This window comes from Halotalea alkalilenta DSM 17697 (assembly GCF_000621205.1).
In the GTDB taxonomy this organism is placed as follows: domain Bacteria; phylum Pseudomonadota; class Gammaproteobacteria; order Pseudomonadales; family Halomonadaceae; genus Halotalea; species Halotalea alkalilenta.
Genome location: NZ_KK211228.1, coordinates 195,589 through 250,389, shown reverse-complemented (window position 1 = coordinate 250,389; position 54,801 = coordinate 195,589). Strand labels below are relative to the sequence as shown.

Genomic DNA, 54,801 nt, shown 5'->3' with positions numbered 1-54,801 from the left:
TCTGGGCGAGGGTACGCAAGGTGCCCGAGGTGCCCACCGCCTCGTCCCAGCCGTGGGCGAGGTAGGCGCTGCGTATCGGGCTCAGCTCGGCGAGCGCCGCCCGCCTGATGCGCTCGAGCCTGTCCAGGTCGATCTTGCCGTCGGCGAGGTAGCGTTCGGTATAGGTCACGCAGCCCATCTCCAGGCTCTCCAGCAGCCTGGGCTCGCGAGCCTCGCCGATGACCAGCTCGGTCGAGCCGCCGCCGATATCGATCACCAGCCGCCGTCCGTGCGTATCGGCGAGAGCGAAGGCGGCGCCGGCGTAGATCAGGCGGGCCTCCTCCCGGCCCGAGATGATCTCCAGCGGTACGCTGAGCAGCTGCTGGGTGCGATCGATCAGCACCCCGGCGTTGGTCGCGTTGCGCAGCGCGCTGGTTCCCACGGCGCGGCGCCTTCGAGGGTCGATGCCCTGCAGCTGCAGGGCGAATCTCTCAAGACATGCGCTCGCGCGCTCGATCGCCTGCGGTGAAAGCTCGCCGTCGCGCATGCCCGCGGCGAGCTGGACCCGCTCGCTACGCTTGTCGACCTGCTTGAGCCGCCCTTGGGTGCGCTCGACGATCATCAGGTGGAAGCTGTTGGAGCCCAGGTCGATCGCGGCGAAGCGCTCTGGACGGGAAAGGTGAGGCATGGCTCCGGCATCCTTGGCTCAATGGAGGTGTGAATCGAATTCATCCGGCGCATGCAGCAGCGCCTGCTGCACTGCGGGCGTCTCTCCACCGGTCGGCGGGTGGTAGCTGCCATGCTGGTCCAAGTGCCAGCTCTGGTGGGTATCATCGAGATAGCGCATGAGGTCCTGGAAGATGCGCTCGGCGAGTCCCTGGTCGAGGATGGGAAAGCAGCTCTCCACCCGGTGCAGCAGGTTCCGCTCCATCAGGTCCGCGCTGGCGCACCAGGTCTGAGCCTTGCCGCCATTCTCGAAGCGATAGACCCGAGTATGTTCGAGGAAGCGGCCGATCACCGAGCGCACCTCGATGTTCTCCGAGACCCCCGGCACGCCGGGGCGCAGGACGCAGATGCCGCGTACGATCAGCCTGCAGCGCACGCCGGCCTGGGAGGCGCGGTAGAGCGCGGCGACCAGCTGGGGCTCGGTCAGCGCGTTGCACTTGATGATGATCCCCGAGGGCCTTCCGGCGAGGGCGTGCTCGGCCTCCCCGCGTATCTTGTCGAGCAGGCTCGAGTGCAGGGTGAAAGGCGCATGCAGCAGCACCTGGGTATCGATCCTGCGCTCCATCCCCGAAAGCTGACGAAACAGCATCAATACGTCCTGGCACAGCGGCTGGCGTGCGGTGAGCAGGCTGTAGTCGGTATAGCGCATCGCTGTCTTGTTGTGATAGTTGCCGGTGCCGAGATGGGCATAGTGACGCAGCCCCTCGGGTTCGCGGCGAACGATGTGCAAAAGCTTGGCGTGGGTCTTGTAGGCCATCACCCCGTAGATCACGTTGACCCCGGCGCGCTGCAGGCGCTCGGCCAGATGAAGGTTGTTGGCTTCATCGAAGCGAGCGCGCAGCTCGATCACCACGGTGACCTCCTTGCCGTTGTGGGCGGCCTCGACCAGTGCGCCGACCAGCATCGAGTCGGCACGGGTGCGATAGAGGGTCTGCTTGATCGCGAGCACGCCCGGATCGTTGGCGGCCTGGTGGAGCCACAGCTCGATCGGCTCGAAGGCATCGAACGGGTGGTGGAGCAGTACGTCCCGCTGCTGGATGACCTCGAACAGCCGGCTCCTCGAGCGCCACAGCCGCTCGGGCCAGACGGGCACGAAGCTCGGATAGCGCAGCTCGGGACGCTGGGTCATCTCGAGTACGCCGAACAGCCGGGCGAGGTTGACCGGGCCCGCCACCCGGTACAAATCCTGCGGCTCCAGCGAGAACTGCTTCAGCAGCAGATCACACAGCGGCTGCGGGCAGCTGTCGCTGACCTCGAGCCGCACGCCATCGCCGTAAGGCTGCGCCAGTAGCTCCCCCTCCAGCGCCGAGGCCAGATCGGAGATGCCCTGCAGGCCGACCGCCAGATCAGCATTGCGGGTCAGGCGGAACTGGTGGCAGCCGGTAACGTGCATGCCGGGGAACAGCGATTCGACGTTGGCGTGGATGATCGAGGAGAGAAAGACGTAGTCCTCCCGCTCGGCGATGCCTTCCGGCAGTTTCACCAATCGTGGCAGCGAGCGCGGCGCGGGCAGGATCGCAAGCCCGCCTTCGCGGCCGAAAGCATCGATACCTTCGAGCGAGACGATGAAAGTGAGGCTCTTGTTCGCCAGCCGGGGAAAGGGGTGGGCGGGGTCGAGTCCGATCGGACTGACCACCGGCATGATCTCGCGCTCGAAGTACTCCCCGATCCAGTCGATCTGGGCCGGGCTCCATTGGCGCCTGCGCAGGAAGCGGATGCCCTCGGCTTCGAGCGCCGGCAGCAGCCGCTGGTTGAGGATCCGGTACTGTCGCTCGATCTGCGCATGGGCCAGCTCGCCGACCCGAGCCAGCACCTCGATGGGGTCGAGGCCATCCACCCCGGCCTGGAGCTTGCCCCGGGCCAGCCTGCGTTTGAGCCCGGCGACGCGGATCTCGAAGAACTCATCGACGTTGGCGGAGAAGATCAGCAGGAAGGTCAGGCGCTCGAGCAGCGGCAGCCGCTCGTCCAGCGCCTGGTCGAGCACGCGGACGTTGAACAGCAGCTGGGATATCTCGCGGTTGAGATAGAGCGCAGGGTCGAAGACATCCAGTTTCGAGAAGATCGGTGGTTCGATCGCATCGGGCGATTCGATGCGCGCCGCCTGGGACGATGCACTCACGGAGGCTTCACTTGGTAGCGTCGGAGAGGGCAGTCTAGGGTTCGTCGGTGACGCTCAAGTGGCGGCTGGATGACGCTGGTATTGCAGCGCACCATTGGCAGGCGCCGCGCTCATGGTTCCTTGATTTCCGCCTTAGCGACGGGTTTTCGCGATGAGCGCATTGAGAACGCTGGCGAACTGCGATTCGTACTGCTCTGGAGTCATCATCGAGTGGGGCCTATAACAGGTGGTGGGTGAGCAGTTCGATGCAATCCTCAGGCCATCTTGCTCTGGCCCGCCGCGGGATTTCTCCTCCACCGTCGCTTAGAGACCGACCGAACCCAAGGACGGACAGTGAAGCGAACGGGATTCACGCAAGGGCAGATCATTCGGAAGGCACCGTCGACAGCTGGGCTGCAGCTGGAAAGCCAAGCTACCTATAGTGGAACACATGGATAGCGGGAGCGGCGATGATGATCGAGGAAAGTGCGATGGTCGGCTAGATCGTGACGCTAATCTGGGGAATATGGGCGAAGAGGATGGTGCCCGAAGCCGGGATCGAACCGGCACGCCCATAGGGCGAGAGATTTTAAGTCTCTTGCGTCTACCTATTCCGCCATTCGGGCGAGAAGGGATTCAAATGGAGGCTGGAGTCGGAATCGAACCGGCGTACACGGAGTTGCAGTCCGCTGCATGACCACTCTGCCATCCAGCCTCATCTTGAATCGTGTCTGGAGCGGGAAACGAGGCTCGAACTCGCGACCTCCACCTTGGCAAGGTGGCGCTCTACCAACTGAGCTATTCCCGCCTGAACACGCGGTCGCATTATACGTAGCGAGCCTTCATTGTCAATTGATGCCTCGCCGTGGAGTTGAAAAAATCGCGGCAAAGCCGTGGGTTACGGTGTCAGATATCTCTCACCAACTCGGGCCAGGCGGCGCGGAGATACTGGATCATCGACCACAGGGTGAGGAGGGCGGCGGCGTAGAGCATCAGCTGGCCGAGCATTCCGATCATCGAACCCGGCGATACGCCGAGCAGCAGGAAGATCGAGATCATCTGTAGCGCGGTCTTCAGCTTGCCGATCTGGGATACCGCGACGTTCGCCCGCTTGCCCAGCTCCGCCATCCATTCGCGCAGCGCCGAGATGACGATCTCTCTGCCGATGATCACCAGCGCGGGAAGCGTCATCCATATGCTGTCGTAGCGCTCGATCAAGAGGGCCAGGGCAACGGCGACGATCAGCTTGTCGGCCACCGGGTCGAGGAAGGCGCCGAAGGGGGTGCTTTGGTTCCAGCGTCGCGCCAGGTAGCCATCGAACCAGTCGGTTACCGCCGCGGCGCCGAACAGCAGTGCGGCACTCGGGTAGCTCCAGCTGGGAGGAAGGTAGAAAGCGATGACCAGGAGCGGAATGAAGATGATCCGGATGAGGGTCAGGATGTTGGGGATGTTCATTGCTGAAGAGGTTCCTTACGGGATTCGGCGACCGAGGCCGCGCCGATACGAGGAAAGGCGTCCGCCTCGCCGTCCCTCGCTTATCTCGGTCATTCTAAGGAAATTTTCGTCGGGGCGTCGAGGTGATGCGCTGCGTATCTCTCAGCCCTGGCCGTGCAGTGCTGCATGAATCTGTCCGGCGAGCTGGGCGCTGATTCCGGGTACCCTGGCGAGATCCTCGCGGCTGGCCCGCTTGACGCCCTGGAGGCCGCCGAAATAGCGCAGCAGTTCGCGCCGCCGCTTGGGCCCGACGCCTGGGATCTCCTGCAGCGTCGAGGTGCGCCTGGCCTTGTCACGACGCTGGCGGTGGCCGGTGATCGCGAACCGGTGGGCTTCGTCGCGAATGTGCTGGATCAGGTGCAGTGCCGAAGAGGTGGAATCGACCTCGAGGCTATGTTCCGGTGTTTCGAGGAACAAAGTTTCGAGGCCCGGGCGCCGGGTGGTGCCCTTGGCGACGCCGAGCACCTGCAGCGCACCGATGCCTTCGATCTGGGAGAGCACTTCGCGGGCCATGTTGAGCTGGCCCTTGCCGCCGTCGACGATCAGCAGGTCCGGGCGCTTGGCGTCTTCGCTGGCGATTCTCCGATAGCGCCGCTCCAGCGCCTGGCGCATCGCCGCATAGTCGTCCCCCGGGGTGACGCCCTCGATGTTGAAGCGCCGGTAGTCGGACTTGAGCGGTCCATTCTGGTCGAACACCACGCAGGAGGCGACGGTGGCCTCGCCGTGGCTGTGGCTGATGTCGAAGCACTCGAGCCGGGTCGGCACCTCGTCGAGGCCGAGCAGGTCGCGCAGCTCGATGAATCGGCGCATCAACTGCTGCTGGCTGGCCAGTTCGGTGGCGAGGTGCTGCTCGGCGTTGGTCCGCGCGAGCTGCAGCCACTGGGCGCGGTGGGCGCGCACCTGGTGGGTCAGTCGCACCGCGCGGCCGGCGCGGGCGGCCAAGCCCGACTGCAGGAGCTGCGCATCTTCGACCGGATGGGAGGTGATCACTTCGCTTGGAATCTCGCGCTCGCCGCCGATGTAGTACTGGCCGATCAGTTCGCCGAGCAGTGCGCCGTCGCTGAGGTCGAGGCCATTGCTCGGGGTGAAGTGGCGGCTGCCGAGCACCCGCCCCTGGCGGATCGGCAGCAGGGTCACGCAGAAGCCGCCCGGGCGCTGGGCGAAGGCGAAGACATCGGCGTCGCCGCCCTCGATATCGACTGCCTGCTGGGTCTGCAGCCTGCGCAGCTGCTGGATCTGGTCGCGCAGCCACGCCGCCTGCTCGAACTCCAGCGACTCGGCGGCGCGCTCCATCTCGACGCCGAGCTGTCGAGTCACTTCGTCGCTCTTGCCCTCGAGGCACATCACCGCGTGCTTGAGGTCGCGCTGGTAGTCCTGCTGCTCGATATAGCCGACGCACGGCGCCGTGCAGCGGCCGATCTGATACTGCAGGCATGGGCGAGTGCGGTGGGCGAAGACGCTGTTTTCGCAGTTGCGGATGCGAAATATCTTCTGCAACAGCGCGAGGCTCTCGCGCACCGCCGCCGAACTGGTGAACGGGCCGAAGTAGTGGCCGTCGCTGCGCTTTTGCCGCACCCGGCGAAATTCCAGCGCGGGGAAGGGGTGGCGGTCGCTGACGAACACGTAGGGATAGGATTTGTCGTCGCGCAGCAGAATGTTGTACGGCGGGCGCTGCTGCTTGATCAGGGTCTGCTCGAGCAGCAGCGCCTCGGTTTCGCTATGGGTGACGGTGACCTGGATGTCGCAGATGCGTGCGACCAGCGCCCGGGTCTTGGTGTTCAGTCCGGAATTACGGAAATAGCTCGCCAGGCGGGCCTTGAGCCGCTTGGCCTTGCCGACGTAGAGCGGTTCGCCGTCGGCGTCGAGCATACGGTAGACCCCCGGCGCCTCGGAGACGTGCTTGAGAAAGGCGCGGGAGTCGAAGCTGCGGGTTTCGCTGGAGGTCGCCAAGAGATCCCTCGAAGGTGATGAAGCGCGGGCCGTCGGTGAAAGGTACCGCCCGCCTGTGCGTATTCTAGCAAATCCGCATGCGGGGCAGGACCAGGGGCGTTCGCTGCCGCCCCGCGGTCGGGGCAAAGCACTTGACTATTCAGCAGCTTGGTCTTAGAGTGCGCCGCAGGTCTGGGGCCTTAGCTCAGCTGGGAGAGCGCAACGCTGGCAGCGTTGAGGTCATCGGTTCGATCCCGATAGGCTCCACCAAGAACTCAGGCAGGCGCGCGGCGCCTGTCAGCAACGAAAGCCTCGGCGCATTGCGCCGGGGCTTTCGTGTTTTCGTCCCCGGCTTGAAAGCGTCCAGCGTTCCGATCATGCTGTCGTTATCAGGGTACGGAGGCACCAAGCTCTCCGTACGGTCCAGTCGCTTCGCCGGTGCGCCCGGCGTGGCTCGTTCCAAGGAATTCGTCATGAGTGCCACTCTCGATACCATCAAGCAGCAGATCAGCGAGAATCCGATCCTCCTCTACATGAAAGGTTCGCCCCAACTGCCGCAGTGCGGCTTCTCCGCCCAGGCGGTGCAGGCACTGATGGGCTGCGGCGAGCGTTTCGCCTTCGTCAACATCCTCGAGAACCCGGACATTCGCGCGGAGCTGCCGAAGTATGCCAATTGGCCGACCTTCCCGCAGCTGTGGGTCGGTGGCGAGCTGGTCGGCGGCTGCGACATCATCGTCGAGATGTACCAGAACGGTGAGCTGCAGCCGTTGATCAAGCAGGCCGCGGCGACCAATGCCACCGAGGAAGGCGACGCCTGAGCCACTGCCTCATCGGCTTGGCGTAGTAAAGAGCCCGCGTCCCGAGAGGGACGCGGGCTCTTTTTCGCCTGCTCGGCGCCTGGGCATCGCGGCGCTTCAGGCCCGCTCGTCGAGCGCCTGTTCGCGCAGCGTCAGCGCCCAGCCGCCGAGGTCGCTGTAGCGATTGACGATCGCGCAGAAGAGCTCCGCGGTTCGCTCGGCATCGTAGCCCGCCGCGTGAGCATGCTGCTGGTCGAACGGGATACCCGCGGCGGCGCATGCCCGGGCGAGCACCGTCTGGCCATAGGCCAACCCGGACAGGGTGGCGGTGTCGAAGCTCGAGAACGGGTGGAACGGGCTGCGCTTCAGCCCGCATCGCTCGATCGCCGCATTGAGGAAGCCGAGATCGAAAGCGGCATTGTGGCCGACCAGGATCGCACGGTTGCAGTCATGCGCCTTGATCGAGCGGCGTACCTGCTTGAACAGCTCCCCAAGGGCCTGTGTCTCGCTGACCGCTGCCTCTTGGCGCAGCGCGCTATCGAGGCGGATGCCGGTGAAGTCGAGCGCCGACTGTTCAATGTTGGCGCCTTCGAACGGCTCGATGTGGACCGACAGGGTTTCATCCGGCAGCAGCTGCCCGAGGTCGTCCATGGTCAGCAGGGTGGCGCCGATTTCCAGTATCGCGTCGCCGCGAGCATTGAAGCCGCCGGTCTCGAGGTCGATCACCACCGGCAGAAAGCCGCGAAAACGCTGGCTCATCAGCCGCGCCACGTTAGCATTGGTCATTCTGCGGATTCCCCTGCGCCGATATGCCGTCGAAAGGCCTTCCGTCGTATCGAACGTATCGCGAAGGCTATCAAAGGTAGCGAAGTCTAACATCAAGGCGCAGAGGCGTCCTGCCTTGGTCCAGTGCTATGGGTCAGTCTGGCGTTGAAAAAGCGCGGCAATCGTTCATGCTGTGAGCGATGTGGTGGCGGGGCCATCGTTTTTCGTCTTCAAGGCGAGGGTGTCGCCGTCTGGGCTGGGTTCGATCAGGGAATCATTCGATGCTGAAGAAGCTGTTCTCCTCGTTGCTGGGCGGTGGGCGCGAGGACGCGCGCGAGCAGGCGCCGGAAGTCGCAGAGGCGCTCGAGTACAAGGGCTATGAAATCCTCGCCGCCCCCGTACCGACGGGTGGGCAGTACAGGGTCAGCGGCGTGATTCGCCGCGCCGGAGAGGCGGCCGAGCCGCAGGAGCATCGCTTCGAGCGCTCCGATACCGTACCCGACCGCGAAGGGTGCGTGGTGCTGACCCGCCAGAAGGCCCAGCGCTTCATCGATGACGTGGGTGAACGCATGTTCGATCCGCGCTGAGCGCGGATCGCGGACGAATCGATGAAACGCACCCCGTTCCTCGAGCCTGCGGCGGAGCGCCTACCTGGGCTTTCACGCTGGCGTGGATTGGACGCCGCCGGGCGCTGCTCCGATGTGCTCGCGGGACTGATCACGGCGGCGCTGCTGGTGCCGCAGGGCATGGCCTATGCGGCGCTGGCCGGGCTGCCGGCCGAGATGGGGCTCTATAGCGCGCTGCTGCCGCTGCTGGTCTATGCGATGTTCGGCACCAGCCGGGTGATCGCGATGGGGCCGATGGCGCTCACTGCGCTGCTGGTCGGCGAAACCCTGCGTGGCCAGGGCATCGACTCGTCTCAGTTCCCGGCCTGGGCCGGTACCCTGGCGCTGCTGGTCGGCGCCTGGCTGCTGCTGCTCTATGCGCTGCGCCTCGGGCGGCTGATCGATTTCGTAAGCCCTGCGGTGATGCAGGGGTTCACCGCCGCTTCGGCGCTGATGATCGTCATCTCCCAGCTTGCCGGACTGTTCGGCCTGGTCGGGGGAGAGGGCAATTTCTTCCGCCAGGCCGGCGTGCTGCTCGCCCAATGGGCCTCGCTCTCGCTGACGCCTGTGCTGTTCGGCACCGCTGCGCTTTTGATGTTGGTGATGATCAAGCACTGGCTGGCTCCGCTCCTGCGCGCGCTCGGCCTGCCGGCTGCGGTGGCGAGCATCGCCGGGCGCTGCGGGCCGCTGCTGCTGCTGGTCGCGGCGCTGGTGCTGGTGGCCTGGATGGACTTGCCGCTGGCGCGCGTCGGCACGCTGCCCGCTGGCCTGCCGGGGCTGACGTTGCCTGCGCTCGACCTCGATGCCTTGGGGGCGCTGGCGGCGCCGGCGCTGGGTATCGCGTTGATCAACTACGTCAGCGCCATCTCGGTCGCCCAGACGCTGGCGGCGCGCCAGCGCGAGCGGCTCTACACCCAGCGTGAGCTCTGGGTGCTGGGGCTTTGCAATCTGTGCGCGGCGCTGAGCCGGGGGTTCCCCGTCACCAGCGGCCTGGGCAGGGCAGTGGTGAATCTCGAGGCGGGCTCGCGTACCCCGTTGTCGTCGCTGTTCGCCGCCATCGCCCTGGCGGCGGTACTGCTGTTCGCGGCGGGGATCTTCGCCCCGCTGCCCAAGGCGGTGCTCGCTGCGGTCGTGATCCAGGCCGCTTGGCCGCTGCTCGACCTGCGCCCGCTTCGGCACACCTGGCGCTACTCGCGCGCCGATGGCGCGGCCTGGCTGGGTGCCTTCGCCGGAGTGCTGGTGTTCGGGGTGATGGAGGGGCTGGCCATCGGGGTCGGGATCGCACTTGCGCTGCTGCTCACCCGCGCCAGCCGTCCCTACATCGACGAGGTCGGGCGCCTGCCGCAGGGTGGCTTTCGCAACCCCGCCCGCTATCCGGTCGAGATTCCATCCCATCTGCTGATGGTCCGCCCCGGGGCGGATCTCAACTTCGCCAACATGGGCGCGCTCGAGCGGTTCATCAACGCGCACCTGGCCGACCGGGACGGCGTCACCGACCTGGTGTTGGTGATGAGCGGGGTGCTCTACATCGATGGCGCCGCGCTCGAGGCGCTGGCGCAGCTCGATCAGCGCCTCGAAGGGCAAGGGGTGACGCTGTGGTTCGCCGAGCTGCGCGCGCCGGTGCGCGACCAGCTCAGCGCGACGCCTTTCCTCGCCAGCCACCGGGAGCGGGTGTTCTTCTCCACCGAGGATGCCTGGCGGCGGCTCGCCGTGCGCGAAGAAGACTTCAGTATCTGAATCGCCAGACGAGCGCCTATATACCGTTATCTTGGCTGTTGGTCTCAACCACGCTATTTCCGGAAGGATAGAATATCCGCCCGGGTAGCTCGGCCAGACTTTACGCCATTGCGCTTGAGCCTAAGAGACACCACGTTATCCCCAGCTTCGGGCTGCGCGCTCAGATAGCCAGGGCGGAGGTTGCAAAGCATTTCAATAGTTTCTGGCGGTAGCCCAATCTGGTGTACCAACTCAGCACGCTCAAAGATGGGTTTGCCCCATCTCTCCGGACAGATCCGATGGCATGATCATGCCTGGAGAGCGAAGCGATGGCACGAAACAGAAGACATTTCACGGACGAGTTCAAGCGCGAGGCGGTGCGGCTGGCCGAGCAGCCCGATATAGCAACGTATCGCGTGTAGCGCAGGACCTGGGTCTGGACCCCAGTGTTCTACGGCGTTGGGTCGGGCAGATGTGTAGCGGCACATGGGAGCCCGCGCCCGACAAGCCGCTCAAGAGCGCCCAGCAGCAGGAGATTGAGCAACTGCTCCGGGAGTTGGCCAAGGTCAAGACCGAACGGGACATATTAAAAAAAGCGTTCGGATACTTTGCCAAGGACCAGACATGAAGTATCCGTTCATCGCCCGACACCGGGCCGTCTGGTCGATCAGCGAGCTATGCCGAACCTTGAGCGTGTCGCGCAGCGGTTCTTATGAGTGGCATGCCCGCTCGCCCAGCGCTTGGGCGCTGGCCAATGAGCGATTGACCGGCCGCATCCGAGAGAGCTTCCAGGCCAGCGATCGGACATAAGGCAGCCCTCGGGTATGGCGGGACCTGCGCACCTGGGGCGAGCACTGCGGCCGTCATCGTTGTAGCGCGTCTGATGCGTCGCGCAAACCTAGTGGCACGAACCAGGCGCCGTCGTCATCCGTCGGATACGGGGCCAAGATCGGCTCATGCCATTGCTGTCAACGTGCTGGATCGAGACTTAACGGCTCGCGCGCCCAACTAGAAATGGGTGGCGGACTTCACCTACGTCTGGACTGCAGAGGGCTGGCTCTACGTGGCGGCCGTCATGGACTTGTACTCACGACGTATCGTCGGTTGGCCCATGCAGGCCAGCATGACGTCGCAATTGGTGACCGACGCCCCGATGATGGCGTTGCATCGGCGAGGCCGGCCGCGCGAAGTCCTGCATCACTCCGACCAAGGCAGCCAACACACCAGCGAGCAGTTCCAGATGCTGTTGGCCGATGCCGGGATCGTGTGCAGCATGAGCAAGCGCGGTGACTGCTGGGATAATGCCGCCATGGAGAGCTTCTTCTCCACGTTGAAAGCCGAGCGGCTGAGCCGACGGATTTACCGGTCCCGCGATGAGTGCCGGGCCGAAGTGTTCGACTACATCGAGCGGTTCTACAACGCACGGCGCCAACACTCAACGCTGGGATACGTCAGTCCCATGCAGTTCGAGGCGGCGGCTTGTTAGGTTAAACAACCTGTCCGGAGGGACGGGGCAAGCCCAGTATGATCAGTTGTTGGAGGCAGGGGCATGAATCTTCAGCACGCACGCATTGCCGAGCTATGCAGCAGCCTGGAGCTCGAGCGGATCGGCACTGACTGGTCACCTTTGGCACAGCAAGCGGCCACAGGCGACGCGAGCTTCGCCGACTTTCTCGAGAAGCTACTTGCCACGGAGGCGGATGCCCGTGCCGAGCGCTCCCGGCAGACCCTGTTGAAGATGGCCACGTTTCCAGTGGTGAAAACGTTGGAGCAGTATGATTTCGCCTTTGCATCAGGCGCGCCACGGGCACAGCTCCAGGAGTTGGCGGGCTTGAGCTTCATCGAGCGCACCGAGAACATCGTGCTGCTTGGGCCCAGTGGGGTAGGCAAGAGCCACTTGGCAACGGCTTTGGCGTACCGGGCGGTGATGGCCGGCATCAAGACACGCTTCGTGACTGCCGCCGACCTGATGCTGCAACTCAGGGCAGCACACCGCCAGGAGCGGCTGCGGGAGTACTTCAATCGTGTGGTGATGGGACCACGCCTGCTGGTGATCGACGAGATAGGTTATCTGCCGTGTGGGCGCGCCGAAGCGAACCTCTTCTTCAACGTCGTCGCCAAGCGCTACGAGCGCGGCAGCATGATCCCGACCAGCAACCTGCCGTTCACCCAATGGGCGGGCACCGTCGCCGACGACCAGACGCTCACCGCAGCGATGCTGGAACGACTGCTGCACCATGCCCACATCGTGCAGATCAGCGGTGAGAGCTATCGGCTCAAGGACAAACGCAAGGCAGGCACCTCTCGGCCAGGCGTGACTCCAGTCGGATAACCGAGGAACCCAAGGGGGTCATTTTTACTCCGGTGATTTGACGCTAAAAGGGGGCAATTTTCAGTCGGTGTTGACGCTTCAGTACGGAAACCGCAAGCGACTTCAACGTGTCGAGGTTCTGATCAAGGATGCGCGATACCAGCAGGCTCCAAAGCTCGGCTCGATTAACAACTTTCCAGATGCCGCTTCCGAGAGATAACGGGCTGTCGGTGCAGTGTAATATTTCCCCTGCTTTCTTTAACCATTCGTCATAACTGATGCCAAGCGGTTGGGTTATCGCATCAAGGTCACATTTACTTTTTTCGTTCCAGCTCCCGATCAGGACCGCTAGGGCCAAATAGGTGGCGTCCAAGTGCTGAGTCCAATCGATTTTAGGTTTCTCCTGCGCTGCCTTGAACTCCTAGGGCATCTCCGCCATAACCCTTTGTTTAAAGACATCCAAAAGATCGTCCGGGATATTGCTGGGCGTGATGGTGCCGGCATCCTGATTCCATGTTTGTACGATATCGATAACCCGTGACCAGACCAACTGCGGAGACTGCTGCTGGAATTGGGAAATATGGGAATGCAGCAGAGACAGGACACACCGAACTCGTTACCAAGATCGTAGCCGAGTAGATGAAAGTGGTTCAGGAGGTCATAAAGTTCGCCCCTTGAAACATCGTTGCCACCATCTGCTGCCTTCAAGTGGTGCTGAATGACCTCCAGTTTCTTGGCACTCTTGGGTGGGCTGTATTTACTTGCTGGACGTTTCTGAAAAACTCATCAACGTCTTTGGTGTGCCTCGTTTGGTTCAGCAACCATTGCACATTGTGTGCATCGGTCACGCTGAGCTGCCCTGTGATCAGGGCAATGATATCTTTACCCCTAAAGGACACCTTAAGATTGTTGAAATCATTCCAGGCGGCCTGCATCACCTCCCCAAACAGGGTGCTGCTCTGCAAGATAATAATGGAATGCTTGATCTGCCCGAGAAGTTTCCGCCTTTCATTGCTGTTCAAGTTTTCTACGGCAACAACGAGGTCGTCTGTATCAAAGCCGTCGATCTTGCCCTGAAGTTTGATTTCCGCAATTGGCCAGTAGAGAAGACACGGGGCGTGACCGCCAGTGAGCATCAGCGCAACAAAAGACGCCTGGACATTTGCTTCACAATGAACACCGCCACCGCCTGTAGAGAAGGGATTGCTTAGATTTTTCTTTTTCACCATCTTTGGTCGCTACTCTTCGTGGGTAACTTGGATGCCTAATGCGGAGCTCAGACGCGTGGGCTGAGTAGTAGACCACGTCGGTTGGAGCGACTAGTTATCTGTTAATCGCTAGAATACAGTTGATATATTGACTCTTTCAACGAGGGTGGCGCCTGGACAAATACCCTGTAACTGTCGGCGTAGGTGATTTGCAGCCCCATCGTTTTCAGTGACTTTTCGAGTTTTCTTCCCTTTAACTCCATGTGCTCTATCTGAGCTCGCAATATCTCTTTTATGCCCAGCTCTAATAGCAACCCTTCCTTATCGACAAGGAGTAGCTTTGACAACTCCAAATTGATGGGCTTGATAGTATCTAGTTTTCTTTCCATGAAGACCCAGTCGATGTGCCGAATAGGGATCGTAAACTCGGATTTCTTTGCAAAAACTATCTCGATCTTTTCTCTCTCACTCGATCCAAGAGCTTTTGGGTCATAGGAGTGCTCTATAAAAACTGAGCAGTAGTTTTGACTCTCTGACTCTTGGTTTTTAGGGAAAGAGCCTATTGCGCTTACGATAGCTTTCTCACGTGGAAACAATTTTTCTTTGATATTCAGAATATGAGAAAAGGTTTCAACGCCCGAAAGAATTTCCATTTATATTTCTCTCCATGACTATCTATTATATATAAAGGTTATTGGACAGCATGCTCGTTTATTGGCTTGAACGCGCACGCGCGTTCAATAATGCTATTGAGTATAACGGAAGGCCACTAACCTATTGAAATTACTCGTCATCAAGTATGCCTCGGCAACATAACGCCAATAACCGTGCTTGCTGCATAATACTCTTGAATGCATATGCGGCCTTCCTCGGACTATTCGTTATGGGTCGTTATCAGCCATAATAGACCTCTTCCGTAGCTTGCTACACAGCACGCAAGTCATTGCTCGACCTCCCCCGCCAGCAGCTTCAGTATGACCAACGCAAACTGCCTGCCAGTATCTTCATCCTCCAGCAGCGGCATTTTTAGCTTCTCGTGGTCGCTGAGGGCATCAAGCATGGCGTCGGTGACCTTCTTCGGGAAGATGCTGTGCTTTATTTGGTCTTCGCTGGGGTTGCGCATCTGGGCCATCACCATTGCGTCACGCTCGATGCGGTCGACGACGCCACTGGTGAAGTGTAGCTTGTCGTCGTAGCTGACCTCTGCGCCGTAGAGGTCGTTGAGTCGGTCGATGATCTCGGCCAGGCGCTGCTTCTCGGGGTCGTGGGGCTTGCCAGAGCGGGTATCGTTGACCGAAGTAAGGCCGTAGTCTTCTCCAGCCACTTCCAAGAGAAGGCGTTCCTCCTCAAGCTTGATGAGGCGATAGTGGGGCAATTCCAACCAGCTGATGTACTCCCCGCCCCCGGCAGACATGACCTTGGTGACATTCCACTGGGACTGAGCTTCCCTTCTGTTCGCCATGTCATCCCCTACGCGTGGCGTAATTATACGTAACAGCCTAGCGTTTAAAGGATGTAAGGAGAAGTTTACTTAGCCCAGTATATCGTTGGAGATATTAGGCGTCATCTCAGAAGGTTATCCAGTGCCTGCTTCAATAGCTCAAGTGACTGACGGTGCTTGTTTGGGTGCATCTTCCGAATGTTGGCGAGCTTCCAACGCACGGCAGGTAGCCGTTCAACGCCCGGTAGCGGAAGCAGCGCCCAGTCAGGCGCTCCCTGCTTGAAGGCCAGAAGGAAGCGAACATCCTCATCGGTCATCAGCTGGCCCAGTCGCGACAGAAGTTCGTGCCGGACGTCCTCTAACTGCTGCAATGGGATATCGGCCCTGGCCATCCCGATAAACTCCTGTCGGTAGACGTCGTCCAACGCTTTCAGCCGCGGGTTGATCACTTCGTTCAAGGGCCTGGGATGCCCCAGCAGATAGACCAGGAAGCCTTCGAAGACGCTTCGATTCAGGACGCCCTGGTTCAGCAGCAGCTTCACATCGAAGAGATCTCTGGGGTGCTGGCGATCCAGCGCGGCGCAGATCTTGCCACCATACAGGTCCGGCAGTGACACTACCCGCACCGCAGTGAAGCCGTAATCGTCTTCCACGGCTTCAACGACATCGCGCTCCTGGGGCGGGTGCAGGGTGCCACGCAGTACTGGCGATACCTCAACCTTCACCTGGCTACGCCCTCGGCGTACCAGAATCCTCAGCTCATCTCGGCGATTATCCTGAAGCTCGGCGCGCACACCTGGCAGCCGAGCACTGAAGGTCTCTGCCATTCGCTGCAGCGCCTCGCGACAGCGTCGCAGTGCCTCGTCACGGGGCTCCAGCGGCAGGTAGGCCAGGTCGATATCGACCGATAGGCGAGGTAATGGCTGCACGAAGAGGTTGATGGCCGTACCGCCTTTGAGGGCGAAGCACGGCTCGTCATTGAGAAATGGCAGCAGTGAGACCAGCAGACTGACCTGTTCGTGGTAGCGAGCTTCAATCGGCATGCAGGAACGCTTCCGGCACCGTAACGTGATATTCCCTGTCCAACTTGCCGCTCTGGCAGAGCTGCCGTTTGCCTTTGCCAAGGTCCAATTGGCGTGGTTCCAGGCGACCATACCAGGCATGTCCGGCGTGTCGAGCCAGTACCAGGAAGGCACGCTTGGTTCTCACCGAACGGCACCCCTCCAGCAATGCCTGAAGCCGGCGCGGGCGCAGCGTGTTAAGCCCGTCGAAGGTGTCCACCAGCTCACTGCTGAACAGCAGCTCGTTTGACGTGACGGCGATCCATTCCAGTATCGCTCGCTCGGGCGTCGAGATTTGCAGAGTGAAAGCCTTGCCGGCCGGCGCGTATGCCGTGAAACTGCCAGGAAGCTGCCCCGGCAATCCTTTCTCGGTATGCAGCACGGTCGGTCCTGCCCATTCTGCGGTACGCCACCAGCGGGGCAACCGGGCGCCCTCACCGCCAAACAGTTGCGTGGTGTCGTGTCCCATGGGGAGATAGTGGGCGAAGCCCTGCAGCGCCAGTGCAGTCTGGCCTCCCGGCCAGATAGGTGGCTTGTCCTGCTCACCGAGCGTCTGCAGAGCAAAAACTCCGCTCTCCCAGGCGAGAGGGTCCCCCGCACGACAGTAGGCACCGTGGCCCACGCGCTTCAGCCAACCGCTGTTGGCCAGCTTGCGAGCCTGGTCAGGGGTGACGTCATGTGCAGCGAGCCAGGCCGTTGTCACGACGGCACCATGCGGGATCTGCTGCCAAAGAAGGTTTAATTTCACGCTAGAATACAGCCTTTAATGGCGTTTTCATGAGAAATTATAAACCACTGGTGGTTTAGCAACACCCCTAAAAGCGGAATCCTAGGCCGTTTTAGTCAGGGATTAAAAACCAGGCAGCGAATCCTACCGAGCTTGTCAGGGTATCCTGTCTCTCACAGTGCCCGCGGCGTGTCGCTCGCCAGTGCGGATCTTACTGAAATCGATATGCAGATAACCGATCGGATAGGCTTTGAAGCGTTTGGGGGGTGGCTTGTCATCGCCGTCTTTCGGCCGCCGGCTGATCTGATGATGCTGGTAGAGTCGATGAAGACTCGCCCGGGTCAGGTACGGGATGAAACGCTGCAAAGCGAACAGGCAATCATCGAGCGGGAGCAAGGTCCGCCGGCGGAGGTCGCGAGCGAGGCTGTTTGGGTCTCATGGCTACGTCCTCGACCGAGTCCCGTGCACGCCATTTATGGACGGTCTTGAGATTGAGGCCATAGCGGCGGCTCAATGCCGCGATCGAAGCGTTCGATCGCTGTATTTCTTTTCGGATGGCGTGCGTGGTCGTGGCGCGTGGGTGAAGAATCTGACATGGGTCCTCCGCAGACATGGGTTGATACCACAATCCCCTACACCCTGAGCCCATGCAATTATGAGTCCTGCTTTCTCCGGGCCCTGGTCACGGGCGTTCGCTCAGCGAGGCTGCCTGGCGGCAGCGCTGGCTCAGGGCTCGGTCTTGTCGGGATATTCGCACAGGTCTTCGATCACACAGCTGCCGCAGCGCGGTTTGCGTGCGATGCAGGTGTAGCGTCCGTGGAGGATCAGCCAATGGTGGGCATCCTGGCGGAACTCCTTGGGCACTACCTTGAGCAGCCGGCGCTCGACTTCGTCGACGTTCTTGCCTGGGGCGAGCCGGGTGCGGTTGGCGACGCGGAAGATGTGGGTGTCGACGGCGATGGTAGGTTCGCCGAAGGCGGTATTGAGGATCACGTTGGCGGTCTTGCGCCCGACCCCGGGCAGGGCTTCGAGCCCCTCGCGGGTGCGCGGTACTTCACCTTGGTGATCGCGGATCAGCATTTCGCACATCGCTACCAGGTTCTTTGCCTTATTGTTGAAAAGCCCCAGGGTTTTGATCTGCGCCTTGATCTCCTCGAGGCCGAGGTCGAGCATCGCGCGGGGCGTATTGGCGAGCGGGAACAGCCGTTTGGTCGCCTTGTTGACGCCGACATCGGTGGACTGCGCCGATAGCGCCACGGCCACCAGCAGCTCGAAGGGCGTGGTCCAGTCGAGCTCGGTGGTGGGGTGGGGGTTGGCGGCGCGAAGGCGCTCGAATATCTGGCGTCGCTTTTGGTCGTTCATCGCTATCGCTTCGATACTGCGGGTGATCGGGAAATGCCAGCGGGTGCGGGTTTCACGGTGTCGCGCTGTTGGTCAGCGCGAGCTGTGCCTGGCGTTCGGTATCCAGCGCCCGCTCGAGCTGCCGACGGGCTTCGGTGATCTCCGGCTCGCCCTGCTGCCGCTGGCTGTGGCGCAGCTGGCGCTCGGCGAGGCGGCGGCGCTGCTCGGCGGCGTTGAGGGCGATCCTGAGCTGGCGCTGGTGCTGAGCGCGGTCGGCACTGGCAGCGCCGCCGTTGCGGGCCTCGGCGAGGCGGGCTTCGAGGGCGGCGCGCTCGGGGGCATCGCCTGCGAGCCTTGCGAGTTTGTGCTCGAGTCGTGCGATGGTGGCGGCCGTACGCGGGTCGCTCGATCGAGGAGGCGGCGCAGCCGCGGTCTCGCTCGGCGGCGGGGCTTTCGCGGGCAGGCGCCGCTGCAGGCGCTCCAGGCGCCGTGCCTTGGCCGCCCGCTCTCTTTCGGCGAGCCGTACGCGGCGAGCATCGAAGCGTCGGCGCCCGTTGTCGGCGCGCAGCGCGAGATAGCGTTCGCGTGCGGCATCACTGCCGGCCTCTTGCCAGCGCGGATGAGGACGCATGTCGATGCAGTCGACCGGGCAGGGCGCGACGCAAAGTTCGCAGCCGGTGCATTCCGATTCGAGCACGCCGTGCATCAGTTTGGCGGCACCGACGATCGCATCGACCGGGCAGGCCTGGATGCATTTGGTGCAGCCGATGCACTCGTCTTCGCGAATCACCGCGAGCTGGGGCGCCTCTGCCGGGCGTTCGAGCGCTCCTTTGGGGCGATCGAGCAGCTGGGCCAGTGCGATCAGGGTGCGTTCGCCACCCGGCGGGCACTTGGTGTGCGCCTCACCGGTTGCGATCGCCTGCGCGTAAGGGCGGCAGCCCGAGTGGCCGCACTTGCCGCACTGGGTCTGGGGGAGCAGCTGGTCGATACGCTCGACCAGTGCTGCTGCGCCGCTCGTCGCCATCTCAGCTGACCCGCTGGCCCGGTAGCGCACCGCTGTCCGGGGAGAGCAGATGGAGGCCGTCATCACCGCCTGCGGCCAGAACCATGCCCTCGGAGACACCGAAGCGCATTTTTCGGGGCGCGAGGTTGGCGACCACCACGGTCAGCCGATCGACCAGCGCTTCGGGCGAGTAGTGCTTGCTGATGCCAGAGAAGACCGTACGGGTCTCACCGCCGAGGTCGAGGGTCAGCTTGAGCAGCTTGTTCGAGCCCTCGACGCGCTCCGCAGCGGTGATCCGGGCGATGCGCAGGTCGACCTTGGCGAACTCGTCGATGCCTATCTCGTCGGCGATCGGGTTCTGGTCGAGTGCGCTTGGCATCTTGGCCTGGCCGCCCTTCAGCTTCTGCTCTTCGGCAAGCACTTCCTTGGAGGCTTCGAGCATCGCCTCGACCTTGGCGCTGTCGACTCGGGTCATCAGCGGCTTGAACTTGTCGATCGGATGATCGAGCAGCGCTTCGCGGCGGCTCTCCCAGTCGAGCGAATCGAGGCCGAGGAAGGCTCGGGCATCCTGTGCCAGGCGGGGCACGATCGGCGCCAGGTAGACCACCAGCTGGCGGAACAGATTGAGTCCCAGGGAGCAGACTTCGAGCACCTGCTGCTCGCTTCCCGGCTGCTTGGCCAGCGCCCAGGGAGCCTGTTCGGCGATGTAGGCATTGGCCTCGTCGGCGAGCTCCATGATCCTGCGCACGCCCCGGGCGAACTCGCGGGCCTCGAAGGCCTCGGCGATTTCGTCGCCGGCGGCGACCGCGCGATCGAGAAGCTCGGTGTCGGGCAGCCGGGCCGCGAGGCGGCCGCCCTGCTTGTGGACGAAGCCCGCGCAGCGGCTGGCGATGTTGACCACCTTGCCGACCAGGTCGGCGTTCACCCGGGCGGTGAAGTCCTCGAGGTTCAGGTCGAGGTCATCGACGCGTGAGGTCAGCTTGGCGGCGAAGTAGTAGCGCAGGTACTCGGGATCGAGGAAGCGCGCATAGGTGTCGGCCTTGATGAAGGTGCCGCGGGATTTCGACATCTTCGCACCGTTGACGGTGACGAAGCCGTGGCAGTGTACGCCCGTGGGCGTACGCAGCCCCGCACCCTCGAGCATCGCCGGCCAGAACAGCGCATGGAAGTAGACGATGTCCTTGCCGATGAAGTGGTGCACTTCCGCGTCGGAATCCTTGCGCCAGAACGCATCGAAGTCGATGCCTTCGCGATCGCAGAGGTTCTGGAAGCTCGCCAGGTAGCCGATCGGCGCATCGAGCCAGACATAGAAGTACTTGCCGGGCGCGTTGGGGATCTCGAAGCCGAAGTAGGGCGCGTCGCGGGAGATGTCCCATTCGTTGAGCCCGGTGTCGAACCACTCCTCGAGCTTGTTGGCGATCTGCGGTTGGACCGTGCCGGAGCGCAGCCAGCCGCGCAGGAACTCGCTGAAGTCCGGCAGCTTGAAGAAATAGTGGGCCGAACTCTTGATCACCGGCTTGGCGCCGGAGATCGCCGAGACCGGGTCGATCAGGTCGGCCGGGGTGTAGGCCGCGCCGCACACTTCGCAGTTGTCGCCATACTGATCCGGCGAGTGACACTTCGGACAGGTGCCCTTGATGAAACGGTCGGCCAGGAACAGGCCCTTGACCGGGTCGTACATCTGCTCGATGTCACGGGTGGCGATGTGCCCGCCCTCCCGCAGGGCGAGGTAGATCGCCTCGCTGTGACGGCGATTCTCCTCGGAGTGCGTGGAGTGATAGTTGTCGAAAGCGATGCCGAACTTGGCGAAGTCCGCCTGGTGGGCTTGCTTGACCTTCTCGATCAGCGCCTCCGGCGTCATCCCCTCCTGCTCGGCGCGCAGCATGATCGCAGTGCCGTGGGCGTCGTCGGCGCAGACGTAGTAGCAGCTATGTCCCCGGCTCTTCTGGAAGCGCACCCACATGTCGGTCTGCAGATACTCGAGCAGGTGACCGAGATGGATATCGCCATTGGCATAGGGCAGGGCGCTGGTGACGAGAAGCTTGCGGGTGGACATGGAACCTCGGGAAGGTTGATGAGCGTGGCGGCTGCTCGATGGTGGGAGCGACTGGCTTCCATACCATCGGGCATCGGGAAATTTTGCCATCGATTCTAACGCGAGCGGGATGCGGTGGGGTAATCACGTTTCGATGGACTGGTCCCGGCGATCGCTAGGCTCGCCGGGCGGGTGCTCGCTGGGTCAGCCTAGTGACTCGGTGGGCTCGAGAGCGTCTCTTTCGATCTGGGCGATCTCCCGTTCGATGATCGAGCGCATCTTGGGGTCCTTGAGGCTCGACTCGCTCCAGCCGACTTCGAAGGCAATCTCATTGACCGCGAAGGTCTGGAGAATTCGGCAGTGCTCCTTGGCGGGGATCGTTTCGAGGGTCAGGTCGTTGCAGACCAGGGCCGAACCTGGACTGCTCAGCGCGATGTGCAGGCTCATCGTCGAGTCGAATTGGCTGAGCTTGAATTCGGAGTCGATGCTGCCGAGCAGCTGTCGCATGATCAGCTCCAGCGTCGACTCCGAACACGAAGGAATGAGAATGTCGGTGAGTTCGACCTTCTCGGTCGCGGTCTGGGATGCGACCACCAGATGCAGTCGCTTGATTCGAAGAGGCGCTTTCTGCCACTTGCAGTCATAGGGCGTGGCGCCTGCGGTGAGGATGATGTCGAGGTTGCCCTGGCGCATACGCTCGTTGGCGTCCTCGATACCGAGATTGATCAGCTTGATGCTGTAGGAAATCGGGTACGAAAGCAGTCGCTTGCCCAGCAGGCAGGCATAGGGTTCGAGCATTGCGCCACTGTAGCCGATGCGGATTTCCTGGTCGGTCTTGCGATACAGCGATGAGAGCTCGCTCTTGGCTTCGTCGAGGGCGGCCAGGACCCGGCGTGATACCTCGGTCAGTGGCAGCAGGTGAGGCATAGGGTAGTAGTGCCCCTGCTTGCGATAGTAGAGGTTCTCTCCAAGAAACTCCTCGATTTCCTTGATTGTTTTGGACACATTGGCCGTTGTCATGTTCAGGCTTTCCGCAGCGCCGCTCACCGTTTTGCGTTCGTCCACCGCATTGAGTATACGCATATGTTTGAGTGTCATCCGGCGGTCGATGTAATGAGTACAAAGCCGAGCGAATGAAGGGTCTGTCAAGTTGTAGTGCATGCGCGCCTCCCGTGCCATGGTCATTAAATAAACGATCGCTTCGCAAGTATGTCAATCGTTTCCATTCGATAACAATGGTAAATAAATAAAAATCAAAAAAAACGGCGTCCACGCAGGGGCAAGGATGAGAATGGCTTTCAACCACCCGTTCACCCGGTCGTTATGGTAGTGTTTTCGGTGATTGGCCATCTTTTTCGTATGGGTATAAAGCGACCCGAGCTAAATCTCCGGTCATTGCCCGGGTCGCGCTCGACTCACGACCATAGGCGGGTGCTGGCTATGAGAAATGGTCCGACTGATCTTACGTTTCGCCTTTTTTCAGCGACTTGGCGCTACTGTGGGCGGTGTGTCGGCGGTACAGGGGAGACGCTGTACCCTTTCAGTCGTTCAACTTGAAAGCTTTCGAACGAGGCGAGAAGCAGGCTCATTCGTAGAATAACGGGGATGAGAATAAAATATTCTATAACCAATTGGCTTTGGGTCAAGAGGTTGAGATTTGTTAATTGAAAGTTGATAGCGGGAACCAAGGTACATTATTTTTCATAATAAAAAGGTTTTTTTCTGTAACGCTTGAGGTTACGGTGGCCCTGTCGAGCATGTGCCAAAAGGTACCGGGTACCTGTCATGGCGTACCATCGATCAGTAGGGTGCTATCCCGGCGGACGGAGATTAATTCCCTTTGGCCTTATGTATTTATTTCCTGGTTTATAACTTTTTCTTGTCGCGTTAATCATTCACTTTCCATGCGTCCTTCGGACGGTGGCAGGGAGTGTTCATAGTGATGCCCCGCACTCGATTGCTTACTTTAGTGATATCGATGCTCTCCTCGCTCGGTTGGATATCGCTCGCCGATGCCGATGCGATGGTGATGGGAAGCGTCGACGTGAAACTCGATGTGCCGAGAGGATGCACGATCGCGTTCGAGCCGCATCAGCGGATGCAGTGGGGAGTGATCGATTTCGGGCAGCATCCGCGACTCGATCGGCAAGGCCAGGGGATCGATGCCGAGGCGCCAGGGTTCGAGGCGCTCAGCGTCGTCTGCAATCCCGGTACCGAGTATCAGCTCGGCGTCGATGGTGGCCTCCATGGCAACGCTTCTTCTCGTCATCTGGTTGCGCGGGGCGACGATGACGGCCCCTCGGCCCGCTGCGAGCCGGTTCGGCTGCCTTACCAGGTGTTCCTCGACGCTGCGCGTCGCCATCCCTGGCCTGCCGATGAGCTGGTCGGTTTCACGGTACCTGGGGATGGACGCTTGAGAATACCGCTGTATGCCCGTATCGGGCCGCTCGACGCAGTACCTCCGGTCGGCTTCTACACCGACGAGCTCACGCTCACGCTGCGCTGGTAGCACGGCTTGGCTCGCCAGCCCCTGGGGCTTCGGGCCGGGATGGGAGGAGGTGATGCACGGGGAGCCCTCCCGTACGAGGGGCGGCGCTGTCTCCGGCATCCGATGGCAGGTGATTGATTGGCTCATAGACGAGGGAACACACATGCATAGCAACAAGAAGGCCATGCTCGCCGGGATGGCATCCATGTCCATGCTGTTCGGCCTGGGTCAGGCGCAGGCGGCAGTGACGGGGAAGGTCGAGGTATCGCTGAACGTCGCCCAGGGGTGCGAAGTCACCGGCGGCGGGGTGGACGGCGACCTCAACGACTTCGGGATCTTGGACTTCGGTGACGTGTCCACGACATGGACCAACGTGCTGAGCGCTGAGCTGGCCGGCGTATCCGGTGGCACGCTCCAGGTCGAGTGCAGCAAGGATCTCGAAGCCTTCCAGGTCAGCGTCGATGGCGGCCTGCGCGGCGATCGTTCGCTGGCCAGCGCGGATTCCGGGGACACGGTCAGCTACGAAGTCTTCAGTGACGCGGCGCGCACCGTCCCGTACATCATCGGCAGTTCGCAACCGATCGCGCTCGACACCAGCGGTGCCCCGACCGAGGTGCCACTGTACGGCGCGATCGCGGCGAACGGCTCCGCGATCGCGAGCGGTCTCTACACCGACACCCTGCTGGTCAAACTCGAGTTCTGATTCGAACCAACGCGGTGGCCGGTGGCCGCCGCCTTTTGCTCGCACCCGGAGTGAACCGCCATGTCCGTGATATCCCTGCGTCGTACCTCATCGATCGCCGCCGCCGCGTGCCTGGGCCTGGTTGCGACTTCTCCATCCTTCGCCGCCACCGTCACAGGCCAGGTCGATGCGACGATCACCCTGACCAGCGCCTGTGAGGTCAACGGCTCGAACGGCACGACAGGGGTCGAGTTCGGCACCATCGATTTCGGTTCCCAGACCACGCTGTTCAGCCAGGCCGATGGCGAGCTGGTCGGCGGAGCGCAGAGCGGGATCTCGATCCAGTGCTCGCCGGGCCAGGACGCCACCCTGACCTTCCTCGCAGGAATCAATGACGCCGACGCCGGTGCCTATACCCGGGCGATGGCCGGTAATGGCCAGTTCGTCCCCTACAACCTCTATAGCGACAGTGGACGGCAGACCGTGCTCGACAATGGCGACGAGCTTACGGTGGTCGCCGATGGCTCGGCCCAGACGATCCCGGTCTATGCGCGTGCTTTCGGCAATGACGGGTTGGCCGCGGGCACCTACAGCGACACCGTTCAGGTCAGCCTGGAGTTCTGACGTGAACGGCGCGAGTCGGAGCGTGATCGCTGGACTGGCCTCAGCCTTACTGCCCGGCCTATGGATCGCTTCGGCGAGCGCCGCTCCCACCAGTACGTTTCAGGTCAGCGCCACAGTCAGCGAGGGTTGTCTGGTCGACGGCGCGCGTCCCGCCGAAGGCGCGAGCCTGGGCATGCTGGGATGGCTCGATTTCGGCGTCGATTCGGCGCTTTCGACCGCGACCCATACCGCGAGCCTGGTGGCGGGGCAGTCGGTGACGCTCAACTGCACGCCCGGAGTGGCGCTCAGTATGTGGGTCGATGGTGGGCAGCACTACGACGACCAGCGGCGCATGCGCCACGCCGATGGCAGCGGGCTGCTCGGCTACAGCCTGTTCTCCGATGCGGCGATGCAGCAGCCGATCGCGGTGAACCAGGAGGTGCCGGTCAACACCGCCGCAAGCCCGGAGAATGTCCAGCTGCCTCTTTATGCCCGCCTGTCGCTGCCCGGCGATGCATCGGCGGGTTCCTATCACGACACCCTGGTGGTCACGCTGCAATGGTGACGGCGCCGCTCTTTTAGTCTCTCGATATCGAAGGAAGCAACCGATGACCACTGGCATCCTGAGAAGCTGGCCATCCAGCGTCGCGCGGCTGTTGCTGCGTAGCGTCCTGGTGATGGCTGCAACTCCCGTGTGGGCGGCGAGTTCGGTGCTGATCTGGCCGGTCGACCCGTCGATCGCAAGCAATGAACGCGCCGCTGCGCTGTGGCTCGAAAATCGCGGCAGCGCTCCGGTGACGCTTCAAGCACGGGTTTTCGCCTGGCAGCAGGACGGTGGCGATCAGTATCACCAGCAAAGTGAAGTGATCGGCAGCCCGCCGATGATGCGGATCGCCCCTGGGGAGCGCCAGTTGGTACGCCTGACTCGTACTCAGCCGGTGGCCGCCGGGGAGGAGCGGGCTTATCGGGTGATCATCGATGAGATTCCGGTGGCCGGCAACGATCAGGACCAGGGTAGCGTGGGGGTCAAATTCCAGATGCGCTATTCGGTCCCGCTGTTCAGCTACGGCGAGGGCCTCGCGGGTAGGACCAGAGCCGGCGCCGAGGCGCGCGCAGAGTCCGGCCAGCCGCGCCTCGGATGGCGAGTCGTCGATCAGCAAGGCAAGCGCTACCTGGAGATCGCCAACCGCGGCAACCTGCATGCGCGCATCACCCGCGCGGAGTTCGTCCAAGGCGCACAGCGCCATACGATATCCGACGGTCTGCTCGGCTACGTGCTGGTTGGCAGTGAGATGCGCTGGCCGTTGCCAGAGGGCGTGGAAGCCGCTGGCAGGTTCGAGGCCGCGGTCAACGGCGGCGAGATCGCGCCGATCGCGCCTTATGGTCATTGACCATGGCGACCAGCATCGAAGCGGCAGCGCCTGCCGCCACGATAGCGGCCGCGGCGTGCATCGAACCCGGCTGGCGCAAGCGCAGGCCAGGGGCGCTGCTGCCATGCCTGATCAGCGTTGCGCTGGCGCTGGCCGGCCTTGGCCCTGGGGTGAGTCGCGGCCAGGCATTGCCGCCGGCACCAAGATCACTCGATGAGCTCGGTGCGCAGCAGCTGTTTCTCGAACTGGTGGTCAACCAGCGTGCGACCGGCAGCGTGGTCGCGGTGACGCAGCGCCAGGAGCATTTCTTCGTCGCTGCCAGCGACCTGCGCGCGGTGGCGATTCCGGTCGACGGGGAAGGTGAGATCGCCGTCGATAGGCTCGACCAGGTCGAGGTCACTTACGAGGCCAGCGCGCAGCGGCTGCGAATCGACGTGCCGCCGGCCTGGCTGCCGGCGCAGTTCCTCGGTCGTGATTCCGGGCTCGAGCGTGTGCGTCCCCGGGCGAGCCTCGGCATGCTGTTCGGCTACGACGTCTACCTCAATGACGTCGATCGAGGCGCCACCACCGCCTCGACATGGAATGAGCTGCGCTTGTTCGGCGATTTCGGCGCATTCGCCACCACCGGGGTGTATCGCAGTACGCTTTCCGGCAGCACCGGGCGCGGCGATCGCTACATTCGCTACGACACCTCTTGGCGCTACGCCGACGACGAACGGATGCTCGCCTACGAAGCGGGCGATGTGGTGACTCGCGCGCTTCCATGGAGCAGCTCGATTCGCTTGGGCGGTGTGCAGCTGTCGAAGGATTTCGCCGTGCGTCCTGACGTGATCACCTATCCGCTGCCGCAGTTCGCCGGAGACGCCGCGGTGCCGACCTCGGTCGACCTGTTCATCAATGGTTATCGCAGCAGTAGCGACCAGGTCATGCCGGGTCCCTTCACCATCACCAACGTGCCGTTCATCAACGGCGCTGGTGAGGCCACGGTGGTCACCACCGATGCCCTCGGTCGGCAGGTCGCCACGACGATCCCTTTCTACGTCACCAGCGCGCTTTTACGTCAGGGGCTGAGCGACTACTCGTTCAGTGGGGGGATGATCCGGCGTCAATACGGGCTGCGCAACTTCGACTACGGCGAGGGTGCCGGTAGCGCCAGCTATCGTTTTGGCCTGACCGACGATCTCACCGTCGAGGCCCATGCCGAAGGCGCGGGCTCGCTGGCGCTCGCTGGCATAGGCTCGGTCGCGCGGCTGGGAAACCTCGGGGTGCTCAATACCGCCTACAGCCAGAGCCATGCGCGCGACGATGAGGGTGGCCAGCTGAGCGCCGGTTACCAGTACACCCAGCGTCGTTTCAACCTTGGGCTTCAGCACATTCGCCGTGGCCGGGGCTTCAACGATCTCTCCAGCTACGACAGTCGCTACTACCAGCTGAGCCGGGAGAGCTCCCAGCTCACCGGCAGCCTGCAGATGGGCGCGTTCGGCAGCCTGGGAAGTGGCTACTTCGACATCAAAGCGGCGGACGGCACCCGCACTCGACTGCTCAACCTCTCATGGACCCAGTCGCTGGTCGCCGGCAGCAGCCTCTATCTCTCCGCCAACCGCGAGCTCGGCGGCGGCAACTGGTCGAGCATGGCGCAGGTGGTCATGCCTTTGGGCCGTATGGGTGGCAGCGTCAGCGCCAGCGTGCAGCAGGGCGCCGACCATCGCTTGAGCCAGCGGGTCAACTACGGTCGCTCGATTCCCTCCGAAGGGGGCTGGGGCTGGGATCTAGGCTATGGACGCGGCGACGATGCCGATGACTATCACCAGGCCAGCGCCACTTGGCGTGGGCGCGCGGTCCAGCTTGGCGGCGGGGTGTACGGATCGCAGGGCGACTACAGCCGCTGGGGCGAAGCGCGGGGTTCGCTGGTGTGGCTCGATGGGCAGCTGTTCGCCGCCAACCAGGTGCGCGATGCGTTCGTGCTGGTCTCGACCGACGGACAGGCGGGCGTACCCGTGCGCTACGAGAATCAGCTGGTGGGAGAAACCGATGCGCGTGGCCACCTGCTGGTGCCTTGGGCCACCGCCTATTACGCCGGCAAATACGAGATCGATCCGCTCGGCCTCGCAGCCAACATCGACACGCCCATAGTCGAGCAACGCGCGGCGGTACGCGCGGGCAGCGGCTACGTACTGCGCTTCCCGATGGGGCGGGTGGTGGCCGCGAGCATAAGCCTGGTCGACAGCCAGGGCGAGCCTCTGCCGGTCGGAGCGGTGGCGAGGCTCGATCGCGGCGGCAGTGCCTATGTGGGCTGGGACGGCCTGACCTACCTGGAGGGGCTCGAGGCCGACAACGGGCTGACCGTGAGCCTGCCGGAGGGCGGGCAGTGCGCGACGCACTTCGCGATCGATCCCCAGGCCGATCGGATCGCCCAGATAGGACCGCTGACATGCCGCTGAGAGTCGTGATGAAAAGCTATTGGATGTCGCCATGGCGTTGGCCGCTTCGGCTGCTGTGGATCGGCTGCGGACTCGTGCTGTCCGCGAAAGGGTATGCTTCGTGCACATTGACCACCGGCAGCGGTGAAGGCTTCTTCGGCACGGTCAGCTCATTGAGTATCTCGCAGTCGCAGCAGGTCGCGAGCGTGCCCGATGCGGGGCTTTACTGCGACGGTGCCGCGCTGGCGCTGCTGGGCACCGGCAATCGCATGGATGCCACGGTGAGCTCGGCCAACGCGGGTGCGTTGGTCAGGAATGGTTCCACCGACGCGGTGCCTTATCAGATCTTCGCCGACCCCAGCTATGACAATGAAATTCCCTTGAACACCACCTTCAATTACGCGCGTAGCAATTTGCTCGATCTGCTCGGTTTGCTGGGCGGCAGCAGCTACTCCCTGCCGATGACGCTGCGCACCCGAACCGGTGATTACAATCTGGCGGCGGGCACCTATACCGATCAGTTGTCGGTCTCCTGGAACTGGGATGTCTGTAGTGGGGTGAATCTGCTGTTCATCTGCCTGGGGCGCAGTACCGGCAGTGGCACTTCGGTCGTCAATCTGCGTCTCGAGGTTTCCAAGGACTGCGCCATCGAAGCGCCTGATCTCGACTTCGGTAGCGCGCCGTTGGTGGTGGGGTTCAACAGTGTGACCCAGACGATCTCGATCCGCTGTACCAAGGATGCGCTCTACAGCGTCGGTTTGAGCGATGGCAGCCATGCCGATGGCGGGCAGCGACGAATGGCCGCCGATGGCCAGTATCTCGCCTACGAACTCTACAAGAGCATCACCGGCAGCGACCGCTGGGGCGCCGCGGGTAGCGAGCGTCGCTCGTCGGAGAGCGCTGATCAGAACCCGGGCGCCTACACTGGCACCCTCACCCAGGGGTTCATCTACCGTGCCGAGATCCTGAGTGGTCAATCGACACCGCCGGCTGGTACCTATACCGACATGATCGTGGTCGACGTCACCTTCTGATTCCGCCGCGCTCTGCGTGGATGGCCTCGGGGCCATCCGTCGCCATGCTATGCTGGGCCATCCATCTTCGCCTCGCGCCGAGGCGCCCTGCATAAGGACGCCAACTCCATGCTGGTCATCTCCCCGCATCTCTCCATCCCATTCGATGAGATCGAGACCCACGCGGTGCGCGCCCAAGGAGCGGGCGGGCAGAACGTCAACAAGGTCGCCTCGGCGATCCATCTGAGATTCGACATCCGGGCCTCGAGCCTGCCTCCCGCGTTCAAGCACCAGCTGCTGTCGCTCAGCGATCAGCGGGTCAGCCGCGAGGGCGTGATCGTGATCAAGGCGCAGAGCCATCGCACCCAGGAGCGTAATCGAGAGGATGCGCTGGCGCGGCTCAAGGAGATCATCGCCGGCGCGCTGGCCGCGCCCAAGCCGCGCTGGGCTACCCAGCCGACGCGGGCGTCGAAGCGCCGTCGATTGGACAGCAAGCAGCGGCGGGGCCAGCGCAAGGCGCTGCGCGGCAAGGTCGAATCCTGATGGGTGCCGAGCCGAGGGTCGCGGTGTTCGTCGATGTGCAAAACGTCTACTACACCACGCGCCAGGTGTTCAAGCGGCCGTTCGATTACGCTGCCTTCTGGAAGGAGGTGGGGCGCGGTGCCCGCCTGGTCGAGGCGAGCGCCTATGCGATCGACCGGGGCGATGAGAAACAGCGCCAGTTCCAGCAGATCCTGCGTGGCATCGGTTTCGAGGTGAAGCTCAAGCCGTTCATCACCCGTCGCGACGGCTCGGCGAAAGGGGACTGGGACGTTGGCATCGCGCTGGACGTGATCGAAGCGGCCGAACGGGTCGACCGCGTGGTGCTGGTCTCCGGCGATGGCGACTTCTCGATCCTCGCCGAGCGGGCGCGGCAGCGACACGGGGTCGAGTTCGAGGTCTACGGCGTCGATGCGTTGACCAGCGATGCGCTGGTGCGCGCGGCGAGCCGCTTCGTCGCGATCGGGCCGGCGCTGCTGCTGCCTGGCAGGAACTGATCCACAGAGAGCCAGGCGAGGGTCGCATGGGGTTGGGTTGGTTGCCCGCGCTATACTGGCCGCGATATTCATTCATTGGTCCGCGCTCGCGAATGGAGCGCGCAGGAGAGCAAGCTGTGATCGAGGGTGTGAAGCAGATCGTAGCCGTAGCGTCGGGCAAGGGTGGCGTCGGCAAGTCCACCGTGACGGTCAACCTGGCGCTGGCGATGGCCGCGCGCGGCAAGCGAGTGGGCTTGCTCGATGCCGACATCTACGGGCCCAGCCAGGCTCAGATGCTCGGCATCGCGCCCGGTACCCGGCCGCGGATGATCAATGAGAGCACCATGGCGCCGATCGAGGCCCATGGGATCAAGGCGATGTCGATGGCGTTCATGGTCGATGTCGAAACCGCGATGGTGTGGCGCGGGCCGATGGTCGCCGGCGCCTTCCAGCAGCTGCTCAACCAGACCGCCTGGGGCGAGCTCGACTACCTGTTCATCGACATGCCGCCCGGTACCGGCGACATCCAGTTGACCCTGGCGCAGAAGGTCGCGGTCGCCGGAGCGGTGATCGTCACGACGCCCCAGGACATCGCCCTGCTCGATGCGCGCAAGGGCATCGAGATGTTCCGCAAGGTCAACGTACCGGTGCTCGGCGTAGTCGAGAACATGAGCCTGCACGTCTGCTCGAACTGCGGCCACGCCGAGCCGATCTTCGGCGAAGGCGGCGGCGAGCGGGTAGCGGCGCTGTATCAGACCGAGGTGATCGGTCGGCTGCCGCTCAAGCTCTCGATCCGCGAGCGCTCCGATAGCGGCCGGCCCAGCGTGGTCGCCGAACCCGATGGCGAGGTGGCCGGCTACTTCAAGGCGATGGCCGAGCGGGTTGACCAGCAGCTCGGCACCGCCGTGCGCAAGGGGCCGAGCATCGGTTTTAGCTAGGGGGAGAGCCTCCGGCGGATGCCTGCGCCGTTCGGTCGCCGCCCGGGGTTCAGTCGTGCGCTCCGTCCCGGTATCATGGCTGCCCGCCTGGTGCGGCCTCTAACCCGAGTCATTCAATCACAGCAGCCAGTCACAGCAAGGTAGCCAGCCGTCATGAGTATCAAAGCGGACAAGTGGATTCGTCGTATGGCCTTGGAACACGCCATGATCGAGCCGTTCGAGCGCGACCAGGTCCGCGAAGTCAACGGTCAGCGGGTGATCTCCTTCGGCACCTCGAGCTATGGCTATGACGTGCGCTGTGCCGACGAGTTCAAGGTGTTCACCAACATCCATTCCGCCACCGTCGACCCCAAGCACTTCGACGACAAGAGCTTCGTCGACGTAAAGGGCGACGTCTGCGTGATCCCACCGAACTCATTCGCCCTGGCGCGCACCGTCGAGTACTTTCGCATCCCGCGCAGCGTGCTGACCATCTGCCTCGGCAAGTCGACCTACGCGCGCTGCGGGATCATCGTCAACGTCACCCCGCTCGAGCCCGAATGGGAAGGGCACGTGACGCTCGAGTTCTCCAATACCACCAACCTGCCGGCGAAGATCTACGCCAACGAGGGCGTGGCGCAGATGCTGTTCCTCGAGTCCGACGAGATCTGCGAGACCTCCTACCTCGATCGCGGCGGCAAGTACCAGGGCCAGCGCGGCGTCACCCTGCCGCGGACCTGACCTGGGCCGGGTGTCGAAGAGAACGAAGGGCTGCCCTGTGCTCCAGGGCAGCCCTCAGACTGCTGACAAAGTATTTGAAGATGCCTCGATGGCTTCCAGCCGCCTCCAAGAGCGCGCTGGCCGGCAATCGATTGCACCGGGATTTGCGACATGGATGTCGCAAAAGGCGCGCCCGGACAGGGACGTCCATGCGCGCCGACCCGAGGGCAAGCGATTGATCGGCCAGGGTTTCGCGATCTTGTGGCGGCGCGTCCCCTTTCAGGGGGAGCGCGAGGGGTCCGCCCCTCGCATCTAAGCGAGCGATAGGCTCGTTGGGGCGAAAACGGTTCTCGACTCGCCAGGATCGAAAGTGTCGCTGGGTCTAAAAGGGGTTTGTCATTAATCTGAGGGCTGCCCTGTGCTCCAGGGCAGCCCTTTTTGGTACTCCCGCTGAAGGTCAGCCCTCGTCGATATCATCCAGCGCATCGGCGTGCGAGAGCCGCATGCCGGTGGGCTTGAGTGCGATGCCGTCGAAGGTCGGGCCGGCGGCTTCGAGGCGCAGGCGGCCTTCGAGGAACCAGCGCACCGCGATCGGGTAGAGCAGGTGCTCGCGCGCCTGGACCTTGCGGGCGAGGGTCTCTTCGGTGTCGTTCTCGTCGACCTCTACTTCCGCCTGCATCACCACCGGGCCGCCGTCGAGCTCCTCGGTGACGAAGTGGATGCTGACGCCATGCTGCTTGACGCCGTCCTCGAGCACCCTGCGGTGGGTGTGCAGGCCGCGATAGGCGGGCAGCAGCGAAGGATGGATGTTGAGCAGGCGGCCGTGGAAGCGGTTGACGAAGCGCGGGGTGAGGATGCGCATGAAGCCGGCGAGCACGACGAGATCCGGTTCATGGCGCTCGATCACCTTGATCAACGCGCCGTCGAACGCTTCGCGGCTGTCGTACTCGCCCTGTGGCAGCACCACGGGGGGAATGCCGGCCTCCTTGGCGCGCACCAGTCCGTAAGCGTCCGCGCGGTTGGAGACCACCGCGACGATCTCGCCGCCGAGTTCGTCGAAGCCCTGGGCGTCGATCAGCGCCTGGAGATTGCTGCCGTTGCCAGAGATCAACACCACCACCCTGCGTGGCTCGACCGGGGCGGCCTCGAATCCAGTGCTGTCCTCGCTCATGCCAGGTTCTCCAGCCGCACCTGCTCTTCGTCACCGACCCGGGCGCGTACCGCGCCGAGACGATGGACGGTTTCTCCCTGCGCCTCGAGGTGGCCGACCGCCTGCTCGGCCTGGTCGGCCGGCACCACGATCACCATGCCGATGCCGCAGTTGAGCACGCGGAACATCTCGCGGGCATCGACGTTGCCTTCACGCTGCAACCAGTCGAACACCGGCGGGCGCGGCCAGGCGGTGACGTCGATGTCGACGCAGGCGTTCGCCGGCAGTACCCGTGGCAGGTTCTCGAGCAGGCCGCCGCCGGTAATGTGCGAGAGCGCGTGAACCTGGACGCCGCTTTGCTTGATCAGCGAGAGCAGGGGTTTGACGTAGATCCGGGTCGGCGCCATCAGCGCATCGCCGAGGCTCATGCCGTCCAGCTTGGTGTCGAGTTCGGCGCCGGCGCGTTCGACGATCTTGCGGATCAGCGAGTAGCCGTTGGAGTGGGGGCCAGAAGAGGCCAGGCCGAGCACCACGTCGCCGGGCGCCACCCTGGCGCCATCGATGATCTCGGACTTCTCGACCACGCCGACGCAGAAGCCGGCGAGATCGTAGTCGCCGCCCTCGTACATGCCCGGCATCTCGGCGGTCTCGCCGCCGACCAGCGCGCAGCCCGCCTGCAGGCAGCCTGCTCCGATGCCGCTCACCACGTCGGCGGCGACATCGACGTCGAGCTTGCCGGTCGCGTAGTAGTCGAGGAAGAACAGCGGCTCCGCGCCGGCGACCACCAGGTCGTTGACGCACATCGCCACCAGGTCGATGCCGATGGTGTCGTGGCGGCCGAGATCCATCGCCAGGCGCAGCTTGGTGCCGACACCGTCGGTGCCGGAGACCAGTACCGGCTCGCGATAGCCGCTCGGCAGCTGACACAGGGCCCCGAAGCCGCCGATGCCGCCCATCACCTCAGGACGGGTGGTGCGCTTGACGATGCCTTTGATGCGATCGACCAGGGCATTGCCCGCGTCGATGTCGACGCCTGCGTCTTTGTAGCTGAGCGACGCCTGAGTCGCAGAGGAGTCGGGAGGAGTGGTGGTCATGTGGCTCTCGAGGCAAGAATGCGATCGCCGGGCGCGCATCCGTTGGGAAGGCCGCAGCGAGATGAATCGACTCGCCCGCATCGCGGGCGCTCGGGCGCACCGGTCGATACCGAGCGGTGCGATGGGAACGCGAGGGGCGGGCGTCCCAGGGCGGCGATTGTACCATTGCGAGTCGGCGCCCGCATGGCCCGAGCGAGCGGCCGCAGGCTCCGGTCGAAGGTATGAAAGTGGTTGATCCTCTTGAGGTTTCGTAAAATCCTCAGGTGACTCGATCGAGTGATGGGGATTTCGATAGTATGCTGGGGCATCGGGTTCGCGTCGTGCGGTGCGAATCGTACGTTACAAGGAGCATCTGATGCGTCTGCGTTGGTGGGGCCTGCTCACGGCGGTAGGGTTCTTCTGGATGGTGACCCTGCTGTCGCCGATCCTGATGCCCTTCTTCATCGGCTTCATCCTCGCCTACCTCGGCAATCCGATCGTCGGTATGCTCGAGCGTTCCGGGCTTTCGCGCCTGTTCGCGGTGATCCTGTTCTTCCTTTTGATCGGCACCCTGACGCTGTTGGGCATGCTGATCCTGCTGCCGCTTCTCTGGCAGCAACTGCTGCAGTTCTTCTATCTGATCCCGGAAATGCTGATCTGGTTGCAGGGGTCGGTGGTGCCCTACCTGGAGCATTACCTCGATCTCGATCTCTCCACCGGGTTCGAGCAGATCCGCCTGCTGCTGCTCGAACACTGGCGCGAGACCGGCTCCTTCGCCGCCTCGCTGCTGGCGCAGATGTCGCGCTCCGGGCTGGTGCTGGCGCTATGGTTGATCAACATCACCCTGGTGCCGGTGGTGGCGTTCTATCTGCTGCTGGACTGGGAGCGGATGATTGCCGCGGTGCGGGGCTTGCTGCCGCGCCGGATCGAGCCCACGGTATCGCGCCTGGCCGGCGACTGCGACGAGGTGCTCGGTGCTTTCCTGCGCGGGCAGCTGATCGTGATGGTCTCGCTCGGTACCGTCTACGCCAGCGGACTGTCGCTGCTCGGGGTGAGCTTCGGCGCGCTGATCGGGATGGCGGCGGGCGTCATCAGCATCGTGCCCTACCTGGGCGCGCTCTCCGGTTTCACCACCGCGATCCTGGTGGCTTTCTTCCAGTTCGACTCGCTATGGGCCCTGGTCGGCGTCTGTGGCGTATTCCTGCTCGGCCAGATGCTCGAAACCTTCGTTTTCCAGCCGCTGCTGCTCGGCGACAAGATCGGCCTGCATCCCGTGGCGGTGATCTTCGCCGTGCTCGCCGGCGGCCAGCTGTTCGGCTTCTTCGGCATCCTGCTGGCGCTGCCGATCGCCGCGATGGTGATGGTGCTGCTGCGCTTCGCCCTCGAGCGCTACCGCAGTAGCGCGCTGTTCGAGCGAGGCTCGGTAAGGATCGAAATCGACGGCGGCTCGCCGCGGGAGCGGCCATGAGCCCTCCCTGGCAGCTGCCGCTCGGTGTGGGGGTACGCGACGATGCGACCTTCGCCAACTTCTTCACCGGCGATAACCCGGCCGCGGTGGCTGCGCTCAAGGCCCAGGCGAGCGGTGAGGAAGAGCCGCTGATCTACCTGTGGGGGCGAGAGGAGTCGGGGCGCAGCCACCTGCTCCAGGCGGCCTGCCACGCTGGTGCCGCGAATGGGATGCGCACGCTCTACCTGCCGCTCGGCGAGCTTGGCCACTTCCCGCCGCTGATGCTCGAGGACCTCGAGCGTCTCGACCTGCTGGCGATCGACGACGTCGACCGGGTGGTGGGGCGCAAGCGCTGGGAGGAGGGGCTGTTCCATTGCTTCAACCGGATGCGCGACGCCAAGCGCCGTTTGGTGGTCTCCGCCTGCGCACCGCCCCGCCAGCTGGGTATCAAGCTGGCTGATCTCTCCTCCAGGCTCGGCTGGGGGGCGACCTTCCATCTCCAGCCGCTCGACGACCAGCAGCGTACCGAAGCGCTCAAGCTGCGCGCCGGTCAGCGGGGGATGCAGCTGCCCGACGAGGTGGCGCGCTACCTCCTTCATCGCGGACCGCGTCGGCTGTCGCAGCTGTTCGAGGTGCTCGACCGGCTCGACCACGCCTCGCTTTCGGCGCAGCGCAAACTGACCATCCCCTTCGTCAAGCAGGTGCTCGACTGGTAGCCCGGCTCATTCGCCGAAGGCGGTGACCAGCAGTCTCCGGCTGCCGCCGTGGTCGCGGTGCTCGCCGAGCCAGATCCCTTGCCAGGTGCCAGTGGCCAGCCTTCCGTTTTCTATCGCCAGGGTCAGCTCGGTACCGAGCAGGCTGGCCTTGATGTGCGCAGGCATGTCGTCATCACCTTCGTAGGTATGGCGCAGGTAGGGCAGGTCACCGGGTATCCGGTCGTTGAGGAACGCCTCCATATCGTGGCGCACGTCGGGATCGGCGTTTTCGTTCAGCGTCAACGAGGCCGAGGTGTGGAGCAGTTGCAGGTGCAGCAGGCCGATGTGGATTCCGGTGAGTTCGGGCAGCTGGGTGAGGATCTCATCGGTGACCAGATGGAAACCGCGGGAGCGTGCTTTGAGCTTCAGCGTCTTGCGCTGCCACATGATGGGGCCTCCGGATGGGGTATGGGCGTGGTTGGGCGGATGGGGGTATAGTGATGCGAATAAGTATCACTCGTGCACGCGCCGGGAGCGATCCCGCGCAGGCTGCTATCGTTCAATGATAGCCACCCAGTCTAATGCCTGGCGCCGCATGAGCCAGCCCGTCATCCAGCCCGCAATTGGAGGTCCGCATGAGCAGCACCCGCATCGAACGCGACAGCATGGGAGAACTCGAGGTACCCGCCTCGGCGCTCTATGGCGCCCAGACCCAGCGCGCGGTGCAGAACTTTCCGATCAGCGGCCAGCCGCTGCCGCCCGCCTTCATCCAGGCGGTGGCGCGGGTGAAATGGGTCGCCGCCGAGGTCAATCTGGAGCTCGGGCTGCTCGATGCGCCGCGGGCCGAGGCGATCATCGGCGCGGCTCGGAAAATCGTCGAAGGCGAGTACTTCGATCAGTTCCCGATCGACGTGTTCCAGACCGGCTCCGGCACTTCCACCAACATGAACGTCAACGAGGTGATCGCCCACCTCGCCTCGAGCGACGCGCTCAAGGTAGGTCCCAACGACCACGTCAACATGGGGCAGAGCAGCAACGACACCATTCCGAGCGCGATCCACATCTCCGCATCGCTCGAGATCGACCGCCGGTTGCTGCCCTCGCTGCGCCACCTTCGAGAGGTGATCGAGCGCAAGGCCTCCTCGCTCGACGACGTGGTGAAAAGCGGGCGTACCCATTTGATGGACGCAATGCCGGTGAGGTTGAGCCAGGAGCTCGGCGGCTGGGCGGACCAGATCGCCCAGTCGATCGCGCGGATCGAGGACGGCCAGCGGCGCTTGCTGCGCCTCGCCCAGGGCGGCACCGCGGTGGGTACGGGAGTCAATGCCCACCCCGAGTTCGCCACCCGCTTCGCCGCACGGCTCGCCGAGCAGACCGGGCTCGCCTTCGTGCCCAGCGACAGCTTCTTCGCTGCGCTTGCCTCCCAGGATGCCGCGGTGGAGATGTCCGGCCACCTCAAGGCGCTCGCCTGTGCGGTGATGAAGATCTCCAACGACCTGCGCTGGATGAACTCGGGGCCTTTGGCCGGGCTCGGCGAGATCGAGCTCAAGGCGCTGCAGCCGGGCAGCTCGATCATGCCGGGCAAGGTCAATCCGGTGATTCCCGAAGCCGCCGCCCAGGTAGCGGCCCAGGTGATCGGCAACGATGCGGCGATCACCATCGGCGGCCAGTCGGGCAACTTCCAGCTCAACGTGATGCTGCCGCTGATCGCCAGCAACCTGCTCGGCTCGATCGGACTGCTCGCCAACGTTACCCGGCTGCTCGCCGACGACGCGATCAGCGATTTCAACGTTCGCCGCGACCAGATCGAGGCGCCGCTGGCGAAGAACCCGGTGCTGGTCACCGCGCTGAACCCGGTGATCGGCTACGACAAGGCCGCCCAGGTAGCGAAGAAGGCTTACAAGGAGGGGCGGCCGATCATCGACGTCGCCGAGGAGGAGACCGACATCCCCCGCGCGGAGCTCGAGCGCTATCTGGATCCCGCCCAGCTGACCTCGGGCGGCATCCAGGAGTGAGTGAGCGCCGCTGAATGAGACCGGCCCGCCAATTGGCGGGCCGGTCTCATTCTGGCTTGGCTTTTCAGGCCGGTTCGGTCGTTTGGGTCTGCTTGGCCAGGTAGTCGGCGACCCGCTGGCACGCTGGGGCATCGAGGCGCAGCTTCAGCTTGGTGCGCCGCCAAAGTACGTCCTGCGCCTCGCGGGCCCATTCGTGCTCGACCAGGTAGTCGAGTTCCCGGGCGGTGAGGCCGGCGCCGAAGTGTTCGCCCATCGACGCCTCATCGGTCGTGAGGAAGCGCTCGCAGAGCGAACCGTAGCTCGAAGCGAGGCGCTCGGCGTTTCGCTCATCGAGCCATGGATAGCGGCGGCGCAGGTCGGCCGCGTACTCGAGCCGGCTCGAGATATCGCCGCCCGGCAGCGGCTGGCTGGCGGTCCAGGCGGGGCCCATCTCGGGGAAGAACGGCCCGAGCTTGGTCAATGCCGCCTCGGCGAGCTTGCGGAAGGTGGTGATCTTGCCGCCGAACACCGAAAGCATCGGCGCACCCTGTTTGCCGTCTCCACCGAGGTCGAGGTCGAGCGTGTAGTCGCGGGTCATCGCCGAGGGATCGCTCGACTCGTCGTCGCAGAGCGGACGGACGCCTGAGTAGCTGGCGACGATCCGTTCGCGGCTGAAGCTGGCCTTGAAGTGGTCATCGAGCACGGCGAGCAGGTAGTCGATCTCGGCCTCGCTGATCGAAAGCTGCGAGGGATCGCCCTGATAGGCGACGTCGGTGGTGCCGACCAGGCTGAAATCGCGCTGGTAGGGGAGTACGAAGACGATGCGTTTGTCGGTGTTCTGCAGGATGTAGGCGCGTTCGTCGGTATTGATCCTCGGCACGATGATATGGCTGCCCTTGATCATGTTGATCCCGAGCCGCGGCGTGCGCGAGGAGTGGCCGCGAATGAACGATTCGACCCAGGGGCCGGCTGCGTTGACCAGTGCCCGCGCCTGGCGCTCGCTTCGGGCGCCGCTGGCGACGTCTTCGAGCACGATGTGCCAGACGCCGTCACGCTCGCTCGCCTCTATGCAGCGAGTGCGGACCAGGATCTGCGCGCCTTTCTCCTGCGCCTGGAGCGCATTGAGAATCACCAGCCTCGCATCGTCGACCCAGCAGTCCGAATACTCGAAACCGCGCTCGATACCTGCTGCCAGCGGGCTGTCCGCGCCGAATTCGCGGGCGAAGTTCAGCGAGCGGGCGCTGGGCAGGCTGGTGCGTGGGCTGAGGTGGTCGTAGAGAAACAGCCCCGCGCGCAGCATCCAGGCCGGGCGCAGGTGGGGCTGATGCGGCAGGATGAAGCGCAGCGGCCAGACGATGTGTGGCGCTTTGTTGAGCAGCACTTCGCGCTCGTGGAGCGCTTCGCGGACGAGACGGAACTCCCTGTGCTCCAGGTAGCGCAGCCCGCCATGGATCAGTTTGCTCGAGGCCGAGGAGGTGGCGCTGGCGAGATCTGCCTGCTCGCAGAGCGCTACCTTGAGGCCGCGGCCCGCGGCATCGTTGGCGATGCCGGTGCCGTTGATGCCGCCACCGATGACGAACAGGTCGAGGAGCTGGGAGCTGGACATGGGCCTCTCCGGACGAGGTGGACGACGCGGTGTTCGCGAAAGAATAGATATGTTCGGAAACGAACATAGACCAACTCGTCACGCGCTTCAACTCTCGCCGACCGTTTCGCTACTCCTCCTGCGCCTCGACCACGTGCAGCGCGACCCCGTGCTCGCGCATCAACGCGAGCAGCGGCGCGGGGGGCGTTACGTCGGTGAACAGGGCATCCAGCTGCGAGAGGTTACCCTGGCGGACCAGCGCCCGGCGGTTGAACTTGGAGCCGTCGGCGACCAAAAAGCGCTTGCGCGAATTGTGGATGATCGCCTGGGCGACGCGGACTTCGCGGTAGTCGAACTCGAGCAGCGCGCCGTCGTCGTCGATGCCGCTGATGCCGATGATGCCGAAGTCGACCTTGAACTGATCGATGAAGTCGATCGTCGCCTCGCCGATAATGCCGCCGTCGTGGCTGCGCACCGTCCCGCCGGCGATGATCACGGTGAAATCCTCCTTGGGCTGGAGGATCGCGGCGACGTTGAGGTTGTTGGTGATGACCTCGAGACCGCGGTGTTCGAGCAGCGCCTGGGCGACCATCTCGGTGCTGGTGCCGATGTTGATGAACAGCGAGCAATGATTGGGGATCTCGGCCGCCACCCGCTCGGCGATGCGCCGTTTGGCCTCGGCGTTGTGCGCCTGGCGCGAGTGATAGGGAGCGTTGGTGGTGCTCGATTCACAGCGCCCGGCGCCGCCGTGCACGCGGCGCACGCTGCCTGATTCCGCGAGCTGGTTGAGATCGCGCCTGATGGTCTGGGGAGTCACGCCGAAGTGCTGCGCCAGCTGCTCGATCGAGGCATAGCCTTGTTCCTCGATGATGTCGAGAATGCGCAGGTGGCGCAGTCGCTGCGATGAGCCGGAGTCTTGCATGCCGACGTCCTGTCTTTGGGGTTCTCGCCCCTGTCCGCGATGCGGGAGATGGAGCTGTGGCTTCCAAGCATACATGATCGGCGTCCGAGCGCCGCGCAGTGCGACGCTCGGACGCGCGGCGGTGGGATGTCATGTTACGAACCCATATGGCTTCGCCAGGTATGCGATTTCACTGCGTATCCCGCCGCTTGTAGACGAAAGTATAGGAAATGGAAGCCTTTTTTAACTGGGCTTGATGCATCGGTTTGGGTTAGCTTCGTTTTCGAAATCGAACATGTGGGTTCGTGAACGACCCCAGGGTCGATCTGGATCCGATTCACCCCTTCCATGGGAATGGGGCCTTGGGGCGGCGTCGTTCGCTCACTTCCACCGTAATGGACGATTCCGTTCCATCAAGGAGAGATCTCATGACCGATCATATCCTCGCCATCGACCAAGGGACCACCAGCACTCGCGCGGTGCTGTTCGACCGCCGGGCGAAAGTGGTGGCGATGGCCCAGGAGGAGCTGCCCCAGCACTTTCCGCACAACGGGTGGGTAGAGCACCATCCCCAGGACATCTGGCAGTCGACCGTGCGCACCATCACGCAGGCGCTCAGGAATGCGGGCAAGACGATCCATTCGCTGGCCGGCATCGGCATCACCAACCAGCGCGAAACCACGATGGTATGGGACGCCCGCACGGGTGAACCGATCCACCGGGCGATCGTGTGGCAGGATCGGCGCACCAGCGAGGCATGCAAGGCACTGTCCGAAGCGGGGCACGAAGAGCTGATCAGAAGCCGCACCGGGCTTTTGATCGATCCCTACTTCTCTGCCACCAAGCTGCAGTGGCTGCTCGATCACGTCGAGGGCGCGCGGGAGCGTGCCAAGCGCGGGGAACTGCTGTTCGGCACCATCGACAGTTACTTGATCTGGAAGCTCACCGGCGGCAAGCGCCACGTCACCGACGCGACCAACGCCTCGCGTACCTGCCTGTTCGACATCCACCGCCAGTGCTGGGATGACGATCTGCTCGAACTGTTCGACGTGCCGCGGGTGATGCTCCCCGAAGTGCTCGACTCGAGCGGTGAATTCGGCTGGCTCGACCCGCAGCTGTTCGGCGCCTCGGTGAAGATCGCCGGCGTCGCCGGCGACCAGCAGGCCGCCCTGGTCGGCCAGGCCTGCTTCTCGCCGGGAATGGTCAAGAGTACCTACGGCACCGGCTGCTTCATGATCATGAATACCGGAGAGCGCGCCGAGCGCTCGGCCAACCGCCTGCTGACCACGGTCGGCTACCGGCTGAACGGCGTGCCGACCTATGCGATGGAGGGCAGTATCTTCGTCGCTGGCGCCGCGGTGCAGTGGATGCGCGACGGGCTCAAGCTGTTCAGCGATGCCTCCGAGACCGAACGGCTGGCGCGGGCGAGCGACGCAGAGCACGGCGTCTACCTGGTGCCGGCTTTCACCGGGCTGGGCGCCCCCTACTGGGACCCGCTGGCTCGCGGCGCGATCTTCGGCCTGACCCGCAGTACCGGGATCAGCGAGATCGTCGCGGCCGGCCTGCAGTCGGTGTGCTACCAGACCCGCGACCTGCAGGCCTGCATGGACGATGACGCCGCGTCCCGGGCCCAGGCGCTGAGGGTCGACGGCGGCATGGTCTGCAACGACTGGGTGATGCAGTTTCTCGCCGACATCCTCGACCTGCGCGTCGACCGACCCGAGGTGCTCGAGACTACCGCATTGGGTGCCGCTTATCTGGCCGCGCTGGAGCTCGGCTGGTTCTCCTCGCTGGATGAGATCTCCGCGCTCTGGCGGCGCGAGCGCTGCTTCACCCCGAACATGGAGTCGGCGCATCGAGAGCAGCTCTACGCCGGCTGGCGCGACGCCGTGCGCAGGGTGATGTCATGAGCGGGCAGGTTGGGCGGAGGCCCGCGACATGACGCCATACATCGGGGAGTTCGCCGGCTGCGTCGCACTGATCCTGTTCGGCGACGGCGTGGTCGCCAACGTGCTGCTGCGAGGCAGCAAGGGCCACGGCAGCGGGTGGATCGTGATCGCTACCGGCTGGGGGCTTGCGGTGATGGTGGCGGTGCTGGTGGCCAACGCCGCGGGCTCGCCCCAGGCGGACATCAATCCGGCGGTGACGGTCGCGAAATGGGTGCTCGGCATTCACCAGGACGCGATGGTGGTGCTCGGCTACATCGCGGCGCAGATCGCTGGCTGCTTCGCCGGTGCGGTGCTGGTATGGCTGACCTACCTGCCGCACTGGCAGGCGACGCCGGAGGCGGCGCTGAAGCGTGGGGTGTTCTGTACCGATCCTGCGATCGAGCACCGGGTCGGCAATCTGCTCAGCGAGATGATCGGGACCGTGGCGCTGGTGATCGGCATTGGCGGCATCGTCGCCGCTGGCCAGATGCCCGCCGGACTGGGGCCGTTCCTGGTCGGTGGGCTGGTATGGGCGATCGGGCTTTCGCTCGGCGGGCCGACCGGATACGCGATCAATCCGGCCCGCGATTTCGGCCCACGCCTCGCCCATGCGCTGCTGCCGATCGCCGGCAAGGGCGATTCGGCATGGTCCTATGCCTGGGTACCGGTGTTCGGGCCCCTGGTGGGTGCGGTGCTCGGGGCGCTGATCTGGATCGGCCTGCTGAACGGCTGAGGATGGCGCAAAAAGGGTGCACAAGCCGTTGCATTCGAAAGAGAAATGAGTAGAATGGCGCAGCGTTCGGAGGGGGTGCGGTCTGCACATGCATCCTCCCCCGCATCGGAATGTAGTGTGGCATCGGAATGAGTGTGGAAAGTGTCGGGACAGGACCATAGCTCAGTTGGTTAGAGCGCCACGTTGACATCGTGGAGGTCAGCGGTTCGAATCCGCTTGGTCCTACCATTTGCCTTTCACACCTGCGCCTGCCCAGGGCGACCCTTTTGATGCGAACGTCCTTAGGACCATAGCTCAGTTGGTTAGAGCGCCACGTTGACATCGTGGAGGTCAGCGGTTCGAATCCGCTTGGTCCTACCAGCTTCCAGTGAAGACCCTCGCTTTCCATCATGGATCGCGAGGGTCTTCGCGTTTTGGTCTCTTCATTTCGCCGTAAAGCGTCGCTGCCGCCTGGGGCAACCGATGGGGTGACCGCGCGCCTCTTCGCTCAGCCGATCAGCTGGTGCTCGTACTCCTCACGAAACTGCTGCATCGAGCTGCGCACCACGGTCACCGCACCGTCGACCAGCCCGCACCGACCGCTGCCGGGGAGCAGGGCGCAAAGGCTCTCCAGCGCGCGCAGGTCGGCCTGCACTCCGACGCCGGTATCGATCCGCCGCAGCAGGCGCGAGAGCTGGTAGGTGCCGGTCTTGCAGGGCGTGCATTGGCCGCAGGAGCCCGCGGCGAAGAAGTCGACGTACTCGGCGACCTTGCGCACGATGCTGGTCCCGGCGGAGATCACGATCATCGCGCCGGTGCCGAGCCTCGAGCCGCGCTGCGCGACCGCGTCGAAGTCCAGCGCCACATCCAGATCGTCGGCGGTCAGCAGCGTATTGGAGGGGCCGCCGGTGAACACCGCCTTGAATGCCAGCGGCCCCAGCATGCCACCGCCGTGGGTGAAGACCAGCTCGCGCAGCGAAGTGCCCATCGGCAGTTCGAACAAGCCCGGCTCGAGCACGTCGCCCGATAGCGAGTAGAGCTTGGTGCCGCAGGCCCCGCCGATTCCGAGGGCGCGATACCAGTCGGCGCCGTGGCGCAGGATATGGGTGACGTTGGCCAGGGTCTCGACGTTGTTGATCAGCGTTGGCCGGCCGTGCACGCCGGACTCGGCGGGGTAGGGTGGTTTGCGGCGCGGAAAAGGGAAGCCGCCCTCGATCGTGGCGATGACCGCGGTCTCCTCCCCGCCGATGTAGCGTCCCGAACTCTCGACTACGTCCAGCGCCAATCGCAGGCCTAGCCGTCGTTCGATCGGTGCGAGCAGTCCGCTCGCGCGCCACTGCTCGATGGCCGATCGCGTCGACTTCAACGCCTCGTGCTGATGCGGGTTGACGTAGAGAAGGACGTGGTTGGCATCGACCGCGACCGCGGCGATCAGCGCACCCTCGATGACCTGATGGGGAGAGGCGCTGAGCAGGTGACGATCCTTGAAGGTACCGGGCTCATCCTCGTTGCCATTGCACAGCACGTACTTGTCACCTGCGCTCTGGCCAGCGACGGACGACCACTTGCGATGGGTCGGAAAGCCCGCACCTCCCATACCGCGAAGCCCCGCGTGGGCGAGTGCGGGAATGATCCGCTCGGGCGCTGCCAGGGCGTGCCGCAGGCCTTCCGCTCCGCCGTTTTGCAGCCACGCGTCGAGATCGGCGCCGACCGCGGCGGTAGGGGCAAGCAGTACCGGTCGATGAGTCATTCGACCCTCCTTGCACGCTTGGGCGCATACGTCGTTCGCTTACCGCCACGCAGTGCCAGTTCATCGCCGAAATCGAAGTTGGCGTAGCGGGGGAACAGGTCGGGGCCGAAGCGATCGAGCGGCATTCCCGCCGCCACCAGTTGGCGCCGCCAGCCTTGGAGGTGGAACAGCCCGACCTTGGGGGCGGGATGCCTGCTCGCGCTTCGCGCGGCGTGCAGGCCCGCGCGGCGACCGAAGGTGATGATCTCCTGCAGCGCGTTTCCCATCATCCGATTGCGGCCGTGGATGCCGCCGCTGAGTTCGCCGGTGCAGTAGAGTCCTGGCACAGAGGTCGTGCCGTTCTCGTCGATCACCACGCCGCCGTTCTGGTAGTGCAAAGTGGGGCGTACCATCATCGGCTCGCGGCTGGGATCGATGCCGCACTGCCTGGCGAGGTGGCCGAGGCTGATCAGCCGCTGCGCGAGAGTGCCGGGCTGGCGTCGTTCTAGCTCGGGAATATCGAGAAATACCCCGACCATGCCTTCGCGCTCGATGCCGCGCCCCTCGGCGCACTCGCGAAGAATCGCCGCCGAGACCACGTCGCGCGCAGCGAGCTCGTCGACGAAGCGCTCTCCGAGACCGTTGAGCAAATGGGCGCCGGCGGAGCGCGCGGCTTCGGAGATCAACCCGCCGAGGCGAAAAGAGGGCCAAGCGATGCCAGTGGGGTGGTACTGGAACGAATCGAGTTCGCGCAGCGCAGCACCGATACGATAGGCCAGCACCAGTCCATCGGCGGTGGCGCCGTAATGATTGGAAGTGGGAAAGTCGTTGAGATGCAGTCGCCCGACGCCGCCGGTGGCGAGAATCACGCAACTGGCCCGAACCAGCACGAAGCGGTGGAGAGCGAGGTCGTAGAGCACCGCGCCGACGCAGTGGCCCGCCTCGTCGGAGAGCAGTTCGACCAGCGGGCAGCGATTCCACAGCCTGATCCGCTCATCGAGCTCGACGGCTTCCCGCAGCACCCGCATCATCTCGAGCCCGGTGTAGTCCTTGAACGAGAGGATTCGCGCCCGTGTCGCTCCGCCGGGCTTCTTGCGCAGCAGCTTGCCGCCGATCGCGCCGCCCTCGGCAAGATCGAAGCGCATGCCGCGGTCGATCAGCCAGCGGATGCTGTCCGGCGCCGAGGATGCCAGGCATGCCACCAGGCGGCGATCGGCGCAGCCGTGGCCTGCGCGCAGGGTGTCCTCGAAATGGCGCTGGATCGAATCGTCCTCGCCGACCGCCGCTTGGATACCGCCCTCGGCCATCACCGTATTGCTGTCGCCGATACGCAGCTTGGTGGCGAGAATCACCCGCCCGCCGGCCTCGGCGGCAGTGAGCGCGGCGGCGCAGCCGGCACCGCCGCCGCCGATGATCAGCACCTCGGTGTCGACCACCGGGGCGCCGGCGAGGTCGGCATCCTCGATCCGGGCATTGCTCTGCAAGCTGGCCGCCAGGGCGGTGGGGCATTCGCTGCCGCGGTTGGCGCCTACCGCCAGGCTGACGAGAGAGCCCTCGCGATAGTCCGGGTGATGGGCCTTCAATAGCGCCTCGATGTCATCGATCGGATTGGGTGCTGCATGGTCGCTGGCGAGCAGCCGCTCGAGCGCCAGACGATGGTCGATGCCGGTCATCCGCGGCTCCTCCCTGTGCCTAGGGTTGGGTCGACGCCACGTCCTGGTCGATGACCATCTCGCCTCGTTCGATCTGGTGCAGGCGCAGGACCAAATCGGCCGGACGGAAGCCGATCGCAGTGCTGAGGCGGCGAACGTAGAGGCCGAGGTGGTTGGGCGAGATCAGTTCGGGGCAGGCGATGGTGCAGAGATCGCACATGATGCACTCGTCGAAGCACTCGGCGGCGGAAAGATCACCGGCCGCGGCGAGCATGACGCCTTTGTGCACTTGCAGATGCTTGGGGCAGGCGCTATCGCATCCGCCGCAGTGGCGGCAGTGCTGGGCCTCGGGGAAGGTGGCGTTGATTCGTTCGAGGATCCGCCAGCTGTCGCCGTTCCAGTCGTCCATGGCGTAGACATGGTGACGGTGCATCGGCAGGTGGTCGAGGAAGGCGACCTGCAGTCCCTCGCATGCACGAGTCTCGCAGGCCAGTGCGGAGAGCACCTCGGACTCGCCCTGGCGGCGGACGAGCACCCGGCATGAGCCGCAGACGCCTTGCCCCATGCAGCCGACCCCGTCGATCAATGTCTCTCCGGCATCGATCATCGCCTCGAGGATCGAGCGGGTGGGCTCGGTGTCGATCACGCAGCCGTTGACGGTGATGCGAACCTGGGATGTCTGCATGGCGGCGGCTCCTGTCGGTTGCCTGCCCGCTCGCTTTCAAGCGGCATGGCCCGGCGGCCTGGTCACGACGTCCATGTTAGACGTTTTTGTCCCGGTAGATAGTGTGGTTATTTGTCTCGCTCAAGCGCCGGGCCCGATCGGTTCAGTCGAAGTCGCTGGCCGCCTTGAATATCTCGCACAGCCGCTCGATCCCGGCCTGGTCCTCGGCACTGAAGCGTGCCTCGTTGGGGCTGTCGATATCCAGTACGCCCCAGAGCCTGTCGTCGACCACGATCGGTACCACCAGCTCCGAGCGAGAGGCGGCGTCGCAGGCGATGTGGCCTGGAAAGGCATGCACGTCGTCCACCCGCTGGGTCAGACGCGAGCGGGCCGCGGCGCCGCATACGCCGTGCTCGAAGGCGATCGGGTTGCAGGCGGGCTTGCCCTGGAATGGGCCGAGGGTGAGCCAGCCGGGCGAGCTCTGCAGGTAGAAGCCGACCCAATTGAGCCGGTCGAGCGAATGTTGGATGAAAGCGGCGGTCTGGGCCGAATTGGTCAGCCAGTCGCGGCTGTCGAGCAGTGCCTCGAGCTGGCGGCCAAGCAGGGAATAGTCCATCGCGGGCTCCTGGGGATGAGGAGGGCGCCGGCCATCGCCGGCGCCTTCAGAGGGTTACTGCCAGCCAGGAATGGCGCCGCACTGGAACAGCGCCTCGGCGCGGTTGGCCACTTCTTCGGTCTGGAACGCTTCGACCAGATGGCGAATCTTGGGCAGCTCCTGGTCGCCGTTGCGCACCACGATCAGGTTGACGTAGGGCGAGTCGGTGCCTTCGCGCAGCAGTGCATCCTCGGGGGTGAGCCCTGCGGGCTGGGCGAAGGTGTTGTTGATGAAGGCGAGGTCGACGTCATCGAGCGAACGCGGCAGCTGGGCGGCATCGACTTCACGGAACTGCAGGCCGTGGGGATTGTCGCTGATGTCGTCGAGGGTCGCTTCAGGATTCTGGTCATCGACCAGCGAGATCAGCCCGGCCTGATCGAGCATCAGCAGCGCGCGGGCCTGGTTCGACGGATCGTTGGGCAGCGCGATGGTGGCGCCTTCAGGCAGCGCCTCGATCGAGTCATGGCGTCTGGAGTAGGCGCCGATCGGATAGAGGAAGGTGTTGCCGGCCGAGACCAGATCGTAGCCACGGTCCTGGTTCATCGCCTGGAGGTAGGGCGCGTGCTGGTAGGCGTTGGCGTCGATGCTGCCGTCGGCGAGTGCTGCGTTGGGCGAGACGTAGTCGGTGAACTCGACGATCTGGACGTCGAGATCGAAACGCTCCTTGGCGATGCGCTGGGCGACTTCCATCAGCTCGCTTTCGGGGCCTGCGATCACGCCGACGCGCACGCTGTCGTCATCGCCTGCACCGCCGCCGCAGCCGGCGAGCAGCGAGGAGAGCGCCAGCGCCCCGGCACCGAGGGCGAGGTGTGGAGAAAGACCTTTGAGTCGGTCGAACATGGTGGACATCCTTCTTGGTTCTGGTCGGGGCGCATGGCCCGTGTCGTCATCGGCGCCCCGAGGCTATGAGCCCGGGCGCAAGTGGGATGCGACCGGCCTGTGGCCGGTGCCGATTATGGTTATGGGGGTGCGTCGCGGCTCATTTGTGCTGCGCCTTGCGAACCAGGTAGTCGCCGATCATCTGGATCAGCTGCACCAGCACGACCATGATGGTGACGGTGCTGATCATCACCGCGCTGTCGTAGCGGTTGTAGCCGTAGTTGATGCCTATCGCGCCAAGGCCGCCGGCACCCACCGCGCCGGCCATCGCCGAGTAGCCGATCAGGGTGATCAGGGTGATGGTCGCTGCGGTGATCAGCCCGCCGCGCGCCTCCGGCAGCAGCACCTTGAGAATGATCTGCGGCGCGGTGGCGCCCATCGACTGGGCGGCTTCGATCAGCCCGGGCGACACTTCGTTGAGCGATCCTTCGACCAGCCGGGCGACGAACGGGATCGCCGCCACGGTGAGCGGTACGATGGCGGCGTTGATCCCGATCGAGCTGCCGACCAGCAGGCGAGTGAAGGGGACTATCGCGACCATCAGGATGATGAACGGGATCGAGCGGCCGACGTTGACGATGATGCCGAGCAGCCCGTGCAGCAGCGGGCGGGCCAGGAACCGGCCAGGGCGGGTGACGTAGAGCGCCACCCCGAGCAGCAGCCCGAGCAGAATCGAGATGACCCCGCTCACCGCGACCATCACCAGGGTGTCGAGGGTCGCCTGCCAGAGGCGCTCGAGCATCGCTTCACTCATTCCCAGGAACATGTCCGATCACCTCTACGTCCAGATCGATGGATTGCATGTACGCGATCACCTCCGCGGTGGTCTCGGGATCGCCGATCAGCTCGGCGATCATCAGCCCCAGGGTGTGCGACTGGATCGCCTCGACCCGGGCCTGGAGGATGCTGATGTCGATATCGAAACGACGCGAAAGGTGCGAGATCAACGGCCGGTCGACCGATTCGGTGCCGAAGGTGAGACGCACCACCGGGTGGGTCCGGCCGTCGCTGCTTTCGCCCATGCGCGCGAGCAGCTCGGGCGGTATCTCGAGCTCAAGGTAGTCGTTGATGAAGGCGCGCGCCGCCCGGCTCGCCGGTGCGGTGAAGAAGCGTCCCACCTCGGCGGTCTCGACCAGCTTGCCGCCCTCGATCAGCGACACCTGGTCGCAGATCGTCTTGACCACTTCCATCTCGTGGGTGATCAGTAGGATGGTCAGCCCCAGCTTTTGGTTGATCTCCTTGAGCAGGGCGAGAATGGAGGTAGTGGTATGGGGGTCGAGCGCTGAGGTCGCTTCGTCGCAGAGCAGCACCTTGGGGCGGCTGGCCAGCGCACGGGCAATCGCCACGCGCTGTTTCTGGCCGCCGGAGAGCTGCGCGGGATGGCGCTCGGCCATGCTCGCAAGGCCGGTCAGCTCGAGCAGTGGCAGTACCCGTTCACGGATTTGCGCCTTGTCCATCTTCATCAGTTCGAGCGGCAGCGCTACGTTGGCGTAGACGGTACGCGAGTCGAGCAGATTGAAGTGCTGGAAGATCATGCCGATCTGGTGGCGGGCCGCGCGCAGGCCCGCGGTGTCGAGACTGGTCAGCTCGACGCCGTCTACTTCTACCCGGCCCGAGGTCGGGCGTTCGAGCAGGTTGACGCAGCGGATCAGGGTGCTCTTGCCGGCCCCTGAGAGGCCGATGACCCCGCTGATGGTACCGGCGGCGACGTGCAGGTCGATGCCATCGAGGGCGGTGACCGCTCGTTCGCCGCTGCCATAGGTCTTGACGATGTTTTCTAGGGTAATCATTGGCCTGTCGGGTCGAGGCGACGGCTTCGCGACGCAAAAGCGCCAGGCGTCGAAGGATGGGGGGCGGCGATAATCGAAACTGCGGGCGGGAACGGGCGGGACGACCACCGGCTGGAAGACCAAGGCGGTGTCGAAGCGATCGGATACGACACCCCGTTTAGCAGTATTTGCTCTGGCGCCCGCAAGCAGGGATCAAATCAGCGCCTGTCGAATGGGGCGGAATTCTAGGCACCGGGGCGGTGGACGTCAATCGCGCGGCCCGCTCGGCAGCCGGGCGGTGACCGTGACAAAATGACCGCCTTCGCGCTAATCGGCCCATGCGCTATTCAGCCATCAACAGGAGTCGGTCATGTTCACCGGAATCATCCAGGGAGTCGCCGAGGTCGTCGCGATCGAGCGCCGTGCGGGTCTTCACCATCTCACCGTCGCACTGCCGCAGGGGCTCGAGCGCGGGCTCGAGACCGGCGCTTCAGTGGCCCACAACGGCTGCTGCCTGACCGTCACCGAGGTCGACGGCACGCGCGCAGGCTTCGACCTGATGGCAGAAACGCTGAGGGTCACCAACCTTTCAGGCCTCGAGGTCGGCGACCGGGTCAACATCGAGCGCGCTGCGCGCTTCGGCGATGAGATCGGCGGCCACGCGATGTCCGGGCACATCATCTGCCAGGCGACGCTCGAGGAGATCATCGAGGCACCGAACAATCGCAGGCTATGGTTCCGGCTGCCTGGCGAATTGCTGCGCTTCGTGTTCGACAAGGGCTACATCGGTGTCGATGGCGCCAGCCTGACCGTCGCGGCGGTGGAGGGGGAGCGCTTCTGCGTCGACCTGATCCCGGAGACGCTGGCTCGTACCACGCTTGGCGAGCGCTCTATCGGCGCGCGGGTCAACATCGAGATCGATCCGCAGACCCAGGCCATCGTCACTACCGTGGAGCGCGTGCTCGCCGCGCGCACAGGCGAAACCGTCGCATCGCCACCGGCGGTTAAGCCTGGGCGGGATTTGGATTAGACTAGGCCACCTCTGAGTATTCATCCGTCCTGCGCCTGGCCCCTTCGATACGGCGATCTCGCCTGTTCGTGGGGCGGGCCTGGGCAATCATCCCAAGCATGGATCGAGTCGCGCGAGGCCTCGCGCGTGAAGGAGAGACCCCGTTGGAGAACTCGATGAGCGTCTATGGCGACTACATCAAGTCGGTGATTCGCACGGTGCGCAACTGGCCGGAGCCTGGCGTCAATTTCCGCGACATCACTCCGCTTTTGCAGAACAGCGCCGCCTTTCGCAAGCTGATCGACAGCTTCGTGCACCGCTATCAGGAGCTCGAGATCGATGCCATCGCAGCGATCGACGCGCGCGGCTTCATCATCGGCGCGCCGCTCGCCTATGAGCTCGGCTGCAGCTTCGTGCCGGTGCGCAAGAAGGGCAAGCTGCCGTTCAAGACGATCAGCGAGACCTATAAGCTGGAGTATGGCGAGTCGACCGTCGAACTGCACTCCGACGCTTTCCGTCCGAAGGACCGCATTCTGATCGTCGACGACCTGATCGCCACCGGCGGCACCATGCTCGCCGCCGCCAAGCTGATCGAACGCAGCGGTGGACTGGTGGTCGAGACCGCTGGAATCATCGATCTGCCCGAACTCGGCGGATCCAAGCGCATCCGCGAGGCGGGCCACAGCGTGTTCGCCGTGTGCAGCTTCACCGAATCGGAGTGAGTCGAGATGAGTAGCAGCGACCGCTACCAGCACTACTTCACCGTCTCCTGGGACCGCCTGCACCGCGACGTGCGCGAACTCTGCGACAGCCTGCTCAGTCGCCGCTTCGTGGGCATCGTCGCGGTGGCTCGCGGTGGGCTGATCCCGGCCGGGCTGATCGCGCGCGAGCTCGATATTCGCCTGGTCGACACCGTCTGCGTGAAGAGCTACGACAAGATGGAGCAGGGCGAGGGGATCGACGTGCTCAAGGGCATCGACCATGACGGCGATGGCTGGTTGCTGGTCGATGATCTGGTCGATACCGGCAAGACCGCGCGGGCGGTGCGCGAGATGCTGCCCAAGGCGCATTTCCTCACCATCTACGCCAAACCCGAGGGGCGCGAGCTGGTCGATCAGTATCATTCCGAGGTGGCACAGGACACCTGGATCCAGTTCCCCTGGGATACCGGCTTCGCCTATGTCGAGCCGCTGGCCGACCGCCGTCGTCGCGATCAGGACTGAATCTTCCAGTGCGCTGCCCAACCGCGCGGCGCGCTTGGGCTTTCCCACCGCAGTCAAGGATATCGCCGATGCCCGCTGTGCTTCCCGACGATTGGAACGCGACCCTCGGCGCTGAGTTCGAGGCGCCCTACATGCGCTCGCTCAGGCGTTTCCTCAAGGATCGCAAGGAGCAGCGCCGAATCATCTACCCTCATTCGAGGGACTGGTTCCGCGCCTTCGAGCTGACCCCGCTGTCCCAGGTCAAGGTGGTGATCCTCGGCCAGGACCCTTATCATGGGCCCGATCAGGCGCACGGGCTATGCTTCTCGGTGCGCCCGCAGGTGGCGATCCCGCCTTCCCTTGTCAACATCTACCGCGAGCTGGCCGCCGACGACGTCGATTTCACCCCGGTCAACCACGGCTTTCTCGAGAGCTGGGCGCGCCAAGGCGTGATGCTGCTCAACAGCGTATTGACGGTCGAGCAGGGTGCCGCCGGCTCGCATCGCGACCAGGGCTGGGAGCGGTTCACCGACCGTGCGATCGAGCTGATCAATCGTGAATGTCCGCACGTGGTGTTCCTGCTCTGGGGCAGCTATGCACAGAAGAAGGCGGCGTTCGTCGACCGTGAACGCCACCTGGTGCTGCACTCACCGCACCCTTCACCGCTCTCCGCGCATCGCGGCTTCTTCGGCAACCATCACTTCTCGCGTGCCAACGCCTTCCTCCGCGATCATGGCATCGCTCCGGTGGACTGGCGGCTGCCCGAGCGAGTCGAGTGAGCCGCATCGCCACATCTACAATGAACTAAGGTTATCGATATGAGTGTCCACGCCATCAACCACCCGCTGGTCCAGCACAAGCTCGGCCTGATGCGCGCCAAAGGCGTCAGCACCAAGCATTTCCGCGAGCTCGCCAGCGAAGTCGCCGAGCTGCTCACTTACGAGGCGACTAAGCACCTCGAGCTCGAGCCCCGGATGATCGAGGGTTGGACCGGCGAGCGGATCGAAGTCGAGAAGATCAAGGGCAAGAAAGTCACCATCGTGCCGATCCTGCGCGCCGGGATTGGGATGATGGACGGGGTCACCAACCTCATTCCCAGTGCGCGGATCAGCGTGGTGGGGCTCTATCGTGACGAGCAGACCTTGGAGCCGGTGCCCTATTTCGAGAAGTTCGTCTCCGACCTCGACGAGCGTCTCGCGCTGGTGATCGACCCGATGCTGGCTACCGGCGGCTCGATGATCGCCACCATCGAAATGCTCAAGGCGCGCCAGTGCCGCGAGATCAAGGTGATC

Annotated in this window: 52 protein-coding genes, 6 tRNA genes and 1 pseudogene (2 of these 59 cut by a window edge); 29 read left to right on the top strand and 30 right to left on the bottom strand. The window is 63.9% G+C overall.

Going from position 1 to position 54,801, the window contains the following annotated elements:
- The 7 genes from Q376_RS22765 to uvrC all read right to left on the bottom strand — a co-directional run.
- Window positions 1-667, bottom strand: the 5' end (the start) of a protein-coding gene (locus Q376_RS22765) for a Ppx/GppA phosphatase family protein (protein ID WP_052365289.1). Its footprint begins 824 nt before the window's first position; 667 of the gene's 1,491 nt are visible here — the first part of the coding sequence; the start codon lies at window positions 665-667; its stop codon lies off the left edge, out of view.
- An 18-nt stretch (window positions 668-685) separates the two neighbouring features.
- The gene (ppk1, locus tag Q376_RS0113940; RefSeq protein WP_425402433.1) at window positions 686-2,824 is read right to left on the bottom strand and encodes a polyphosphate kinase 1; all 2,139 of its coding nucleotides are present in this window, start codon (window positions 2,822-2,824) and stop codon (window positions 686-688) included.
- Between the two features lie 519 nt (window positions 2,825-3,343).
- A tRNA-Leu gene (locus Q376_RS0113935) sits at window positions 3,344-3,429 on the bottom strand.
- 15 nt (window positions 3,430-3,444) lie between these two features.
- Window positions 3,445-3,518, bottom strand: a tRNA-Cys gene (locus Q376_RS0113930).
- Between the two features lie 17 nt (window positions 3,519-3,535).
- Window positions 3,536-3,611 (bottom strand) — tRNA-Gly (locus tag Q376_RS0113925).
- A gap of 98 nt (window positions 3,612-3,709) precedes the next feature.
- The gene (pgsA, locus tag Q376_RS0113920; protein ID WP_027350819.1) at window positions 3,710-4,258 is read right to left on the bottom strand and encodes a CDP-diacylglycerol--glycerol-3-phosphate 3-phosphatidyltransferase; all 549 of its coding nucleotides are present in this window, start codon (window positions 4,256-4,258) and stop codon (window positions 3,710-3,712) included.
- Window positions 4,259-4,399: 141 nt separating this feature from the next.
- Entirely contained in the window at window positions 4,400-6,247 is a 1,848-nt protein-coding gene (uvrC, locus tag Q376_RS0113915; protein ID WP_027350818.1) for an excinuclease ABC subunit UvrC, read from the bottom strand.
- Between the two features lie 173 nt (window positions 6,248-6,420).
- Between uvrC and Q376_RS0113910 the strand changes: the two genes are divergently transcribed.
- Window positions 6,421-6,496: transfer RNA gene (locus Q376_RS0113910), tRNA-Ala, on the top strand.
- A gap of 203 nt (window positions 6,497-6,699) precedes the next feature.
- Entirely contained in the window at window positions 6,700-7,044 is a 345-nt protein-coding gene (locus Q376_RS0113905; RefSeq protein ID WP_027350817.1) for a Grx4 family monothiol glutaredoxin, read from the top strand.
- A gap of 96 nt (window positions 7,045-7,140) precedes the next feature.
- On the opposite strand, the gene rnt is transcribed toward Q376_RS0113905, so the two are convergent.
- Entirely contained in the window at window positions 7,141-7,809 is a 669-nt protein-coding gene (gene rnt, locus Q376_RS0113900; protein WP_027350816.1) for a ribonuclease T, read from the bottom strand.
- 260 nt (window positions 7,810-8,069) lie between these two features.
- Here rnt and Q376_RS0113895 point away from each other — a divergent pair, with 260 nt between their 5' ends.
- From Q376_RS0113895 to istB, 4 genes and pseudogenes are all read left to right on the top strand, one after another.
- Window positions 8,070-8,375 (top strand): HlyU family transcriptional regulator, encoded by a 306-nt coding sequence (locus tag Q376_RS0113895; protein ID WP_027350815.1) that lies wholly within the window; start codon window positions 8,070-8,072, stop codon window positions 8,373-8,375.
- A 21-nt stretch (window positions 8,376-8,396) separates the two neighbouring features.
- Entirely contained in the window at window positions 8,397-10,130 is a 1,734-nt protein-coding gene (locus tag Q376_RS22760) for a SulP family inorganic anion transporter (protein ID WP_052365288.1), read from the top strand.
- Window positions 10,131-10,438: 308 nt separating this feature from the next.
- Window positions 10,439-11,595, top strand: a pseudogene (locus Q376_RS22750) (IS3 family transposase).
- A gap of 63 nt (window positions 11,596-11,658) precedes the next feature.
- A complete protein-coding gene (istB, locus tag Q376_RS0113875) occupies window positions 11,659-12,441 on the top strand; it encodes an IS21-like element helper ATPase IstB (RefSeq protein ID WP_027350814.1) in 783 nt (260 codons plus the stop codon).
- 43 nt (window positions 12,442-12,484) lie between these two features.
- Here istB and Q376_RS25215 read toward each other — a convergent pair whose 3' ends face one another.
- The 10 genes from Q376_RS25215 to Q376_RS0113825 all read right to left on the bottom strand — a co-directional run bounded on the left by Q376_RS25215 (window position 12,485) and on the right by Q376_RS0113825 (window position 22,319).
- Window positions 12,485-12,793 carry a hypothetical protein gene (locus Q376_RS25215; protein WP_043447963.1) on the bottom strand — a complete coding sequence of 103 codons (309 nt, stop codon included), beginning with the start codon at window positions 12,791-12,793 and terminating at the stop codon, window positions 12,485-12,487.
- Between the two features lie 331 nt (window positions 12,794-13,124).
- Window positions 13,125-13,649 (bottom strand): hypothetical protein, encoded by a 525-nt coding sequence (locus Q376_RS25210; RefSeq protein ID WP_211266675.1) that lies wholly within the window; start codon window positions 13,647-13,649, stop codon window positions 13,125-13,127.
- Between the two features lie 101 nt (window positions 13,650-13,750).
- Window positions 13,751-14,281 carry a hypothetical protein gene (locus Q376_RS0113865; protein WP_027350812.1) on the bottom strand — a complete coding sequence of 177 codons (531 nt, stop codon included), beginning with the start codon at window positions 14,279-14,281 and terminating at the stop codon, window positions 13,751-13,753.
- 287 nt (window positions 14,282-14,568) lie between these two features.
- Window positions 14,569-15,090, bottom strand: coding sequence for a hypothetical protein (locus tag Q376_RS0113860; protein ID WP_027350811.1), 522 nt, complete (start codon window positions 15,088-15,090; stop codon window positions 14,569-14,571).
- 101 nt (window positions 15,091-15,191) lie between these two features.
- Window positions 15,192-16,112: a nucleotidyl transferase AbiEii/AbiGii toxin family protein gene (locus tag Q376_RS0113855; RefSeq protein WP_027350810.1), complete on the bottom strand. Its 921-nt coding sequence runs from the start codon at window positions 16,110-16,112 to the stop codon at window positions 15,192-15,194.
- On the bottom strand, window positions 16,102-16,878 hold the full coding sequence (locus Q376_RS0113850; RefSeq protein WP_027350809.1) for a type IV toxin-antitoxin system AbiEi family antitoxin domain-containing protein: 777 nt from the start codon (window positions 16,876-16,878) through the stop codon (window positions 16,102-16,104). The genes Q376_RS0113855 and Q376_RS0113850 overlap by 11 nt, the downstream gene beginning before the upstream one ends.
- A 705-nt stretch (window positions 16,879-17,583) precedes the next feature.
- A complete protein-coding gene (nth, locus tag Q376_RS0113840) occupies window positions 17,584-18,219 on the bottom strand; it encodes an endonuclease III (protein ID WP_027350807.1) in 636 nt (211 codons plus the stop codon).
- A gap of 52 nt (window positions 18,220-18,271) precedes the next feature.
- Entirely contained in the window at window positions 18,272-19,222 is a 951-nt protein-coding gene (locus tag Q376_RS22740; RefSeq protein WP_043447962.1) for an RnfABCDGE type electron transport complex subunit B, read from the bottom strand.
- 1 nt (window position 19,223) lies between these two features.
- A complete protein-coding gene (gene metG / locus Q376_RS0113830) occupies window positions 19,224-21,257 on the bottom strand; it encodes a methionine--tRNA ligase (protein WP_027350806.1) in 2,034 nt (677 codons plus the stop codon).
- A 183-nt stretch (window positions 21,258-21,440) separates the two neighbouring features.
- Window positions 21,441-22,319 carry a LysR family transcriptional regulator gene (locus Q376_RS0113825; protein WP_043447961.1) on the bottom strand — a complete coding sequence of 293 codons (879 nt, stop codon included), beginning with the start codon at window positions 22,317-22,319 and terminating at the stop codon, window positions 21,441-21,443.
- Between the two features lie 859 nt (window positions 22,320-23,178).
- Between Q376_RS0113825 and Q376_RS0113820 the strand changes: the two genes are divergently transcribed.
- The 11 genes from Q376_RS0113820 (at window position 23,179) to dcd (ending at window position 32,486) form a co-directional block, all read left to right on the top strand.
- Window positions 23,179-23,745 carry a Csu type fimbrial protein gene (locus tag Q376_RS0113820; RefSeq protein ID WP_081803568.1) on the top strand — a complete coding sequence of 189 codons (567 nt, stop codon included), beginning with the start codon at window positions 23,179-23,181 and terminating at the stop codon, window positions 23,743-23,745.
- A gap of 142 nt (window positions 23,746-23,887) precedes the next feature.
- On the top strand, window positions 23,888-24,427 hold the full coding sequence (locus Q376_RS0113815; protein ID WP_027350803.1) for a Csu type fimbrial protein: 540 nt from the start codon (window positions 23,888-23,890) through the stop codon (window positions 24,425-24,427).
- 60 nt (window positions 24,428-24,487) lie between these two features.
- The gene (locus tag Q376_RS0113810; protein ID WP_052365284.1) at window positions 24,488-25,030 is read left to right on the top strand and encodes a Csu type fimbrial protein; all 543 of its coding nucleotides are present in this window, start codon (window positions 24,488-24,490) and stop codon (window positions 25,028-25,030) included.
- Window positions 25,031-25,052: 22 nt separating this feature from the next.
- On the top strand, window positions 25,053-25,574 hold the full coding sequence (locus Q376_RS0113805) for a Csu type fimbrial protein (protein ID WP_027350801.1): 522 nt from the start codon (window positions 25,053-25,055) through the stop codon (window positions 25,572-25,574).
- 43 nt (window positions 25,575-25,617) lie between these two features.
- Entirely contained in the window at window positions 25,618-26,400 is a 783-nt protein-coding gene (locus Q376_RS0113800) for a fimbrial biogenesis chaperone (RefSeq protein WP_081803566.1), read from the top strand.
- Window positions 26,401-26,402: 2 nt separating this feature from the next.
- Complete coding sequence (locus Q376_RS0113795) at window positions 26,403-28,820, top strand: fimbria/pilus outer membrane usher protein (protein ID WP_211266673.1); 2,418 nt, start codon at window positions 26,403-26,405, stop codon at window positions 28,818-28,820.
- Entirely contained in the window at window positions 28,811-29,833 is a 1,023-nt protein-coding gene (locus Q376_RS0113790; protein WP_052365279.1) for a Csu type fimbrial protein, read from the top strand. The genes Q376_RS0113795 and Q376_RS0113790 overlap by 10 nt, the downstream gene beginning before the upstream one ends.
- A 108-nt stretch (window positions 29,834-29,941) precedes the next feature.
- Complete coding sequence (gene arfB, locus Q376_RS0113785) at window positions 29,942-30,355, top strand: alternative ribosome rescue aminoacyl-tRNA hydrolase ArfB (RefSeq protein WP_027350797.1); 414 nt, start codon at window positions 29,942-29,944, stop codon at window positions 30,353-30,355.
- The gene (locus tag Q376_RS0113780) at window positions 30,355-30,849 is read left to right on the top strand and encodes a LabA-like NYN domain-containing protein (protein WP_043447960.1); all 495 of its coding nucleotides are present in this window, start codon (window positions 30,355-30,357) and stop codon (window positions 30,847-30,849) included. The genes arfB and Q376_RS0113780 overlap by 1 nt, the downstream gene beginning before the upstream one ends.
- Window positions 30,850-30,968: 119 nt before the next feature.
- On the top strand, window positions 30,969-31,766 hold the full coding sequence (gene apbC, locus Q376_RS22735; RefSeq protein WP_245598963.1) for an iron-sulfur cluster carrier protein ApbC: 798 nt from the start codon (window positions 30,969-30,971) through the stop codon (window positions 31,764-31,766).
- Between the two features lie 153 nt (window positions 31,767-31,919).
- Window positions 31,920-32,486 (top strand): dCTP deaminase, encoded by a 567-nt coding sequence (gene dcd / locus Q376_RS0113770; RefSeq protein ID WP_027350795.1) that lies wholly within the window; start codon window positions 31,920-31,922, stop codon window positions 32,484-32,486.
- Between the two features lie 436 nt (window positions 32,487-32,922).
- On the opposite strand, the gene purN is transcribed toward dcd, so the two are convergent.
- Both purN and purM read right to left on the bottom strand, forming a co-directional pair.
- Window positions 32,923-33,636, bottom strand: coding sequence for a phosphoribosylglycinamide formyltransferase (purN, locus tag Q376_RS0113760; RefSeq protein ID WP_027350793.1), 714 nt, complete (start codon window positions 33,634-33,636; stop codon window positions 32,923-32,925).
- Window positions 33,633-34,709 carry a phosphoribosylformylglycinamidine cyclo-ligase gene (gene purM, locus Q376_RS0113755; RefSeq protein ID WP_027350792.1) on the bottom strand — a complete coding sequence of 359 codons (1,077 nt, stop codon included), beginning with the start codon at window positions 34,707-34,709 and terminating at the stop codon, window positions 33,633-33,635. Before purM ends, purN begins: the two co-directional genes overlap by 4 nt.
- A 355-nt stretch (window positions 34,710-35,064) precedes the next feature.
- Between purM and Q376_RS0113750 the strand changes: the two genes are divergently transcribed.
- Together Q376_RS0113750 and hda are read left to right on the top strand one after the other, a co-directional pair.
- Window positions 35,065-36,156, top strand: coding sequence for an AI-2E family transporter (locus Q376_RS0113750; protein WP_043447959.1), 1,092 nt, complete (start codon window positions 35,065-35,067; stop codon window positions 36,154-36,156).
- The gene (hda, locus tag Q376_RS0113745; RefSeq protein WP_027350790.1) at window positions 36,153-36,851 is read left to right on the top strand and encodes a DnaA regulatory inactivator Hda; all 699 of its coding nucleotides are present in this window, start codon (window positions 36,153-36,155) and stop codon (window positions 36,849-36,851) included. Before Q376_RS0113750 ends, hda begins: the two co-directional genes overlap by 4 nt.
- A gap of 6 nt (window positions 36,852-36,857) precedes the next feature.
- Here the strand turns inward: hda and Q376_RS0113740 are convergent, their stop codons facing one another.
- Entirely contained in the window at window positions 36,858-37,277 is a 420-nt protein-coding gene (locus Q376_RS0113740; RefSeq protein ID WP_027350789.1) for a secondary thiamine-phosphate synthase enzyme YjbQ, read from the bottom strand.
- Window positions 37,278-37,465: 188 nt separating this feature from the next.
- On the opposite strand from Q376_RS0113740, the gene Q376_RS0113735 reads away from it, so the two are divergent.
- Window positions 37,466-38,845 (top strand): class II fumarate hydratase, encoded by a 1,380-nt coding sequence (locus Q376_RS0113735; RefSeq protein ID WP_027350788.1) that lies wholly within the window; start codon window positions 37,466-37,468, stop codon window positions 38,843-38,845.
- Between the two features lie 64 nt (window positions 38,846-38,909).
- Here the strand turns inward: Q376_RS0113735 and glpD are convergent, their stop codons facing one another.
- Together glpD and Q376_RS0113725 are read right to left on the bottom strand one after the other, a co-directional pair.
- Window positions 38,910-40,430 carry a glycerol-3-phosphate dehydrogenase gene (gene glpD / locus Q376_RS0113730; protein ID WP_027350787.1) on the bottom strand — a complete coding sequence of 507 codons (1,521 nt, stop codon included), beginning with the start codon at window positions 40,428-40,430 and terminating at the stop codon, window positions 38,910-38,912.
- A 109-nt stretch (window positions 40,431-40,539) separates the two neighbouring features.
- The gene (locus Q376_RS0113725; RefSeq protein WP_043447958.1) at window positions 40,540-41,331 is read right to left on the bottom strand and encodes a DeoR/GlpR family transcriptional regulator; all 792 of its coding nucleotides are present in this window, start codon (window positions 41,329-41,331) and stop codon (window positions 40,540-40,542) included.
- Between the two features lie 407 nt (window positions 41,332-41,738).
- Here Q376_RS0113725 and glpK point away from each other — a divergent pair, with 407 nt between their 5' ends.
- The 4 genes from glpK (at window position 41,739) to Q376_RS0113705 (ending at window position 44,331) form a co-directional block, all read left to right on the top strand.
- Complete coding sequence (gene glpK / locus Q376_RS0113720; protein ID WP_027350785.1) at window positions 41,739-43,220, top strand: glycerol kinase GlpK; 1,482 nt, start codon at window positions 41,739-41,741, stop codon at window positions 43,218-43,220.
- Between the two features lie 28 nt (window positions 43,221-43,248).
- Entirely contained in the window at window positions 43,249-43,971 is a 723-nt protein-coding gene (locus Q376_RS0113715; protein WP_027350784.1) for an MIP/aquaporin family protein, read from the top strand.
- Between the two features lie 151 nt (window positions 43,972-44,122).
- A tRNA-Val gene (locus tag Q376_RS0113710) sits at window positions 44,123-44,199 on the top strand.
- 55 nt (window positions 44,200-44,254) lie between these two features.
- Window positions 44,255-44,331: transfer RNA gene (locus Q376_RS0113705), tRNA-Val, on the top strand.
- 127 nt (window positions 44,332-44,458) lie between these two features.
- Here the strand turns inward: Q376_RS0113705 and Q376_RS0113700 are convergent.
- The 7 genes from Q376_RS0113700 to Q376_RS0113670 form a co-directional block, all read right to left on the bottom strand.
- A complete protein-coding gene (locus tag Q376_RS0113700; RefSeq protein ID WP_052365275.1) occupies window positions 44,459-45,700 on the bottom strand; it encodes a complex I 51 kDa subunit family protein in 1,242 nt (413 codons plus the stop codon).
- Window positions 45,697-47,352 (bottom strand): FAD-binding protein, encoded by a 1,656-nt coding sequence (locus tag Q376_RS22730; RefSeq protein WP_081803564.1) that lies wholly within the window; start codon window positions 47,350-47,352, stop codon window positions 45,697-45,699. Before Q376_RS22730 ends, Q376_RS0113700 begins: the two co-directional genes overlap by 4 nt.
- A gap of 19 nt (window positions 47,353-47,371) precedes the next feature.
- On the bottom strand, window positions 47,372-48,016 hold the full coding sequence (locus Q376_RS0113690; protein ID WP_027350782.1) for a ferredoxin: 645 nt from the start codon (window positions 48,014-48,016) through the stop codon (window positions 47,372-47,374).
- Window positions 48,017-48,158: 142 nt separating this feature from the next.
- Entirely contained in the window at window positions 48,159-48,611 is a 453-nt protein-coding gene (locus Q376_RS0113685) for a GAF domain-containing protein (protein ID WP_027350781.1), read from the bottom strand.
- Window positions 48,612-48,665: 54 nt separating this feature from the next.
- Complete coding sequence (locus Q376_RS0113680; protein ID WP_027350780.1) at window positions 48,666-49,490, bottom strand: MetQ/NlpA family ABC transporter substrate-binding protein; 825 nt, start codon at window positions 49,488-49,490, stop codon at window positions 48,666-48,668.
- Between the two features lie 139 nt (window positions 49,491-49,629).
- Window positions 49,630-50,283, bottom strand: a complete 654-nt coding sequence (locus Q376_RS0113675; RefSeq protein WP_027350779.1) for a methionine ABC transporter permease — start codon at window positions 50,281-50,283, stop codon at window positions 49,630-49,632.
- A complete protein-coding gene (locus Q376_RS0113670) occupies window positions 50,276-51,319 on the bottom strand; it encodes a methionine ABC transporter ATP-binding protein (protein ID WP_027350778.1) in 1,044 nt (347 codons plus the stop codon). Before Q376_RS0113670 ends, Q376_RS0113675 begins: the two co-directional genes overlap by 8 nt.
- Before the next feature lie 349 nt (window positions 51,320-51,668).
- Between Q376_RS0113670 and Q376_RS22725 the strand changes: the two genes are divergently transcribed.
- The 5 genes from Q376_RS22725 to upp form a co-directional block, all read left to right on the top strand.
- Entirely contained in the window at window positions 51,669-52,328 is a 660-nt protein-coding gene (locus tag Q376_RS22725; RefSeq protein ID WP_052365274.1) for a riboflavin synthase, read from the top strand.
- A 155-nt stretch (window positions 52,329-52,483) separates the two neighbouring features.
- Window positions 52,484-53,029 carry an adenine phosphoribosyltransferase gene (locus Q376_RS0113660; protein WP_027350777.1) on the top strand — a complete coding sequence of 182 codons (546 nt, stop codon included), beginning with the start codon at window positions 52,484-52,486 and terminating at the stop codon, window positions 53,027-53,029.
- 6 nt (window positions 53,030-53,035) lie between these two features.
- Window positions 53,036-53,530, top strand: a complete 495-nt coding sequence (gpt, locus tag Q376_RS0113655; protein ID WP_027350776.1) for a xanthine phosphoribosyltransferase — start codon at window positions 53,036-53,038, stop codon at window positions 53,528-53,530.
- Window positions 53,531-53,598: 68 nt separating this feature from the next.
- Window positions 53,599-54,288, top strand: a complete 690-nt coding sequence (gene ung / locus Q376_RS0113650; RefSeq protein ID WP_027350775.1) for a uracil-DNA glycosylase — start codon at window positions 53,599-53,601, stop codon at window positions 54,286-54,288.
- Window positions 54,289-54,327: 39 nt separating this feature from the next.
- A protein-coding gene (upp, locus tag Q376_RS0113645) for a uracil phosphoribosyltransferase (protein WP_027350774.1) crosses the window boundary here: on the top strand, window positions 54,328-54,801 show its 5' portion. 156 nt of this gene lie beyond the right edge of the window; only the first 474 of its 630 coding nucleotides appear in the window; it begins with the start codon at window positions 54,328-54,330; its stop codon lies off the right edge, out of view.

What these genes read in the sequence shown, in the direction of transcription:
- Q376_RS0113660 (WP_027350777.1), top strand. Translation starts at nt 52,484, where the DNA reads ATGAGCGTCTATGGCGACTACATCAAGTCGGTGATTCGCACGGTGCGC.
- Q376_RS22730 (WP_081803564.1), bottom strand. Translation starts at nt 47,352, where the DNA reads ATGACCGGCATCGACCATCGTCTGGCGCTCGAGCGGCTGCTCGCCAGC.
- Q376_RS0113725 (WP_043447958.1), bottom strand. Translation starts at nt 41,331, where the DNA reads ATGCAAGACTCCGGCTCATCGCAGCGACTGCGCCACCTGCGCATTCTC.
- Q376_RS0113855 (WP_027350810.1), bottom strand. Translation starts at nt 16,112, where the DNA reads ATGCCGATTGAAGCTCGCTACCACGAACAGGTCAGTCTGCTGGTCTCA.
- istB (WP_027350814.1), top strand. Translation starts at nt 11,659, where the DNA reads ATGAATCTTCAGCACGCACGCATTGCCGAGCTATGCAGCAGCCTGGAG.
- Q376_RS0113865 (WP_027350812.1), bottom strand. Translation starts at nt 14,281, where the DNA reads ATGGAAATTCTTTCGGGCGTTGAAACCTTTTCTCATATTCTGAATATC.
- Q376_RS0113905 (WP_027350817.1), top strand. Translation starts at nt 6,700, where the DNA reads ATGAGTGCCACTCTCGATACCATCAAGCAGCAGATCAGCGAGAATCCG.
- Q376_RS0113670 (WP_027350778.1), bottom strand. Translation starts at nt 51,319, where the DNA reads ATGATTACCCTAGAAAACATCGTCAAGACCTATGGCAGCGGCGAACGA.
- Q376_RS0113735 (WP_027350788.1), top strand. Translation starts at nt 37,466, where the DNA reads ATGAGCAGCACCCGCATCGAACGCGACAGCATGGGAGAACTCGAGGTA.
- rnt (WP_027350816.1), bottom strand. Translation starts at nt 7,809, where the DNA reads ATGACCAATGCTAACGTGGCGCGGCTGATGAGCCAGCGTTTTCGCGGC.
- Q376_RS22725 (WP_052365274.1), top strand. Translation starts at nt 51,669, where the DNA reads ATGTTCACCGGAATCATCCAGGGAGTCGCCGAGGTCGTCGCGATCGAG.
- pgsA (WP_027350819.1), bottom strand. Translation starts at nt 4,258, where the DNA reads ATGAACATCCCCAACATCCTGACCCTCATCCGGATCATCTTCATTCCG.
- Q376_RS0113715 (WP_027350784.1), top strand. Translation starts at nt 43,249, where the DNA reads ATGACGCCATACATCGGGGAGTTCGCCGGCTGCGTCGCACTGATCCTG.
- Q376_RS0113810 (WP_052365284.1), top strand. Translation starts at nt 24,488, where the DNA reads ATGTCCGTGATATCCCTGCGTCGTACCTCATCGATCGCCGCCGCCGCG.
- Q376_RS0113820 (WP_081803568.1), top strand. Translation starts at nt 23,179, where the DNA reads ATGCCCCGCACTCGATTGCTTACTTTAGTGATATCGATGCTCTCCTCG.
- arfB (WP_027350797.1), top strand. Translation starts at nt 29,942, where the DNA reads ATGCTGGTCATCTCCCCGCATCTCTCCATCCCATTCGATGAGATCGAG.
- Q376_RS0113700 (WP_052365275.1), bottom strand. Translation starts at nt 45,700, where the DNA reads ATGACTCATCGACCGGTACTGCTTGCCCCTACCGCCGCGGTCGGCGCC.
- Q376_RS0113825 (WP_043447961.1), bottom strand. Translation starts at nt 22,319, where the DNA reads ATGCGTATACTCAATGCGGTGGACGAACGCAAAACGGTGAGCGGCGCT.
- nth (WP_027350807.1), bottom strand. Translation starts at nt 18,219, where the DNA reads ATGAACGACCAAAAGCGACGCCAGATATTCGAGCGCCTTCGCGCCGCC.
- glpD (WP_027350787.1), bottom strand. Translation starts at nt 40,430, where the DNA reads ATGTCCAGCTCCCAGCTCCTCGACCTGTTCGTCATCGGTGGCGGCATC.
- Q376_RS0113740 (WP_027350789.1), bottom strand. Translation starts at nt 37,277, where the DNA reads ATGTGGCAGCGCAAGACGCTGAAGCTCAAAGCACGCTCCCGCGGTTTC.
- glpK (WP_027350785.1), top strand. Translation starts at nt 41,739, where the DNA reads ATGACCGATCATATCCTCGCCATCGACCAAGGGACCACCAGCACTCGC.
- Q376_RS0113815 (WP_027350803.1), top strand. Translation starts at nt 23,888, where the DNA reads ATGCATAGCAACAAGAAGGCCATGCTCGCCGGGATGGCATCCATGTCC.
- ung (WP_027350775.1), top strand. Translation starts at nt 53,599, where the DNA reads ATGCCCGCTGTGCTTCCCGACGATTGGAACGCGACCCTCGGCGCTGAG.
- dcd (WP_027350795.1), top strand. Translation starts at nt 31,920, where the DNA reads ATGAGTATCAAAGCGGACAAGTGGATTCGTCGTATGGCCTTGGAACAC.
- gpt (WP_027350776.1), top strand. Translation starts at nt 53,036, where the DNA reads ATGAGTAGCAGCGACCGCTACCAGCACTACTTCACCGTCTCCTGGGAC.
- purN (WP_027350793.1), bottom strand. Translation starts at nt 33,636, where the DNA reads ATGAGCGAGGACAGCACTGGATTCGAGGCCGCCCCGGTCGAGCCACGC.
- Q376_RS0113790 (WP_052365279.1), top strand. Translation starts at nt 28,811, where the DNA reads ATGCCGCTGAGAGTCGTGATGAAAAGCTATTGGATGTCGCCATGGCGT.
- Q376_RS22760 (WP_052365288.1), top strand. Translation starts at nt 8,397, where the DNA reads ATGAAACGCACCCCGTTCCTCGAGCCTGCGGCGGAGCGCCTACCTGGG.
- Q376_RS0113780 (WP_043447960.1), top strand. Translation starts at nt 30,355, where the DNA reads ATGGGTGCCGAGCCGAGGGTCGCGGTGTTCGTCGATGTGCAAAACGTC.
- Q376_RS0113800 (WP_081803566.1), top strand. Translation starts at nt 25,618, where the DNA reads ATGACCACTGGCATCCTGAGAAGCTGGCCATCCAGCGTCGCGCGGCTG.
- Q376_RS0113675 (WP_027350779.1), bottom strand. Translation starts at nt 50,283, where the DNA reads ATGAGTGAAGCGATGCTCGAGCGCCTCTGGCAGGCGACCCTCGACACC.
- Q376_RS0113680 (WP_027350780.1), bottom strand. Translation starts at nt 49,490, where the DNA reads ATGTTCGACCGACTCAAAGGTCTTTCTCCACACCTCGCCCTCGGTGCC.
- Q376_RS0113750 (WP_043447959.1), top strand. Translation starts at nt 35,065, where the DNA reads ATGCGTCTGCGTTGGTGGGGCCTGCTCACGGCGGTAGGGTTCTTCTGG.
- hda (WP_027350790.1), top strand. Translation starts at nt 36,153, where the DNA reads ATGAGCCCTCCCTGGCAGCTGCCGCTCGGTGTGGGGGTACGCGACGAT.
- Q376_RS25210 (WP_211266675.1), bottom strand. Translation starts at nt 13,649, where the DNA reads ATGGTGAAAAAGAAAAATCTAAGCAATCCCTTCTCTACAGGCGGTGGC.
- Q376_RS0113690 (WP_027350782.1), bottom strand. Translation starts at nt 48,016, where the DNA reads ATGCAGACATCCCAGGTTCGCATCACCGTCAACGGCTGCGTGATCGAC.
- Q376_RS22740 (WP_043447962.1), bottom strand. Translation starts at nt 19,222, where the DNA reads ATGGCGACGAGCGGCGCAGCAGCACTGGTCGAGCGTATCGACCAGCTG.
- Q376_RS0113685 (WP_027350781.1), bottom strand. Translation starts at nt 48,611, where the DNA reads ATGGACTATTCCCTGCTTGGCCGCCAGCTCGAGGCACTGCTCGACAGC.
- purM (WP_027350792.1), bottom strand. Translation starts at nt 34,709, where the DNA reads ATGACCACCACTCCTCCCGACTCCTCTGCGACTCAGGCGTCGCTCAGC.
- Q376_RS0113795 (WP_211266673.1), top strand. Translation starts at nt 26,403, where the DNA reads ATGGCGACCAGCATCGAAGCGGCAGCGCCTGCCGCCACGATAGCGGCC.
- Q376_RS0113895 (WP_027350815.1), top strand. Translation starts at nt 8,070, where the DNA reads ATGCTGAAGAAGCTGTTCTCCTCGTTGCTGGGCGGTGGGCGCGAGGAC.
- Q376_RS0113860 (WP_027350811.1), bottom strand. Translation starts at nt 15,090, where the DNA reads ATGGCGAACAGAAGGGAAGCTCAGTCCCAGTGGAATGTCACCAAGGTC.
- metG (WP_027350806.1), bottom strand. Translation starts at nt 21,257, where the DNA reads ATGTCCACCCGCAAGCTTCTCGTCACCAGCGCCCTGCCCTATGCCAAT.